This is a genomic window from Pseudomonas sp. XS1P51, from assembly GCF_054897845.1.
On sequence record NZ_CM142707.1, the window covers coordinates 1,535,590 to 1,593,260 of the forward strand.

Consider the following 57,671-nt stretch of genomic DNA (forward strand, 5'->3'; position numbering starts at 1 on the left):
CGTTGGGCGGCCGGTGCTCGGTGGACCGCGAGTCGCGGATCAGCAATACCTGCCGACCTTCTTCCAGCCCCTCGAGTTTGCCTTCTTTGTAGCCGTAATCCACCCCGGCGCTGTGACCGCTGCGGAAGCCATCGGCTTGCCCATGTAGCCACGACGCACGGTGCTGCGCGCGCAGGCGGGTCAGGCCGTGGCCAAAGAACCTGGCAGCCAGACGCTTGAGCAGTGGCATCTCGGCCAGGGGACGAAGTTCAGGAGGAAGATCGGGGGTGTGTTGCGGCACGCGGACTGTCTCCAGGGTGTGAGGCTGTTGAGGGCTATGGTGTCTGCATTTGCCGTTCAGTTCTAGTGAAATGCTTACAGGTCATTGGCTTATGCGATGAAGTGAAGGCTGGATGAGAAAGTTTCGAGGTTATTTGATATCAGTTAATTCGATTGTATTGAGGCATTTTTTACGCTTTTTATCGATGAGTGCCTGATAGATGATGCTCGCCATTAACCAACCCTTTCCGGAGACGATCATGCTTGAACTCAGACCTTTCACCTCCCTGGGCGGCGCCAACCATGGCTGGTTGGATGCTCATCACCACTTTTCGTTCGCCGAGTACCATGACGCCAACCGCATGAACTGGGGCAACCTGCGAGTGTGGAACGATGACGTGATCGCCTCTGGCACCGGTTTCCCGAAACACCCGCACCGGGACATGGAAATCATCACTTATGTGCGTGAAGGTGCGATTACCCATGAGGACAACCTCGGCAACAAGGGTCGTACCGAAGCGGGCGACGTTCAGGTCATGAGTGCAGGCACCGGCATTGCCCACAGCGAATACAACCTGGAAGCGACCCCGACCAAGATTTTCCAGATCTGGATCATCCCCAACGAATCCGGTCTGGCACCGTCCTGGGGCGCCAAGCCTTTCCCTAAAGGCCAGCGCGAAGGGTTCGTGACTCTGGCCAGCGGCAAGGCTGGCGACGATCAAAGCCTGCGGATTCGTGCCGATGCACGGCTGGTGGCGGCGAACCTGAAAGCCGGCGAGTCCGCCGAGTATCGCCTGGACAATGGCCGCCGTGCGTACCTGGTTCCGGCGACGGGTGTCATTGAAGTCAATGGGTTGCGCGCACAAGCTCGAGACGGCATTGCGATTGCCGATGAGCAGGTGTTGCGGGTGACCGCCATTGAGGACAGTGAAATCGTACTGGTGGATGTGGCTTGATCGGGTAAATGCAGGGCAAAAAAGGGGCGACCATCAGTGGTCGCCCCTTTTGTATACGTAGCCATTGTGGCGAGGGGGCTTGTCGGACCGCCCCGTTCGGCTGCGAAGCAGTCGCAAAGCGGCGCTTGCAATCTGTCTGCAGCATCGCAATGACCGGGATGGGGTCGCTTCGCAACCCAGCGGGGGCAAGCCCCCTCGCTACAGGGCCCTCAATCACTTTGCAGAAATCGCGCTATCCACCAGGGTCTGGGCCTCCGCAACCAGTTGCTTGAGGTGTTCGTCACTGACGAAGCTCTCGGCGTAGATCTTGTAGATGTCTTCAGTGCCCGACGGACGCGCCGCAAACCAGCCATTCTCGGTCATGACTTTCAGGCCGCCGATGGCCTGATCGTTACCCGGTGCGTGGCTGAGGATGCTTTGAATCGCTTCACCTGCCAGTTGGGTCGAAGTGACCTGGTCCGGCGACAGTTTGCTCAGCAGTGCTTTCTGTTCCGGGTTGGCCTTGGCATCGACCCGGACCGAGAACGGTTCGCCCAGTTCATCGGTCAAGGCGCGATAAGCCTGGCTTGGATCACGACCGGTACGAGCGGTCATTTCAGCGGCCAGCAGTGCCGGAATCAAGCCGTCCTTGTCGGTACTCCACACGCCACCATCCTTGCGCAGGAACGACGCGCCGGCGCTTTCTTCGCCACCAAAGCCCAAAGAACCGTCGAACAGACCGTCGGCAAACCATTTGAAACCGACCGGCACTTCGTACAGGCGACGACCCAAACGCTTGGCGACACGATCGATCAAACCACTGCTGACCACGGTTTTGCCCACGGCCGCATCGGCGCGCCAGTGCGGACGGTTCTGGAACAGATAGTCGATGGACACGGCGAGGTAGCTGTTCGGCGCCAGCAAACCACCGGACGGGGTCACGATGCCATGACGGTCGTGATCCGGATCGCAGGCGAACGCCACGTCGAAACGCTCTTTCAAACCGATCAGGCCTTGCATGGCGTGGCTGGACGATGGGTCCATGCGGATCTGGCCATCCCAGTCGACGGTCATGAAGCGGAACGTCGGGTCGACCTGTTTATTGACCACGTCCAGATCCAGGCGGTAATGCTCGGCAATCGCCGACCAGTAGCGCACCCCTGCTCCGCCCAGCGGATCGACACCCAGACGCAGCTTGGCATCGCGGATGGCGTCGAAGTCGATCACGTTGATCAGGTCGGCGACATAGGTATTGAGGTAATCGTGGCGATGGGTGGTGCTGGCCTTCAGCGCCTGTTCGTAGCTGATGCGTTTGACGCCGGCGAGCTTGTTGCTCAGCAGTTCGTTGGCCTTGGCTTCGATCCACTTGGTGATGTGGGTATCGGCCGGGCCGCCGTTGGTAGGGTTGTATTTGTAGCCACCGCTTTGCGGCGGGTTGTGGGACGGCGTGATGACGATGCCGTCCGCCAGGCCCGAGGTACGCCCGCGGTTGTAGCAGAGAATCGCGTGGGAAATCGCCGGCGTCGGCGTGTATTCGTCGCCTTCGGCAATCATCACCGTCACGCCGTTGGCAGCCAGTACTTCGAGAGCGCTGGCGCCGGCCGGCGTGGACAGCGCGTGGGTGTCGATGCCGACGAACAGCGGACCGTCGATGCCCTGGGCTTCGCGGTACAGGCAGATCGCCTGGCTGATCGCCAGAACGTGCCATTCGTTGAAACTCAAGTCGAACGAGCTGCCTCGGTGCCCGGACGTGCCGAAGGCAACGCGCTGGGTGGAGATGGCGGCATCAGGCTGGCCGGTGTAATAAGCCGTTACCAGTCGCGGGATGTCGACCAACAATTCTGCCGGTGCCGGTTTGCCCGCAAAAGGACTGAGTGTCATTGCAAAACCTCTGGAATAGAGTGGTTCAGGAATTGGAACGCAGTTTACTGGCAGTTTGACCATAGCGCGATGTTATCGATCCCAGAGCGCGACGTTATAAATCTCCAGTGGCCAAGGAGGTTTCGCGGCGATGCTCAGTCGAGCGACTCCAGACGCAAGGCATCCCCCAGCAAGCTCAATGCGCCGCCGAGGTCGTGGTCGCCGCCAAACGTATGGCTCAGTCGCAAGTGCTGCGCATGCAGCCCCTGAAGGCTGAACAGTTCTCCCGGTGCGATCACCACATGGTGTTTGAGCAAGCGCTGGAACACCCGACGCACATCAACCTGGCGCAGCGAGCGCACCCAGATCGTCGCTCCGCCCTGAGGTTCGACGAACTGCAAAGCATCGCCCAGACGTTCCTGCAGCAGCTGTGTCATCTGCACCTTGCGGTCCTTGAGCAACCGCCGCAATACCTGAAGGTGCTGGTCGATACGGCCATTGCAATACAACCGTGCGATGGCTTTCTGGCGAATCGGTGACAGACGGAACGAACGCAGCAGAAAGTGCCGTTGCAGTTCGGCGCGGAAATGCCGCGAGAGCAGGTAGCCGTATGGTGCCTCCGGCCCGATGGTTTTCTCGAACGTGGAAAACACGATCAGCCGGTCCGGGTCCAGCAGATCGCGGAACCGCAGGCCATCCGGCTCGAATCCGAGTTCGCCGTAACAGTCGTTTTCCAACACCCAGCTGCCGTGCCGTTCCAGCAACTGCGCGATGGCTTGCCGGTTGTCGTCGGGCGCCAGGCTGCCCCGGGGCATGTTCAACCCGGATGACAGCATCACCAGTCGCACCGGCCTGGTCTCCAGCAGTTCCTTGAGCTGCTCGAGGTCCAGACCGTCGTTGGCTTGCACCGGCAACTCGATCACCTGCACATCCGCTGCCTGGAGCAAACGCAGAATCGTCCAGTCGCACGGCGACTCGACCACCACGGTGGCGTCCTTGAGGCACAGCACGGCAATCAGTATTTCCAGGACACCGCGAAGGTCGGCGCCGATATAGACATCGTCGGCATGCCAGCAGCGCACCGGTGAGCGGGTGTAGCGCGCCGCCAGAGCGGTTCGCAGCTCCAGTTCGCCGCACGGTTGCGAAGGCGCTTGCGGCTGGCGCGGGTACTGGCGCAGCAGCTCTCTTTCCAGCAGCAGCAGCGGACTGTCGAGAGGCTTTAGCAGTGCCGGTTCATCCGCGCTCAAGACCAGCATTCCGGGACGCCTGGCATTGACATAAACGGTTTCGAGCAGGTCATTGCCGCTGCCGGGCGTGTTGATGGTGGACACCGGCAGCGCGTAATAGCCGGACTTGGCGACCGAATAGACACGCCCTTCCTTCTCCAGCAGCGAGTAAGCGTACTGAATGGTCGAGATCGACACGTTCAGACGGTCCGCCAGCTGTCGCAAAGAAGGCAGGCGAACTCGCGTGTCACTGACCGGCTCGTTGATCAGGTGGGTCAGGTAGCGGTAAACCGCCTGATACGCGAAGTCGGTTTCTCGCGGTCCTTTCAACGTCCCGCTGACCATTCACCCGCCACCGCTGCATCATCGCCATACTCGGGTGCTGGGGATTGCACGCCCGCGCCGCCGATTTCCAGGTCAGTCCCTCTGCCCTCAACCCCGCATACCGGGTCCATGCGGTACAGCTGGCCGATCAGGCTGACAGGCAATCCGCTGACGTCGACCATCCATTGCAGAACCTGTTCAGGCACCGGATTGCCCTGCATTGCCCGGTGCAGGTCGGGCATCGCTACCAGCATGCCGGGGTGGCACTGGCGCAGAAACCGCTCCAGCCCCGCCCCCTTGTCGACAAACGGCGCGAAGAGCAGGCACACCAGTTGAGCCTCGCTCAAACCAAGGTTTTTTTGGGCCTCGAGCGCTGCCAGCGCGCGCTGCCCGGCCATCGCCGCCGGGTTACCGAACGCCTCCACCGCCTGCTCGCACAAACGCTCAGGGAGTTGTTTGCGGCGCATCATTACCAAGGCCCGTTGCAGGTATTCGGCGACACCCGCCTCGTAGCTGCGGCCGTGCACGAAACACGCTCGCAACCCCCTGACGTGCGCGGAGACCGAAAGACTGACGTAGTCGTTGTCGCTGAGTTGAGCAGCCAGCTCGTCCGGTTGAAAACCAAGAAACTCGGTGAGCAGCGGCCAACGCTCTTCCAGGTTGCTGACCAGCATGTCGTGAATGTCGATGAACGTGGTGCGGCGGCAGGCCTCAAAGCGTTCGGCGGGCCGCCACTGCGCCTGGTCATGCCCGGCATAAAACGTGCGATAGCAATCGCTGCCCAGTTCGTCGAGCAGCGCAAACAGCCCATCAAAGCCCGTTTCAACGTGATTCGATGGCTGGAACCCGGCCTTGGCGGCGGCACGCTTCAATCCTTCGAGAAAATGCTTCTGCTGGCGGGGACTGTCGCCACTGATAAAAGCGTCGACGCCGCTGTCCCAGCGAGCGATTTGCCCATAGAACTCGCCGGTGGCCAGATACCCGTCGTCCCACAGATCAATCGGCCCGTTCCAGACCCGACGATGGCCCACCATCAGCAGGTTGAACCGATTGGCTTCACGGCCAGCGTCGGAGATTGGTGCCAGATGGCTGAACGGCAAGACTTCCCGATTATCGACCATCAACACTTCGACCCGGGGATCGTCGTAGAGGAACAAGGCACTGTAACTGCGATGGATGTTTTCCAGGGCCTTCGCGCTTGCGCCGTTCAAACGCAAGGACGCCACACGCAACTGGAACGTCGCGGGAGCCCGACCGGCAATGCTCAGTTGGGCGGCACGCAGCAGCGCCAGGGTGTAGCAACTGTCACGGGAGCCGGACTGGATTGCCAGCACCTTGTAATCACCCATACGTTCCATGCCGCCGGCGGCGACCATCAGGCGCTGAATCATCAGCTGCAATGCCGTGCGTTCGGCCCGGGAGAAAAAACTCAGCAAGCGCTGCAGCACTTGCTGATAGACATAGTTCATCGCTTGGTCATGGATATTGGTCATCTTTATTTACCTGATACGCGTAAGTTCGATAGTGCGCAAACAATGACGTGCACTGCGCAATTGATTGTCCATCACGCTTGAAGTGCCGGACTTTATTGCCAAATGCTAACACTTAAGTTTTTGGTAATTATTTGAAATGTTCGATCGAGGCCTGTATTCCAGACGGAGGCAGATCGCCTTGAAACCCGCTGGCACAGGCCTCTTGCGTCTGCGTGCGGCATCCTAGGAAATGTCCGACAGCGTCCCACAGACATGTAGCACAAGAAATAAAGAAAGAAGTTGCCCGTATTTTTTTGGCAACTGCGAAACGACGAACTGTTTGTCGGGTATTTATCAACAATGCGCATTGAAAAGTATCAGCCTGATACCCAGCCATGACTCATTCCTTGAGATGAAAGTAATCATTCAATTATCAGGGCTTACTTGCTGATTAGAAGATACAGATCGAGAGCAAAAACCAGTTCAGTTGCTGAACGGCTCCATCGACAGGTCGACGGAACGTCTCATTTTGGGGAAGGACATAAGCAAAAGAGTCCGTGGGGACACGGACTCTTCAAGGGGGGGTTACGCAGGTTCGACCTGGAGGGCGACCCGTTCGCGGCATGGGCATTCGTCCATGTAGCGGTGCGCTTCGACAAACTCGGAAAACGGGAAGACCCGAGTATTGAGCGGCAGCAGCACGCGGTCGGCGGTCAGCTGGTTGATGTCGCGCAAGGCACGTTGCAGTGCGACCTGGTCCTGGATGATGCCCAGTTCCGGCTTGCCGGTGAAGTTGCCGATGCAGTGCACAAAGAACTGAATGTTCTTCTGGAACGCCGCGCAGGCCGGGAATGGCGTCTGGTTGCCACCTTGCAGACCGTACAGCACCAGGCTGCCACGAGGCGCCAGCACATCGCCGAGCAACGACATTTGCGGACCACCGAGACCGTCGAACACAACGTCCACGCCGCGGTTGTTGGTGATCTTGTTGATCTGCATCAGCAAATCCTGTTCTTCGGTGACGATGACTTTCTCGGCACCCAGGGACAGCAGGTATTCACGTTCTTCCGCTGTTTTGGTGGCGGCAATGACCCGAATACCCAGGGCCTTGCCCAGCTGTACAAAGGACGGACCGGCACAGTGACTGGCGTCGGTCACCAGGGCGAATTGCCCGGGTTTTACCCGTGCCAGATCGACGTAGGCAAAATAGGCGATCAGTAGCGGCGTGTAATGCACGCTGGCTTCGATCGGGCTGAGCACGTCCGGATAGCGGGTCAGCGCCGAGCGCGGCAATACGATCTGCTCGCCGTAGACCGGATAATCGTTGGGGCTTTCTGCCGGGAAACTGGCGACCTTGTCACCGATTTTCAGGTCATCGACGCCCTCGCCGACCGCCGTGACAACGCCGGACATTTCATGGCCAAGGCCTGAAGGCAGACGCGCCTGGGACGGGGCCAGGTTCTGGCGCCAGAGAATGTCGTACCAGCTGATGCCGATTGCCTCGACGCGCACCTGCACTTCGCCCGGTGCAGGCAGAACGGCCGCATGCTCTTCGCATTTGAGCACCTCGGCTGGACCAAACTTGTGAAAACGAATCGTGCGGGACATCGCAAACCTCGCCAAAGAAACCTCTAATGCCCTGAACTCTAGCTGGGCTTTCTACCCAACACTATCAGTGGCTATTAATAGTCGACATGCCTGTCATTGATTCCGCATCGGCGGCAACATCGTCAAATGTCGTAGGAAGCCGTACCAGCCCTGGTAGGAAATCTGAATTACTCGGTGCAGAGTACCAGCCTTTCCCCGTAATATTCATGCCGGCCATTGTTCTCATATGGCCGCTCTCGTCAAGCTTGATGACTCTGCCAGGACTCCAGATGAATCGTAATGACCTGCGTCGTGTCGACCTGAACCTGTTGATCGTTTTCGAAACATTGATGCACGAACGCAGTGTGACCCGCGCTGCGGAGAAACTGTTCCTCGGGCAGCCGGCCATCAGCGCGGCGCTCTCGCGCCTGCGCGGGTTGTTTGATGACCCATTGTTCGTGCGCACCGGCCGCAGCATGGAGCCGTCCGCCCGGGCAGTAGAGATCTTCGCCCTGCTCTCCCCGGCCCTGGATTCGATTTCCACCGCCGTCAGCCGCGCGGCGGAGTTCGACCCGGCCACCAGCACCGCGGTGTTCCGCATCGGCCTGTCGGATGATGTCGAGTTCGCCTTGCTACCGATGCTGCTCAAGCGCCTGCGCGCCGAATCACCGGGGATTGTGCTGGTGGTGCGTCGGGTCAACTACATCCTGATGCCGGGATTGTTGGCGTCCGGCGAGATTTCCATCGGCGTCAGCTACACCACCGACCTGCCGGCGAACGCCAAGCGCAAAGTGCTGCGCCGCAGCATGCCCAAGCTGCTGCGCGCCGACACCGTGCCGGGGCCGTTGAGCCTGGATGATTTCTGCGCCCGCCCCCATGCGCTGGTGTCGTTCGCCGGTGACCTGAGCGGCTTTATAGATGAAGAGCTGGAAAAACTCGGGCGCAAACGGCATGTGGTGCTTGCAGTGCCGCAGTTCAACGGGCTGAGCACGCTGATCAGCGGGACCGATATTGTCGCCACCGTGCCTGACTACACGGCTGAAGCGTTGACGGCGGCCGGTGGTGTGCGGGCTGAAGATCCGCCGTTGCCGGTGCGCAGCTTTGAATTGCACATGGCCTGGCGTGGGTCGCAGGATAATGATCCTGGGGAGCGTTGGTTGCGGTCTAGGATTCAGATGTTCTTCGGGGATCCCGACAGTCTGGCCTGATCCTGATGTTGTATGAGGGCTTCTGGCCCTATCGCGAGCAGGCTCGCTCCCACATTGGATCTGTGGTGTTCGCAAATCCCCTAAGGAAGCGAGCCTGCTCGCGATGGCCACGACTCGATTTCACTCCTTACTTTTGCATCCACAGCAACACTGAATTGTCATCAATTCAATTGATAGCCGCCTAACGACAGGCGCATGCTAGAGGGCTTGCCTGGCGCTTATATCATTCCGAATGATAGTTACCTTCGCTTCATTCGATTCGTGCCATACCACCTCGCCGAGCATCATCCGTCCATTCTCAATACATTGGCGGATGCATCCATGGAACAATCACTCAAACATTTGCGCTTCCCTCTGGCCCTGTTGGCCGTGCTGGTGATGAGCGCCTGCGGCAAGACTCCGGACACGGCCGCCACTATGCCCGCAGCCAAGGTCAGCGTGGCCAAGGTGCTGGAGCAACCTGTCAACGAGTGGGACGAATTCACCGGGCGCCTTGAAGCGCCTGAAACCGTGGAAATCCGTCCACGGGTCTCCGGTCAGATCGATGAAGTGGCCTTCACTGAAGGCGCACTGGTCAAGAAAGGCGACCTGCTGTTCCAGATCGACCCGCGTCCGTTCCAGGCCGAGGTCCGTCGTCTCGAAGCCCTGGTTGCCCAGTCCCGCGCCAATGCCACCCGCAGCGAAAACGAAGCCCAGCGCGGTGAGCGCCTGCGCATCAGCAACGCGATCTCCGCCGAGTTGGCCGATTCGCGCACCAGCGCGGCTCAAGAAGCCCGTGCCGCTGTCGGCGCCCTTCAGGCGCAACTGGACCTGGCCAAACTGAACCTGAGCTTCACCCGCGTTACCGCGCCGATCAGCGGTCGCGTCAGCCGCGCGGAAATCACCGCCGGCAACCTGGTGACCGCCGATACCACGGCGCTGACCAGCGTCGTTTCCACCGACAAGGTTTACGCCTACTTCGACGCCGACGAGCGTGTGTTCCTCAAGTACACCCAGCTCGCTCGCCAGGGCAAACGCGGTGCAACCACCCCGGTTTACCTCGGCCTGTCCAACGAAGACGGCAACCCGCACCAGGGCGTGATGAACTTCGTCGACAACCAGGTCAACCCGAAAACCGGCACCATTCGCGGTCGTGCGGTGTTCGACAACAGCGACGGCGCTTACACCCCAGGCCTTTATGCCCGCCTGAAACTGGTCGGTAGCGGCACCTATTCTGCCGTCCTGATCAACGATGAAGCGGTCGGTACCGACCTGGGTAAAAAGTTCGTATTGGTGATGGATGCCGACAACAAAACGGCCTACCGCGCGGTCGAGCTGGGTCCGAAAATCGAAGGTCTGCGCATCGTGCGCAGCGGCCTGAACAAGGACGACACCGTCATCGTCAAGGGCCTGCAACGTGTACGTCCTGGTTCGCCGGTCACCCCTGAAGTGATCCCGATGGCCAGCGAACAAACCCTCGCCGCTCTGGCTCAACAACGACAAGCGCTGGAAGCCAGCAACCTGCCCAAAGTCGCACCTGCCAAAGGCGCGCCGGGTTCGGTTGTGAAACTGGCTGCTGCGACCCCACGCGGTTAAGGGATCTCTACGATGAATTTTTCCCAATTCTTCATTTCACGGCCGATCTTCGCAGCGGTGCTGTCGCTGCTGATCCTGATCGCCGGCGCCATCTCGCTGTTCCAGTTGCCGATCAGCGAATACCCGGAAGTGGTGCCACCGACCGTTGTGGTCCGTGCCAACTTCCCGGGTGCCAACCCTAAAGTCATCGGTGAAACCGTGGCCGCTCCGCTGGAGCAAGCCATCACCGGCGTCGAGAACATGCTGTACATGTCCTCGCAGTCCACCGCTGACGGCAAGATCACCCTGACCATCACCTTCGCCCTGGGTACTGACCTGGATAACGCGCAGGTACAGGTTCAGAACCGTGTAACCCGGACCGAGCCGAAGCTTCCCGAGGAAGTGACGCGCATTGGTATCACCGTGGACAAGGCCTCTCCGGACCTGACCATGGTGGTCCACTTGACCTCGCCGGACAAACGCTACGACATGCTCTACCTGTCCAACTACGCCTTGCTCAACATCAAGGATGAGCTGGCGCGTCTGGGCGGTGTCGGTGATGTGCAGCTGTTCGGCATGGGCGACTACTCCCTGCGGGTATGGCTCGATCCGAACAAGACCGCTTCGCGCAACCTGACCGCGACCGATGTGGTTAACGCCATTCGCGAGCAGAACCGTCAAGTCGCTGCCGGTGCCCTGGGCGCGCCTCCTGCGCCGAATGCCACCAGCTTCCAGTTGTCGGTCAACACCCAAGGGCGTCTGGTCTCTGAAGAAGAGTTCGAGAACATCATCATTCGCTCCGGCGACAACGGTGAAATCACTCGCCTCAAAGACATCGCCCGCGTCGAGCTGGGTTCCAGCCAGTACGCCCTGCGTTCCTTGCTGAATAACCAACCGGCGGTGGCGATCCCGATCTTCCAGCGCCCTGGTTCCAACGCGATCCAGATCTCCAACGACGTTCGGGAGAAAATGGCCGAACTGAAGAAGAACTTCCCGGAAGGCATGGACTTCAGCATCGTCTATGACCCGACGATCTTCGTGCGCGGCTCCATCGAGGCGGTGGTTCACACCCTCTTCGAAGCGTTGATCCTCGTTGTTCTGGTGGTGATCCTGTTCCTGCAAACCTGGCGTGCCTCGATCATTCCGTTGGTGGCGGTGCCGGTTTCGCTGATCGGTACGTTTGCAGTGATGCACTTGTTCGGTTTCTCGCTGAACGCCCTGTCGCTGTTCGGCCTGGTACTGGCCATCGGTATTGTGGTGGACGACGCCATCGTGGTGGTGGAGAACGTCGAGCGGAACATCGGACTGGGGCTCACCCCGGTCGAAGCGACCAAGCGCGCCATGCGTGAAGTGACCGGTCCGATCATCGCAACGGCGCTGGTGCTGTGTGCGGTGTTCATCCCGGCGGCGTTCATCTCCGGGTTGACCGGGCAGTTCTACAAGCAGTTCGCCCTGACCATTGCGATTTCGACAGTGATCTCCGCGTTCAACTCGCTGACCCTGTCGCCTGCACTGGCTGCGGTATTGCTCAAAAGCCACGACGCGCCGAAAGACCGTTTTTCCAGGGTTCTGGACAAGATCTTCGGTGGCTGGTTGTTCCGTCCGTTCAACCGCTTCTTTGACAAGGCCAGCCACACGTATGTCGGCACGGTAGGCCGAGTCATCCGCAGCAGCGGTATCGCCTTGCTGCTGTACGCAGGCCTGATGGTGCTGACGTTCTTTGGTTTCTCCAGCACCCCGACCGGTTTCGTACCCGGCCAGGACAAGCAATACCTGGTGGCCTTCGCGCAACTGCCGGATGCGGCGAGCCTGGACCGTACCGAAGACGTGATCAAACGCATGTCCGACCTGGCCCTGAAACAGCCTGGCGTGGAAAGTGCGGTGGCCTTCCCTGGCCTGTCGATCAACGGTTTCACCAACAGTCCTAACGCCGGCATCGTGTTCGTGACCCTGAAACCGTTCGATGAGCGTAAAGACCCGGGCATGTCCGCCGGTGCGATTGCCGGTGCGTTGAACGGCCAGTTCGCCGGGATTCAAGAAGCCTACATGGCGATCTTCCCGCCGCCGCCGGTACAAGGCCTGGGCACCATCGGTGGTTTCCGCCTGCAGATCGAAGACCGGGGCAACCTGGGCTACGACGAGCTGTACAAAGAAACCATGAACATCATCACCAAGAGCCACAACGTGCCGGAACTGGCCGCCCTGTTCACCAGCTACACGGTGAACGTGCCGCAGGTCGATGCCGCCATCGACCGGGAAAAAGCCAAGACCCACGGCGTGGCCGTCAGTGACATCTTCGACACCCTGCAGATCTACCTGGGTTCGCTGTATGCCAACGACTTCAACCGCTTCGGGCGTACTTATCAGGTCAACGTTCAGGCTGAGCAGCAGTTCCGTCTCGAGCCGGACCAGATCGGTCAGCTGAAAGTGCGTAACAACAAAGGCGAGATGATCCCGCTGGCGACCTTCATCAAGGTCAGCGACACCTCGGGCCCGGACCGCGTGATGCACTACAACGGCTTTATCACCGCTGAAATCAACGGTGCCGCAGCCCCAGGCTACAGCTCCGGCCAGGCTCAGGCGGCCATCGAGAAACTGCTCAAGGATGAACTTCCGAACGGCATGACCTACGAGTGGACCGACCTGACCTACCAGCAGATTTTGTCCGGTAACACCGCGCTGTTCGTGTTCCCGCTCTGCGTACTGCTGGCGTTCCTGGTACTCGCGGCTCAATACGAAAGCTGGAGCCTGCCACTGGCGGTGATCCTGATCGTACCGATGACCCTGCTGTCGGCCATCACCGGTGTGATTGCCTCGGGGGGCGACAACAACATCTTTACCCAGATCGGATTGATCGTACTGGTGGGGCTTGCCTGTAAGAACGCGATTCTGATCGTCGAGTTTGCCAAGGATAAACAGGAAGAAGGCATGGGCCCGCTGGCTGCGGTGCTGGAAGCTTGCCGTCTGCGTCTGCGGCCGATCCTGATGACTTCCTTCGCGTTCATCATGGGTGTTGTGCCTCTGGTGTTCTCCAGTGGTGCCGGTGCCGAAATGCGTCACGCCATGGGTGTGGCGGTGTTCTCCGGGATGCTCGGAGTGACCTTCTTCGGCCTGCTGCTGACGCCTGTGTTCTACGTATTGATTCGTAACTTTGTGGAGCGCGGTGAAAAGCGCAAAGCGGCCAAGGCCCTGAAACTGGAGGCGCAACAATGAGCCTGAAAGCCTTCCTGCCGAGCCTGCTGGTACTGGCCCTCAGCGCCTGTGCCGTCGGCCCGGACTACAAGACCCCAGCCACTGAGCCGGCCAACATCACCACCGCCACCGATGGCGCCGCCGGTCAGAAGAACTTCGACCGCGCACGCTTCGAAGGCATCTGGTGGCAGCAGTTCGAAGACCCGACCCTCAACCAGTTGGTGACGCAATCGCTGCAAGGCAACCGTGATTTACGCGTCGCCTTCGCGCGCTGGAAAGCGGCTCGGGCGATTCGCGACGACGCCAGCAATGACGCGATGCCGACCATCACCAGCCGCGCCAGCAGTGATCTGGGCAAGGGCCAGATTCCTGGCCAGACCACCCAACGGGTCAATAGCGAACGCTACGACCTGGGTCTGGACATGGCCTGGGAACTGGACCTGTTCGGCCGCATCCAGCGCAATCTGGAATCCAGCGATGCCGAACAGCAGGCTGCCGAAGCCGATCTGTACCAACTGCAAGTCACCATGATTGCCGAACTGGTGGACGCCTACGGTCAACTGCGTGGTGCACAGCTGCGTGAAAAGATTGCCCTGGCCAACCTTAACAACCAGCAGGAATCGCGCAAGATCACCGAAAGCCTGCGTGATGCCGGTGTCGGCGATCAGCTCGATGTGGTCCGCGCCGATGCACGCCTGGCCTCTGTCGAAGCCAGCGTGCCGCAATTGCAGGCCGAACAGGTTCGGCAGAAAAACCGCATCGCCACCCTGCTGGGTGAGCGGCCGGACAAGCTGACCGTCGACCTGAGTCCAAAAGACTTGCCTGCGATCGCCAAGGCCTTGCCGATCGGTGATCCGGGTGAATTGCTGCAACGTCGCCCGGACATCCTCAGCGCCGAGCGCAAACTGGCCTCTGCCACCGCCCGTATCGGCGTGGCCAAGGCTGATTTGTTCCCACGTGTCAGCCTCAGCGGTTTCCTTGGCTTCACCGCAGGGCGCGGTTCGCAGATCGGTTCCTCGGCGGCCAACGCCTGGGCACTGGGCCCAAGCATCACCTGGGCTGCGTTCGACCTGGGCAGCGTGCGCGCCCGTTTGCGCGGCGCCGATGCTGAAGCCGAAGGCGCCCTGGCGACTTACGAGCAGCAAGTGCTGCTGGCGCTGGAAGAATCGGAAAACGCCTTCAGCGACTACGGCAAACGTCAGCAGCGCCTGATCTCGCTGATTCGTCAGAGTGAATCAAGCCGCGCCGCTGCCGACCTGGCTGAAATTCGCTACCGCGAAGGCACTGCGGACTTCCTCGTCCTGCTCGATGCCCAGCGCGAACGCCTGGCGGCCGAAGATACCCAGGCCCAGGCTGAAGTCGATCTGTATCGCGGCATTGTCGCGATCTACAAGGCCCTCGGTGGCGGCTGGCAGCCGGAGACGGTCGCCAGCAAGTAACGGTTGCAAGAGCTCCTTTGGTTGGCCGCAACCAACCAATTTTTTTTGCCCCGCGCCTCATTCGGTCGCGGGGCTTTTTTTTGCCTGTCCAGAAGGCAGTGTGGATCCTTGTGGGAGCGAGCCTGCTCGCGATGACGGATGCACATTCAATAATGGTGGTGACTGAGCCGCCGCTATCGCGAACAGGCTCGCTCCCACAGGGGATCAGCGGTGATCTTGAGAATTGCGGTTTTCCTGAACGGTTACGGTGGCCGTGGTGCCGGCGCGCAGGCGGTTTTTCGCGGCATAATCAGCATCGATCTGTATTCGCACCGGTACCCGTTGCGCCAGTTTGACCCAGGTGTAGCTGGGGTTGATGTTGGCCAGCAATCGACCACCCGGCAGGTTCTCCCGGTCGGCGATGGCGAAGGCAATGCTTTGCACCGTACCGCCGAAGGTCTCGCCGCTCATCAATTCGATCCTGACCCGGTCGCCCTCCTCGATGCGTGGCAGCTTGGTTTCTTCAAAGTAGCCGCTGACATAAAACGAATCGCTGTCCACCAGCGCCAACAGCGCACCACCGGCTGCGGCATAGTCGCCCTGACGGGTCAGCAGGTTGGTGACGTAACCGCTGACAGGCGCCTGAACCCGCGTGCGCTGCAAGTCCAGTTCGGCCTGGGTCAACGCCGCGATGGCCAACTGCACGTTGGCCTGGGCCAAACCCAGATTCGCCTGGTTGCGCAACAACTCGGCCTGCGCCACCGCAACTTCCGTGCTGGATTTCTCCCATTCTTCGCCCGAGATCGCGAACCGTTGCTTCAGGGTACGCCGTCGACGCTCTTCACTCTGACGCTGCCGGAGCAGCGCTTCACTGGCGACAATCGTCGCTTCGGATTGACCGAGGGCGGCTTTGGAAACTTCCACCTGGCGCTTTGAATGCTCCACGGCCAGGACGTAGCGCGCCGGGTCGATCTCCAGCAGCAACTGACCTTTCTCGACATGCTGGTTGTCCTGGACGCCCAAGTTGACGATGCGCCCCGAGACATCGGCGGACAACGTCACTACATCGGCACGCACGCGCGCATCCCGGGTCCAGGGTGCGCGGGTGTAATGCTCCCAGGCGAACCCGCCGAGAACGAAGGCCAGCACTACCACCGCCACGGTTACGAGTCGGGCAAGGATCTTCTTCAAGGCATCAGGCTCCCATCACCAGAATCAGCGTTGCGCAAACGCAGGCGTACAACGCGCCCTCGAACAAGGCTTCATGCCAGACGAAACGCAGCACGCCCAGACGGCGCAAGGTCCAGTCCAGCAGCAGAAAAATCGGCAAGGCCAGCAGCAGCGCCTGGGCGATCGGCGGTAAATAGACGCCACCTACTTCCAGATCAATGGGCAAGGGTCGGCACTCCTTCCACGTCGTCGGGTTGAAAGTGTTCGCGATGACGCTCCAGAAACGACACCACGATCAGCAACGCCACGCGCATCCTGAATACCGACCACAGGTGTTCATGTACGTCCAAATGCAAGTCGTCCATTTCATCGCCCAGGACGCGCAGGTTTCCGAGCAACTGTTCAAGGTCAATCCCGGGCCGCCCGGCCACCAATCGTCCTGTCTCACGGACCGCTGCCAGCAAACGGTTTTGTTGTTCTGTACTCAGCAAGGTGTTGCTTTGCCCCTGTTGCCTGAGCTGGTTCAAAGCCACACCCAGCGCCATGCACCCGAGGCTGACTTCGAACAGCTCGCTGGAATGCTTGTCGTTGATGGCCGGCAACAATCCCAACATCATGGTCAGGCGATCGACCATGCGACTTTCAAACGCGAATTGCTGCTCATCGGTGGCTGGCGTTTTCAGCAAAGCGTAGACCTGCTCACGGTTCTCATTGAACAGGCGACGTATCCGAAGCGCGGGCCTGAACGGAAAGATCAGGGCGTAGACACTCAACGCCAGCGTGGCGGCGTAGACATAGGCGCCAGCAAATTCGAACCACTGGGTCGCCGTGGCCTGGCCGAGCCCAACGTTTTGCGGCCCCAGCAGCAGAAACGTCAGCAACCCAAGGCCAATGCCCGTGCCGGTGGTTGGCGGACTGGCCAGCCCCACCGCGACGGCATACAACAACGGCGCCAACAGCAAGGCGAGCAGCTCGAAGTCGCTGATCATTGGCACCAGCATGAACAGATAGAACGCGGATATCACCAGAGCCAGCCCCAGCCCCCTGGCAAAACTCTGAGCGGCCAGTAGCGGTCGCGGAAAAGTCGCCATCAGGGAACACAGAACCCCCACCACGATCATCCCGCCACGGGCCCCGTCCCATGCGGTCTCGATCCAGATCAGACCGGCCACCAGCAACGCCGTAAATGCCCGAATCGCGTTCATCGCCGCCAAGGTGAAGTCCAGGTGCAACGGATTATCCTGGCCGCGGAACACGCAACTGGCTTCGCGCCCCTCCTGGATCGCGTCGCTCAGTTCCAGAACCTGCCCCATCTGCTCCAACATCCGCGCCTGCTCCCAGCGCAGTGCCCAGGCCAGTGAACGCAATGTGGCGGGCATCGTCTCGGTGAGCTGTTCGGCCTTGTAGGCCTGGTCATCGAAACGTTGTTGCAGCGCCGCGAAATGGTGCCGGGCCTCGGTCGATAACGAACGCCCCTGTCGGGCCAGCTCATCGAGAAAGGCCAGCTCTTCGGTTCGTAAAAGCTGTATTTCTTCGGGCAGCGCACCTTTCCAACGCTCGGTCAGCAGTTCCCGCTGATGACGCAGCGCTGTCAGCCGCGAGGTCAGCAGCACCAGTTGATTGCCCAGTAACTGCACCAACCCGTTAGCGCTGCGCAAACGTGGCGCATCGTAATACAAATGCCGACGGACACCCTCCAGAGCACTGATAGTGCCGAGCAGCAGCATTTGCCGCCGGTGGAAATCGGCCTCGCTTTCTTCGGTTCGGATGACGGCTGCTGCGTGGGTCGCGAGCAGCTTGATGACTTGATCGATCTTGGCGAAGTAGTCCCGGGCCACGGTTTCCGGGCGCGCGGTAAGCAGGCTGACGACGCAGACGCAGGCAACCGCCAGCAATGTCTCAGTAACCCGGGTGACGGCCAGCAGGAACGTGCCCTCCTGATCGGGCACCGCCAGCAGCGCCACAACCACTGCCGTGTACCCGCTCAGAACGAACGCCTGGGAACTGGTATAGCGCAACAAGGTGCCGCCGGCGGTACACAACGCCAGCCACAAGGCCAGGGTGAGGATGAAAGGCACGGGCGCCTGGGGGAAGATCGCCATGATCAACACCGCCACGGCCGCCCCGAGGGTGGTGCCGATGACCTGGCCGAAACTTCGGGCCAGGACCATGCCGCCCAATGGCTGACTGATGATGACCACCGCCATGATCGACCACTTGGGCTGGTCGAGGTCGAACAGGAAGGCCAGGTACAGCGTCAACAATCCGGCCACGATGGTTCTCAAGGCAAACAACAGCACCCCTGGCCCGGGGTTGAGTATCGCCTTGAAATACTGAAGCAGTGGTTGCATGGGAGCGCTCATAGAGACATCTCCAGCAAGCGTAGACACTGCTTCGGGTCCTCGACGGGGTTTCAGTGTCGACACAACCTGTAGGCAAAATCACCGACAGACGAGAATGCGTAGAACCGTCTGACGACGTACGGAACTGAGTCCGGGTTTGACTCACAGCCCTGCCTGACCGAAGCTGGCAGCCTTGCAAAAGCTTGCCAGCTCCCGGATTCCTGCATGCCCCAGTCCCGCCGCTACCTGATCATCAGCCTCTGCGTCCTGTTTGCCATCGGCCTCGCCTGGCTTTTCCTGCGCAGCACAACCCCGGTGGTGCCGGAAGCGATCAGGCGCGGCTACAGTGAAGCGCTGACTCAGGCTCGGGCAGGTCAACCGGGCGCCGCACGGGTGCTTTACCAGCAATTGGCCCGCCCCGATATTTCGCCCAAACGGCGCATCTGGCTGCATGCCGAACTGCCCAACTATCCCAGCTCCGTGGCCCTGAAGCTGGCGGATGCGGACTTGCAGCATGAGTCCCCGGACGTGCGCATCGCCGCAATCAAAAGCATCAGCGGCCTGGTACCCAGCGGTCAGCGCAGTCTGCTGTTGGGACCGTTGCTCGACGACAGCGAACAGAGCGTGCGTTTTGCTACGGTGAACGCGCTGCTGGGGCTTTCGCCGGACGATCTTGGTTTGTACTTCGGGCCTTTGCAGCAAGCCATCGACGCCTGGGAGCAGGTGCTCAACAGCGCGCCGCAAAGCGCCGAAAACCAATATCAACTGGCCAGGCTTCATTTGCACAATGCCGAATTGAAAGAGGCGCAACTGGCGCTGGATAACACCTTGCGTCTCGACCCCGGCAACCTGCCGGCGCTGGTGATGCAGATCGACGTGCTGGACCGACAGGGCCAAAGCGATGCCGCCCGCCTGCTGCTGGCCAGGCAATTGAAGGCCCAGCCCGATTCGGCCTACCTGCAACATGCATTGGGGCTGTGGTTGCTGCATCACGGTCAAAGTGAATTCGCCCTGCTCGGCCTTTCCAAAGCGGTCGAGCTGGAGCCGGACAACAAAGATTATCGCTACGATCTGGCCACCACGCTGCACGGTCAACAAGAACTGGAAGCGGCGCAGAAACAGTTGCAGGAAATCGTCCAGCGCCACCCGGCCGACCGCAAGGCTCGGGTGTTGTTGATCAATTACTGGAAGGAAAGCGGGCAGCTGCAGAACGTGCAGATCCTGCTGGCGCAACTGGAACAGCTCAATCCTGACGATCCCGCCCTGCAACAGGGGCTTTAAAAGATCGCAGCCTGCGGCAGCTCCTACAGGGCGACCGTACTCCCATGTAGAGCAGGCTTCGATCTTTCGCTTTCACCACCAAAAAAGTGTGAACGCTCTTCGCGGCCAAGGGTCAAGTGATCAGGCAGCCCATTCAGGCACTTCAGGCCTGCTGCCTCGTTTCCCCTAGTCATGAGAGGGCATTTTTTGTCTACATCCAACGAGTTGATCAGCGCAAAAGCCGCCACCGGCATTGAAGGTCTGGATGACATCCTGGCCGGTGGATTGTCCCGCGGCCATGTGTTTTTGCTGGAGGGTGAACCGGGAACCGGCAAAACAACCGTCGCTTTGCATTTTCTGTTGGCCGGCGCCAGAGCCGACGAGCGCTCCTTGTACATCACGCTGTCGGAAACCGAACGTGAGCTGCGCCAAGGAGCGTTGTCCCATGGCTGGGAGCTGGATGAAAACATCCACATCTTCGAGCTGACGCCCCCGGAAAGCCTGCTCAATGCCGAGCATCAACAAAGTCTTTTGTACTCCTCGGACCTGGAACTGGGTGAAGCCACCCGGCAGATTTTCGAAGTGGTCGAACGGGTCAAGCCGACCCGCGTGGTGCTCGACAGTCTGTCCGAAATCCGCCTGCTGGCCCAAAGCTCCCTGCGCTACCGGCGCCAGATCCTCGCGATCAAACACTACTTCGTGCGTTACGACGCCACCGTGGTGCTGCTGGACGACCTGACCACCGAATCCCTCGACAAGACCGTTCACAGTGTTGCCCACGGGGTGATTCGCCTGGAGGAACTGACACCCAACTATGGCGCCGAGCGGCGGCGGATCCGCGTGGTGAAGTACCGCGGTCAGAAGTACCGTGGCGGCTTTCACGACTTCACCATCATGGGCGACGGTGTGCACGTATTTCCGCGTCTGGTGGCCGCCGAGCACCGTGGTCGTTATGTCCGTCAGCAGCTCACCAGCGGCATCAAGGAGATGGATGCCCTGCTTGGCGGCGGCATAGAGACCGGTTCCAGCACCTTGATCCTCGGCCCGGCCGGGACCGGCAAGTCGCTGATCTCGATGATCTTCGCCGCCGCCGCGGTGGCCCGTGGGGAGAAAGCCGCGTTGTTCATTTTCGATGAAGAACTCGGCTTGCTGTTTGAACGCATGAAAAACATGGGCATCGATCTCAAGGCCCTGCAAGGCACCGGCAATCTGCTGATCGAGCAAGTGGATGCTGCCGAGTTGTCGCCCGGCGAGTTTTCCCACCGGGTCCGCCGCTGCGTCGACGAGCGCAACATCAAGACCGTGGTGATCGACAGCATCAACGGCTATCAAGCCGCGATGCCTGAAGAAAACGCCCTGGTGCTGCATATGCACGAGTTGCTGCTGTACCTCAATCGCCAGGGCGCCGCGACCTTCATGACCGTCGCCCAGCACGGGCTGGTCGGGGACATGCAGGCCCCCGTGGACATCACCTACCTGGCCGATACGGTCATTTTGCTGCGCTACTTCGAAGCTCTGGGCAAGGTTCGCCGGGCGATCTCGATCATCAAGAAACGCACGGGCAGTCATGAGTCGACCATTCGCGAATATCGCATCAGCTCGCAGGGCATGACCATCGGTGAGCCGCTTGACGCGTTCCAGGGCGTATTGCGCGGCGTGCCGACTTATCTGGGTGCGAGTAATCCATTGCTCGGGGATGAAACCCCGTGACGGTCGCGGAACCGATGTCCGAGCGCGCGATTATTCTCGCGCCGCTGGGACGTGACAGCCAGATTGCACTGATGATGCTTAACGAGGCGGGTTACCAAGGGGTCATCACCCGGAACCTGCTCGGACTTTGTGCCGAACTGGAGCAAGGCGCGGGATTATTGCTGATCTCTTCCGAGGCCTTGCTGGGTGGTGATATCGAGCCGCTGCTCGGTCTGATCGAGCAACAGCCGGCCTGGTCGGACCTGCCGATCGTATTGCTGACCTACCATGGTGGCCCGGAACAGAACCCCGCCTCGCGATTCGGCCCGCAATTGGGCAACGTCACCTTCCTTGAACGCCCTTTTCATCCGGTGACGTTGATCAGCCTGGTGACCACCGCATTGCGCGGACGCCGACGACAGTATGAAGCCAGGGACCGGCTGATCGATCTGAGCCAAAGCGAACTGCGATTGCAAAACACCCTCGAAACCCTCGAACAGCAGGTCGAGGAACGCACCGCACAGTTACGCCACAACGAAGAAGCCCTGCGTCAGTCGCAAAAAATGGAAGCGGTCGGCCAGCTCACCGGCGGTATTGCCCACGACTTCAACAACATGCTGACCGGCATCATCGGCAGCCTGGAATTGCTGCGCCGGCGCCTGGCCCGTGGCCGCATTGAAGATCTGGACAGCCTGATCGACCTAGGGGTGACGTCGGCCAATCGCGCGGCAGGCCTGACCCACCGCTTGCTGGCCTTCTCCCGGCGCCAGTCGCTGGACTCCAAACCCGTGGAGATGAACACGCTGGTGGTTTCCATGGGCGAATTGCTGCAGCGCAGCATCAACGAAAGCATTTATCTGGACATGCAGCTGAGCGAGCAACTGTGGGTGGCCGAGGCTGACCCGAATCAACTGGAAAGTGCCCTGCTCAATCTGGTCATCAATGCGCGGGATGCCATGCCCAATGGCGGAAGTCTGGTGGTAAACACCCGCAACCAGCACCTGGACGCCGGCTTCACCGAGGCCCACAGCAACCTCGATCCAGGCGACTACGTGGTGCTGAGCGTCACGGACACCGGGTGCGGTATGCCGCAAAGCACCATCAACCGCGCCTTCGATCCCTTCTTTACCACCAAACCCATCGGCCAGGGCACAGGCCTTGGACTGTCGATGATTTATGGCTTCAGCAAACAATCGCGCGGCCACGTCGCCATCCATAGCGAAGTGGGCAACGGCACCACCGTGAGTCTGTTCCTGCCGCGCTTCGGCGGCGATCTGCCTCAGGACAATCCGGTAGACATTCCGCACGCTCCGTTCGCGCAGAACGACGAAACGGTATTGATCGTCGAGGACGACCCGGCGGTACGGGTGCTGGTCAGTACGGTGCTGAGTGACTTGGGATATTGCTTCGTCGAGGCCGGCGATGCCGATAGCGCAGTGCCGATTCTCGATTCCGGGCAGCGTATCGATCTGATGATCAGCGACGTCGGATTACCCGGCATGAATGGCCGGCAACTGGCGGAAATCGGCCGACAATACCGGCCCGACCTCAAGGTGTTGTTCATCACCGGTTATGCAGAACACGCGGCGGTGCGCGGCGGTTTCCTGGATCCGGGCATGCAGATGATCACCAAGCCGTTTACGTTTGACCTGTTGACGGCGAAGGTGCGGGAGATGATTTGCCACTAAGCGAGTTTCGACCTGAGATCCTCAACTGCCGCTTTGCTCACCAGCGGTAAGCAGTCGGTAGGCTAATCCGTGGAGGTCGTTCGCCAGTTCCGGATTTCCATGATCGACTGATTTGTTGTCCGATCGTGGTTTTTGTTAGTTTTTTGGCAATCGTGAGCCCGGCAGTGGCTATCCGTCTTGCAACTCCATAAGGCTCAGCGAACAGCGAAACAACCGTAGAAAAAAAGTCGATGCCCGGCATTAATTTCGTAGAGACACTCAATGCGATGGGTTTGATAAATTTTCCTGTATCAATCTCTGAGCCCCCCTTGCCCTCCTTGGTTGGCGCACCGGTTAACTCGCGAGCTGAGGAAGTAATAGCTTTGGTGGCACCGGATTTCAAAGTACCGATCAGGGCTGTTACGAATGACGGTAAATAGGGAGCTGCTACCTCTAGCCCTTGTCCGAGTCCTTGTTTGATTACCAGATTTGTAACAATCCCCGCTGGACCTTTCTTTTCATCATTCGAAGGTCCTACTGCGCGGATAAGCTGCTTGGCGATGCTGCCGGCTATGCTGCCAAATGCCAACGCCATTACTTTTACCGCCAGCTTGTTGGACTCACCACTAGTGAAGTGGCCTATGAGTATCGTCATCGCAACAATTCCTGCCGCCATATTCCTGAAAAACGTTCTGCGTGAAATATTGCCTGGCCACAATATTTCGGTAATGGCCCCGACCGTGATGCCGGCCGCCAATGCACCTATAGCAGCACCTCCAACCGTAAGGGCTTTATTCGAAACATGCGCGACCAACGCAGCAGCACTCAAATTTTTTGCAGATTCCTTTACGATGCCTTTAATGGCTCCGCGAATGAACGTCGCTTTTGCTGCGCGAAACCGCTTACGGGCCAGACCAAGGTCGTCAATGTAGCTGACAGGATTCCCACCCACCATCCGATACAAATTCAACCCATCCGCCACCCCGGCAGGATCCGCACTCAACCAGCGCTGCCGCCATGGCATGTAATACCGAAAACCGTAGTAATACAGCCCCGTCGCGTCTCGCTCCTGCCCTGAATAACGAATCGTCTTGTAGCTGGCCTCAACCTTCTCCCGCCCCGCCCACCGGGCTGTGCCGCCGTAGGGGTAGTAGCTTTCCTGGCTGATCAGTGCGGCGTCTCTATCCAGTTCAAGCGTGCTGGAGTCCAGGTGATCGGCGAGACAGTAGCGCAGCTGGTTCTGGGGAATATCCGATGGTCGCCCCTCCTCCCAATGCAGGATCCGCACGGTGCATCGGCCAGCCTGAACGCTGATGACATGCAGTGTTTCATCGGGGGTTGTACGAATCTCTACGTCTGGCAGGTAGCGGGTTTCATGGGTACGGTTCAATGTTCCCGTGTAAGCCGTACGGATTTTTCGCACGCGCTGGTCACCGCCGTCATAAACGTAGTTTTCCACATCGTCAGGCCCGTCCTCCCGAATCACCTGATCAACCTGGCGCAAGCGGTTATGTGCATCCCACTGCAGCGTCTGTCCTCGCTGAAGCTCCTTGAGATTGCCGTTTGCGTCGTAACGGGAATCGATTTCGCTGTCTCCCGCTCGTTCGCGATCATTGAGACAGGGCAGGCTTCGGTTGCTCCAGGTCGCAACGGCAGTTAGCTCGGTTCGATTGCCGCTGTCGGCGTGGTGGTACAAGGTTTCCAGATTACCGTTGGCGTCGTAATCGAACGTCTGAAGGTAGTTTTCCAACTGACTCGAGTCGGGTGGCGAAACGAACCCTGGCAAATGAGGGCCGCCGGGCATGTTGACCCGCTGCCGGCCACGGGCTTCGATGAGTTGGCCGAGCGTGTCGTACTGATAGGTGTTGATCGCCGCGACCCGTTGATTGCGCACATAGCGGATCGATTGGGTATCGTCAGTGATGCGGATCGGATTGCCTGTCGGATCATAGGCATACACCAGATTCTTCAACGGCGGCTCACTCGCCACTTGCGCTCGAAGTGTATTCAGCCGTCCATTCGCGGAGTCGAATGTGCTGCGGATTTTTACACCATTACCAGCCATTTGCTGCTCTATCTGTCCGAAGGCGTTGTAGCGGATGTCACTGACCAACGTTATTTCTTCATGGGCACCCGCCAGCTTCATGCGTGTTTCATGTAGCTCTCCGGCCACGGTCTGACGCTGGATTTGCTCATTGCCCAATGCGTCGACATGGCGTATCAGCTCGCCAACGCTGTTGTAGCTCATCCGAGTGATTGCCAATTGCGGCTCAAGTAGTTTGTCGCGCTCGGTTTCGCTCTGTGGCCAGTCGGGCAACTCAATCCGTTCAAGAAAACGCCGGCCCTGTTCGAGGTGTGCACCGAGAAGACTGAACTCGCTGAAGTGCTGGGTACCGGCACTATCGTCATGGCGGATCAGTTGACCGCAGCGATTGTGTCGGGCGGATTCAACGGAGGGGCCAGCGTATGTAAAACACCCGGATCGATGTTCTTCACCGGCTGTCGGTTCGAAAACGGCCACCGGGCGCATTGATGAATCGTAGGCCACTCGCAGGTGATTAAGCTTCTGATCCCAATCTTCCAGCCGCTGCCCGGCCGTACCGTAAAGGCTCAGCCGCCAACCGGCGTCCACATTGAGAGAGAGCACCGAAACCCCGGACAGGCTGATGATTGAAGTTTGATTGGAGGGTGTCGAGGCATCGTTTTGATAGAGCGCAAACAACCGTGGGTCGCGGCTGTGGCTGACACGCGCCATCGTGTCATGGACGTGCTGAGTGATGCGTGCCTGGGGGGCATCCTTGTCCGATCGCCGATGATAGGCGACTTCACGCACCGGGAAGCCACGGGAATCAATCACTCCAAGTGTCGGCGTACTTCGGTGCATGGCGACCAGTCCCTGGGTTTGGCCTGCCGGTGCAAGGCGCCGCAAGCGAGGATATTCCCGGGACCTTTATTCGCTTTTGCCGCGCTATCGTCAACTGTCACAAATTACAGGTGCCGCCTCACGACTCCGGCTTACGACAGCATTTCCTGCATCAACTCCTGCAACACATCCAGATCAAACGGCTTGGCCAGGATCGGCGCTTTACGCGTGATCGGGCTGTCGGTCTCGCGGATTTCCTGCGGATAACCGCTGATAAAGATCACCTTGAGCTCCGGTCGCAGTTTCACGGCAGGCTCGGCGATCTGCACGCCGGAGATTCCACCCGGCAGGCGGAAGTCGGTGATCATCATGTCCAGGTGCGGTTTGCTCGAAAGTATTTCGAAGGCCTGCTCGCCGTTTTCGGCCTGCAACACCCGGTAACCCTCACCTGACAGATAAGCCGACAGCACCATCAAAATCGAGGGGTCATCTTCGACGATCAATACGACATCTTGTGCATCTTCACTCATGGGAAGCCTTTGTTCGGTCAATAGCTGCTGATACGACCGTGGGGTCGATCAGAGGTTGCGTTTATCGGGCTGTTTTCCTATAGCGGCAGACAAACGCGAAACAAGGCGCCTTCGCCAATCCGGCTTTCGACGGTAATGGAACCGCCATGGGCGGTCACGATCTGTTCTGAAATAAACAACCCCAGGCCCAACCCAGCGACGGAATGCTTGGCCGACACCCGCTCGAACTGCTGGAAAATACGTTTCTGGTTTTCTTCACTGATGCCGATCCCGAGATCGCGCACTTCCACCAGCGCCTGGCCGTTCTCACTGTACACCTTCACGGTGATCGGGCTCTTGGCGCCGTAACGTAAAGCGTTGGTCAACAGGTTGGAGATCACCTGTTCAATGCGAAATTCATCCCAGTTGCCTTCCACCGGCTGTTCTGCCTCCAGGGTGACCGAAGACTCGGCGGCATCGATCTGCGGGGCGAAGTTTTGCAGCAAGCCGCGAACCAGAGCTGAAAGATCGAAGCGACTGGGTCGGATCGACAACTTGCCGGTGCGGATTCGTGACACGTCGAGCATGTCTTCGATCAAGCGGATCAGGCTTTTGATCTGCCGCTCGTCGCGGTCGACCATGGCGTGCATCTTGTCCAGGGTGAACGCCGCGGCGTTATCCCGGGCCAGGTGCATCTTGCGCAGCTGGGTTTCGAGGATCAGGCCATTGAGCGGCGTGCGGACTTCGTGGGCGACGATCGACATGAAGTCATCGCGCATGCGCACCGCCTGCTCCAGTTCCAGCTGGGTGCTCTGCAACTGCTTGAGCAGCGCTTCCTGCTCGTGACGGCTTTGCTCCAGCTCCTCGACCTGCTGTTTCATCGCCTTGCTCTGGCGAAACAGATCAACGAACACATTGACCTTGCTCTTGACCGCGTGGATATCCAGCGGCTTGTGCAGGAAGTCCACCGCGCCGCTTTCGTAGCCCTTGAACGCATAGTTCAGTTCACGGCCGGCCGCACTGACAAACACAATCGGGATGTTCTTGGTTTTTTCCGTGCCGCGCATCAGCTCGGCGAGTTCGAAGCCATTCATGCCCGGCATCTGCACGTCGAGAATGGCCATGGCGAACTCGTGTTGCAGCAGCAGCGACAAGGCTTCGTCGGCGGACAGCGCCTTGTAGACCGCACGGTCTTCGCGCTTGATCAGCGCCTCGAGCGCCAACAGATTCTCCGGCAGATCGTCGACGATCAGCAGTTTGGCTTGAATGTTACTTAGCATGCTATTCGTTCCAGCTCGACAAGCAGACGGCCGATGCCGCGTATAGGGAGAATGTGGTCTGGCTGATGTTCATCCAGTGCCGCCAGGGGCATGGTCGCGACCTGGGCTTCGCCCGGGTCCTGCACGATGGTCAGGCCGCCACGTTGCTTGACATGGGCCCGTCCGCTTGCGCCATCGCGGTTGGCGCCCGTCAGCAAGACCGCGGCCAGGGTCGGACCGTAGGCATCGGCAGCTGACTCGAACAGATAATCGATGGCGGGTCGCGAGTAATGCACACGGTCTTCCAGGCTCAAGGAAAAGGTGCGGTCCCGCTCCACCGACAAGTGATAACCGGGCCCGGCGAAATACAGTGTTCCGGCCTCAATCAGCGTTTTGTCGTGGGCTTCCAGCACCGGCAGTGAAACGCGTCGTGCAAACACTTCCGCCAGCTGGCTACGATGCGCGTCAGGCAGGTGCAGCACCACAATGATCGGCAGCACGAAGCCTTCGCGCAGGGGGCCGAGAATGTTCAGCAACGCCTCTACACCGCCAGCCGAGGCGCCGATCACGATAGCCTCTACATAAGGCAAATCCGTTGCAGTACTCATGATTTGCGGTAGATCCGTTCTTGTTTGACCAAAGGCTCGAACTGGTTGCCGAAGGCCGAAAAATCCGGGGTTTCCTTGCTGCCCAGCACCAAAAAACCGCGATGACAAAGGGATTCGTGAAACAGTCCAAATGCCCTATCTTGTAGTTTTTTATTGAAGTAAATCAAAACATTACGGCACGAAATTAATTGAGTTTCTGAAAAGACACTGTCGGTCGCCAGGCTGTGATCGGCGAACGTCACGTTCTCACACAGGCTCTTGTCGAAAATCGCGTACCCATAAGCCGCCGTGTAGTAGTCCGCAAACGAGTGCCGGCCACCTGCCTGCTGGTAGTTATGAGTGTAGGCGCGGACATTCTCCATAGAGAAAATCCCTTGCTTGGCTTTGTCCAGCGAGCGCGGATTAATGTCAGTGGCATAGATGATGGTGCGATCGAGCAAGCCTTCTTCGCGCAGCAGGATCGCCATCGAATAGACCTCTTCACCGGTACTGCAGCCTGCGATCCAGATCTTGATCGAGGGATAGGTCTTGAGCAGCGGCACCACTTCCTGACGCATGGCCAGGAAGTGCGAAGGGTCGCGGAACATTTCGCTGACCGGGATCGTCAGCAATTGCAGCAACTGCATGAACGCCGTCGGATCGTGCAGGACCTTTTCCTGCAACGCCGAGATGGTCGCGCATTCGAACTGGCTCAAGGCGTGCTGGACCCGGCGCTTGATCGAAGCACCGGAGTAGTCGCGAAAGTCGTAGCTGTACTTGAGGTAGATCGCCTCGATCAACAACCGCAATTCGATTTCGGTGTTTCTCTCCACTTAGATACGTTCCATCTTCGGTAACCACACACGAATCAGCGAGAACAGGCGATCCAGGTCGATGGGCTTGGCCAGGTAATCGTTGGAACCGGCCAGCAGGCAGCGCTCCTGATCGTCCTTCATGGCCTTGGCCGTCACCGCAATGATCGGCAGTTTGCGCCAGCGCGGGTCCTTGCGGATCAAGGTGGTGGCCTCGTAGCCATCCATCTCCGGCATCATCACGTCCATCAACACCAGATCGATGTCCTCGACTTCATTCAGTCTTTCAATCGCCTCACGACCGTTCCGGCCGATGACCACGACTGCGCCCTTTTGCTCCAGCGCGCTGGTGAGGGCGAAGATATTGCGTACATCGTCGTCCACCAGCAGCACCTTGCGACCCTCGAAGACCTTGTCGCGGCTGCGCGCGGTCTTGAGCATCTTCTGCCGTTCATGGGACAACCGGGATTCGACTTTGTGCAGAAAGAGTGTCACCTCATCCAGCAAACGCTCGGGCGAGCGTGCGCCCTTGATGATGATCGAGCGTGAATACTTGCGCAGCTCGGCCTCTTCGTCCCGGGTCAGGTTGCGCCCGGTGTAGACGATCACCGGCGGGAACGAGCAGATGTCCTCGGTGGACATGCGCTTGAGCAAGTCGTTGCCGAGCATGTCCGGCAGCTTCAGGTCGATGATCATGCAGTCGAAAATCGTCGTGCGCAGCAGGTCCAGCGCGTCCTGCGCCAGGCCGACCGCGGTGATCTCGATGTCATCGTCGCCGATCAGGCGGGCAATACTGTCTCGCTGCAGGTCGTCGTCTTCCACCAGCAGCACGCGTTTGACCTTCTGGGTCAGCTTGGCTTCGAGGCGGGCAAACACGTCCTTGAGTTCTTCGCGGGTGGTCGGTTTGACCGCATAACCGATGGCACCCATGTGCATGGCGGCTTCGACCCGGTCTTCGACCGAGATCACATGAACCGGAATGTGCCGGGTTTCAGCGTGCTCCTTCAGACGTTGCAACACGGTGAGTCCGGAATGATCGGGCAGGCGCATGTCCAGCAGTATGGCGTCCGGAATGAATTCCCTGGCCAGGTCATAGCCCTCGTCGGCCCCGTGCGCCACCAGGCACTGATAACCCAGCTCGTGTGCCAGGTCGTAGAGAATGCGCGCAAAGTTCGGCTCATCCTCCACCACAAGAATGCAGCGAGTGGCGAACGGTGCCTTGGTGCGGTCGTCGTCGAAGCGCGGGATATCGACTTCGGCAATCAGTGGCACCGCAGTCGGCGCCACTCTCGGTGTCGCGGCAACCGGTGAAGCCTTCATCGGCTCGACAGGCTCCTCACCCGGTTCGACGTATTGTTGCGGCAACACCAGGGTGAACACACTGCCCTGCCCCAGCTCGCTGGTAACGCTGATGGAGCCGCCGAGCAAGGCAGCGAGGTCGCGGGAAATCGACAATCCCAGGCCAGTGCCGCCGTAACGGCGATTGGTGGTGCCATCGGCCTGACGGAAGGCTTCGAAAATGCTTTCCTGCTGATCCTGTGCAATGCCGATCCCGGAATCGCGGACGATGAAGGCAATCCCGTCGCCCGGCTGACTGGCGACCGTCAGGCTGACGCTGCCCTTTTCGGTGAACTTCACGGCGTTGGACAGCAGGTTCTTGATGACCTGCTCCAGGCGCTGGCGGTCGGTAAAGATCATCATCGGCGCACCGGCCTGCAGCTCGATCTGGAAGTCCAGTTTCTTGTCCGTAGCCAGTGGCTGGAACATCCCGCGCAAGCCGTCCACCAGACGGGCGACGCTGGTGTTCTCCGGTCGCATCTCAAGCTTGCCGGCCTCGACCTTGGAGATGTCGAGAATGTCGTTGATCAGGTTGAGCAAGTCATTGCCGGCGGAGTAGATCGACTCGGCAAACTTGACCTGCTCGGCGCTGAGGTTTTCCTGAGGGTTTTCCGCCAGCAACTTGGCCAGGATCAACGAGCTGTTCAGCGGCGTGCGCAATTCGTGTGACATGTTGGCGAGGAATTCGGACTTGTACTTGCTGGAACGCTGCAACTCTTCGGCGCGCTCTTCGAGCTGAATCTGAGCCTGATTGAGTTCGGTGTTCTTCAGGTCCATCGCGTCGCGCTGCTCGGCGAGGATTCCGGCCTGTTCGGCGAGCTGTTCGTTGGTCTGTTCCAGCTCGACCTGCTGGGTCTCCAGGTGCGCTTGGGACTCCTTGAGAATCCGCGACTGTTCTTCCAGCTCTTCGTTGGCGGTCTTGAGCTCTTCTTGCTGAACTTGCAGCTCTTCATTGAGCTGCTGGGTTTCAGCCAGTACTTCCTGCAAGCGCTGGCGATAGCGAGCGGCTTCGATGGACGTGCCGATGTTGCCGGCAATCAGCTCGAGCAATTCGATGTCGCGGTCGTCCAGCGGACGCAGGAAGCCCAGTTCGATCACACCGTTGACCCGGTCATCATCGCTGGTCGGTACCACCAGCACGCTATGGGGCAGGCCTTCACCGAGACCGGAACTGACCTTGAAGTAGTCGCTCGGTACGGCGTCGAGACGGATCAGGCGCGCCTGTTGTGCCACCTGGCCGACAATCCCTTCGTCACTGTAAATCTGTTGTTCAAGTGCTTCCTGTTCACGGGAGAACCCGTAAGACGCGATGCGCTTGAGGCCGCCGTGGTCTTCACGAACATAAATAGCCGCCACTGCCGTGTCGAGGTACTGCGCGCAAAACTGCAGGATGTTACGGCCCAGCAGATTAAGGGACAGTTGCCCGAGCACTTGTTCGGCCAGTTCGGTTTGACCGTTACGCAGCCAGGCCTGCTGTTCCAGGCGATGGGCACTGGCCTGTTGCGCGGCGAGGTTGGCGCTGTAACTGTGCGAAAGGTTGAGCAAATCCCGCCGGCCAATGTAGGCCAGCAACCCGCTGATACCGACGATGAACAACAGATAAAGGCTGATGCTCCAGATCGTGGTGCGGCGCACGTCTTCATTGCGCGCGGCGCGCAACTGTTGCTCCATGTCGATCACATCTTCGAATTGCTTGCGGATCTCGTCGGTGAGCCGCTTGCCGCGTCCGACCTTGACCGCGCCACGGTAGTCGCCACTGGCGCGCTGCAAATCAATCATTGTCTGTGCGTAGGTCGCCCATTCATCCTGCAAGCCCTGAAGCCGATGCAGACGGTCGGTCTGCACCGGATTGTCCGCCGTCAATTCGAGCAAGGTCTTGAGCGCAACCGCGATTCTCGGCTTGGCGGTTTCATAGGGTTCGAGGAACTGCTCGTCGCCACTGAGCAGGAAGCCGCGCATGCCGGTTTCCAGGTCGACGGTCAGCTTCACCGCTTCATTGGCGTTATTGATCACCCGGTCGGTGTGCTCGACCCACTGGATCACCGACAACAGATAAGTGATCAGCGAGACAAAGAACACCGCACTGAGCACACCCACACCCAGCGGCAGGCTGATATTGCGGCTCAGAAGCTTACGAAATCGTTGCTCATCAACCGAAGACGCAGAGGTCATGGTGGAAGCCTTATCGAACTGTTGAAAACCAAGGAGTTTGCCCCAAAACGGCCGCATCGATCCAATTATCTGACTATTTGCGCGCAAAATCCTACATTCAGCTGTCCCGGCGCAAAGGAGCGGTTATCCTTGCCGGCGCTTGTGCGGCTATTCTTTTTCTACCGCGTCGGGAACTTGTCGGGTGCCGCCACTTACTCAAGCAAGAGCCCGGCGATTTTGATCGACCGGCCACCGCGATTTCCAACCTTTGAGAGCCCCACTATGTCCGCCAACGCGTCCATCATCCTTGTCGTTGAAGACGATGCCATCGTGCGCATGCTGATCGTCGATGTGCTGGAGGAACTGGAGTTCAACGTGCTGGAGGCCGACGGCAGCGAGAAGGCACTGGAGTTTCTCAACGATGAAGACCAGCACATCGACCTGATGATGACCGACGTGGGTTTACCCGTGATGGATGGTCGAGAGCTGGCCACCCAGGCCCGGATGCTGCGCCCCGAGCTGCCCATCCTGTTTGCCAGTGGCTATGCCGAAAGCATTGAGGTGCCCGAAGGGATGCATGTGATCGGCAAGCCGTTCTCCATCGATCAGTTGCGGGACAAGGTCAAAGGCATTCTCGCAGGCGCCTGAAATCGGTCAGTACGGGCACAGGAATCGCCCTCGGCTGTGGTTTAATTGCCACCCCGCGATTGTCCCCTGCCCTCTGCCCGTTTCAAGGAATCTCCGTTCATGAGTCAGCCCCGCGCAACCAAAGTCCTGGTCATTGGTTATGTCTGGCCCGAGCCGCGCTCGTCTGCGGCGGGTGGGCACGTCATGCAACTGCTCGGGGCTTTCTTGCAGCAAGGCTGGGACGTCACTTTCAGCAGCCCCGCCGGCGCTGGCGAACATCAGGAAGACCTGACGGTGCTGGGCATTCGTGAAGTGCCGATCGAGCTGAATAACAGCAGCTTCGACACGTTCATCAGCGAACTGGCGCCGGATATCGTGCTGTTCGAACAATTCATGATGGAAGAGCAGTTCGGCTGGCGAGTCGAAAAGCACTGCCCGACTGCCTTGCGCGTGCTCGGGACCCAGGATTTGCAAAGCCTGCGCCATGCCCGGCATCAACGGCTCAAGGATAGATTGAAGGCCAGTGACGATGACAATGACTTCAACGAACTGTTCGCGCCGGCGTTGCGTGAAGAGTTCGAACTCATGGCCGATACCGATCTGGCCAAACGGGAGATCGCTGCGTTGTATCGCTGCGACTTGAACCTGATGATTTCCGAAGTGGAAATCGAGTTGCTGGTCGAGCAATTCAAGGTGCCTCGCAGCCTGCTGCATTGGTGCCCGCTGATGGTCGAGCCGCCAAGCGAGCCGCCAATCCCTTTTGAAGACCGCGCGCACTTTGTCAGTATTGGCAACTTCCGCCATGCGCCGAACTGGGATGCGGTGCTCTGGATGAAAACCACCCTCTGGCCGCTGATTCGCGAGCAACTGCCCAGCGCCCGGCTGCACATCTACGGGGCCTACACACCGCCCAAGGCCACCGCGCTGCACAACGCGGCCCAGGGCTTTCATGTCATGAACTGGGCAGAAGATGCATTGCAAGTCATGTCGGCCGCCCGGGTATGTCTGGCGCCGTTGCGTTTCGGTGCCGGCATCAAAGGCAAACTCGTCGAAGCGATGATCTGCGGTACGCCGAGTGTCACCACACCGATCGGTGCCGAGGCCATGCATGGCCAGCGACCATGGCCGGGAGCCGTGACCCGCACGGCGCGCGAGTTCGCCGATTGCGCCGTGCAACTCTATAAAGACCAGGCGCAATGGTCGAACGCTCAGGCGTTGGGTCTGCAATTGCTGGCCGATCGGTATCAAACCCAGGTCCACGGCCCGGCGTTGATTACGAAGCTCGAGTTTTGCCAACAGCACTTGTCGCAAATCAGAAGGGACAACTTCACCGGCAGCATGCTGCGCCATCATCAGCACAAGAGCACTCAATACATGGCGCAATGGATTGAAGCGAAAAACCGCTTTAAAGAAGAGGCATGATCATTAAACTCCTCTTCACCCCACGGACGGGGCGAAGCAACTGACAGGAGTGACAATGACACGATATACCGAAGGGACTCTCGACAAACGCAAGTGGATGAGCGATGTCCTCGACATCAACCACATCAAATTGACTGACATTATCTGGCCCGGCGTACATAACGCCGGCATGGACAAGCAAGCGCCTAACTATGAGGTGGTCATCGGCAACTGGACCACCTGTCAAAACGATTCATTTGCCTGGCAACTGTCCAACGGCGCACGGGCATTTGATATCCGCCTCGGCTACACCGAGGGCCGCGACCAATCGATCTTCTACTTTCATCACAACGGCTACCAGTCTCATCGCATCCTCGACGAGCTGATGAGCGCGGTATCGACCTTCCTTGATCAAAATCCGGATGAATTCATCGTTCTCGACTTCCACCAGCTTGGGGACGGAGAAAAACCCTTCGCCTATAAAAAGCTGAATGACGTGCTGGTGAGCCGGCTCGGACAACGGATCATACCGCCCTCCGACGCCACTAAAACGGTGGGGGAACTCAAAGGCACCAGCTCCCGCCGAAGGCTGGTACTGGCGGCTCCACCTGTACCGGGGCTGGACGATGATTATTTCTGGTCGCGCATCCCCCACAAGTGGAGCGGCGAGGTCTTCACTGACACCGCGGAACTGGAACGCCACATTTCCAGCACGCTGGAAGATGCACCGTTCGAAACCTTTCTATGGTCGTTGTCGGCCACCAGTTATGGGGTTCTGGGCGGGCCTCAGCACATCAAGAACCAGATCAACACCTGGTTCAATCCCACCCGGGACTGGGTGACGCGCTGCTGCATTATCAACACCGACTTTTTCGACGAATCGGAAATCGTCCGCTATTGCTGGAGCGCTACGAGCATGAAGGCGGTTTACGGCAGCGCCTTGCACCGGCCAGTGGACGCGTAAAGCGGTTCAACATGCCACAAGCTGGCATTGCCGGCCCGGAAAGGGGCATGATCAGGGTGCGATAACAAAAAAAGCGCCCTGATATGACCCGGACTGCCAAAGTTACCGATCCTTCCTACGAACTGATGGACGACCACAACGGGTTGTCGATCATCTATCGCCAGCACGGATTCCCCTGCCCGTTGGTGCGCTGGCACTTCCACAAGGAATATGAACTGCACCTGATCGTCGCCAGCTCCGGCAAGGTGTTCATCGGCGACTACATCGGCAACTTCTACCCGGAAAGCCTGTTTCTCACCGGCCCCAACCTGCCCCACAACTGGATCAGCCAGGTGGCCGAAGACGAAGTGGTCCCCAAGCGCGACATGCTGGTCAATTTCACTGACGAGCTGTTCGAGGGCGGGCACCAGGTATTCGCCGAACTCAAGACGCTTGCACCGCTGCTGGAGCGCGCGCAGTACGGCATCGAGTTTCGCTGCAAACGCACCATTCGCCAGGCGATGACCCTGATGCAGCGTATCGCCGATACAAAAGGCGTGACCCGGCTCGGGCATTTTTTCATTCTGCTGGAGTTGCTCGCAGCGTCCGACGACTACCAGTTGCTGTCCGGTGCCACGACGCCACAACTGGCCGACGAACACAATATCGACCGCACCAACCGCGCCGTGGATTACATCTTTGCCCACTACGCCCGTGAACTGCCACTGGAGGAAGTCGCCGGGCATCTGGGCATGAAGCCGACTTATTTCAGTCGCGTGTTCAAGCAGGCCACCGGGCGCTGCTTCATCGAGTTCGTCAATCGTCTGCGCATCAGCAAATCCTGCGAACTGCTGGCCGACGGCGATAAACCGGTGACTGATGTGTGTTTCGAGTCGGGTTTCAACAATATTTCCAACTTCAATCGGCGTTTTCAGCAGCTCAAGGGCATGACGCCATCGCACTACCGGCGGTTGGCGGTGCAGCGGTTGACCGAACAGAATCTGGGTTAGAAGATCAAAAGATCGCAGCCTTCGGCAGCTCCTACAGGGGATCGCATTCTTTCCGTAGGAGCTGCCGAAGGCTGCGATCTTTTGATTTTCGCCCCTGTAACCTGTACGGATTCAATCAGGGTTAATCGCCAAAACACCATGCGCTGCACTTCCCGCACTGACGCCCAGTGCAAAATAGTATCGATTCAAGTGCGATGGATGATTTGTCACGTCATCAATTGAAGGCTGTAATCAGTGCATATTCTTCCTGCCGTCGGAAGACACAAAAACAATAACTGTCCTTCTGTAACCCCCCGGGTGCAGAAAAGGAGTGCACGATGCAACCTTCTGTAAAAGCTCTGCTTGCCCTCACCTGCATGACCCTCAGCAGCGTCAGCCTCGGTGCCCAGACACTGACCATCGCCACCGTCAACAACAGCGACATGATCCGCATGCAAAAGCTTTCGAAAACCTTCGAGGCCGAGCACCCGGACATCAAGCTCAATTGGGTGGTACTCGAAGAAAACGTCCTGCGCCAACGCCTGACTACCGACATTGCCACCCAGGGTGGCCAGTTCGATGTGCTGACCATCGGCATGTACGAAGCCGCACTCTGGGGCGCCAAGGGTTGGCTGGAGCCGATGAAGGACTTGCCTGCCAGCTACGCCCTCGACGATGTGTTCCCTTCGGTGCGTGAAGGCCTGTCGGTCAAGGGCTCGCTCTACGCCCTGCCGTTCTACGCCGAAAGCTCCATCACCTATTACCGCACCGATCTGTTCAAGGACGCCGGGCTGACCATGCCCGAACGTCCGACCTGGACCCAGATCAGCGAGTTCGCCAGCAAACTCACTAATAAGGATAAGGAACAGTACGGCATCTGCCTGCGCGGCAAGGCCGGCTGGGGCGAGAACATGGCGCTGATCACTACCGTGGCCAACGCCTACGGTGCGCGCTGGTTCGATGAAAAATGGCAGCCGGAATTCACCGGTCCGGAATGGAAAAACGCCCTGAACTTCTACGTCGACACCATGAAGAAGTCCGGCCCGCCGGGGGCTTCGAGCAACGGTTTCAACGAAAACCTGGCGCTGTTCAACAGCGGCAAGTGCGCCATTTGGGTCGATGCCAGCGTCGCGGGCTCGTTCGTCACCGACAAGACCCAAAGCAAGGTCAGCGACCACGTCGGTTTCACCTACGCGCCGCATGAGACCACCGACAAAGGTTCGGCCTGGCTGTATTCCTGGGCGCTGGCGATCCCCACCAGTTCCAAGGCCAAAGATGCAGCGAAAACCTTTAGCGCCTGGGCCACGTCCAAGGAGTACGGGGCGCTGGTTGCAGAGAAAGACGGCATTGCCAACGTGCCGCCAGGCACACGGGCCTCGACCTACAGCGAGGCTTACATGAGCGCAGCACCGTTCGCCAAGGTGACCCTCGAGTCGCTGAAAGCGGCAGACCCGAGCAAACCGACCCTCAAACCGGTGCCGTATATCGGCATTCAGCTGGTGACCATTCCTGAGTTCCAGGCCGTGGGCACCCAGGTCGGCAAGCTGTTCTCGGCCGCGCTGATCGGCCAGACCACGGTCGATCAGGCGCTGGCCGCCGCCCAGCAAACCACCGAACGTGAGATGAAGCGCGCCGGTTACCCCAAGTAGCCCCGCAACCTCTGTGGGAGCGAGCCTGCTCGCGATGAAGCCATCACATTCAACCTCGTTGTTGGCTGATAAATCGCTATCGCGAGCAGGCTCGCTCCCACAATGGATCTTCGTATATCTGTTCTTAATCGGTTCTGATTGCCATGAATATTTCAACTGCCAAAGCTCACATGGACATTCCCCAACCGGTGCGTAAAAACCGGTTGGCCAATCCCGGCTGGTTTCTGGTCAGCCCCTCGGTGGCGTTGTTGCTGCTGTGGATGATCGTGCCACTGGGCATGACCGTTTACTTCTCGATGATCCGCTACAACCTGCTCTACCCCGGTGAAAACCAGTTCGTGGGGCTGGAGAATTTCACCTATTTCCTCAGCGACTCGGGCTTCATGCCCGGCGCCACCAACACCCTGTTGCTGGTGGGCAGCGTGCTGCTGATCAGCGTGGTACTCGGGGTGTTGATCAGCGCGCTGCTTGAGGCCAGTGAGTTTCTCGGTCGCGGCATCGTGCGGGTGATGCTGATCTCGCCGTTCTTCATCATGCCCACCGTCGGTGCGCTGATCTGGAAGAACCTGATTTTCCACCCGGTGTCGGGGATTCTCGCCTACATCTGGAAACTGTTCGGCGCGCAGCCGGTGGACTGGCTGGCCCATTACCCGCTGCTGTCGATCATCATCATTGTCTCCTGGCAATGGCTGCCCTTCGCGATCCTGATCCTGATGACCGCCATGCAGTCACTCGACCAGGAACAGAAAGAAGCCGCGCGCCTGGACGGTGCGGGCCCGATCGCGATCTTCTGGCACCTGACCCTGCCGCACCTGGCACGCCCGATTGCTGTCGTCGTGATGATCGAAACCATCTTCCTGCTCTCGGTGTTCGCCGAAATCTTCACCACCACCAACGGCGGCCCCGGCTACGCCTCGACCAACCTCGCCTACCTGATCTACAACCAGGCGCTGGTGCAGTTCGACGTCGGCATGGCGTCCGCAGGCGGTTTGATCGCGGTGGTCATTGCCAACATCGCGGCCATCGTGCTGGTGCGGATGATCGGCAAAAACCTGACAGACAAAGCCTGAGGCCTGCGCCATGACCCTTCAACAATCCCGTCGCCTGCAAAGCCTGCTGCTGGGCACCCTGGCCTGGGCCATTGCGATCCTGATTTTCTTCCCGATCTTCTGGATGGTGCTGACCAGTTTCAAAACCGAAATCGATGCGTTCGCCACACCACCGCAGTTCATCTTCATGCCGACGCTGGAGAACTACCTGCACATCAACGAGCGCAGCGATTACTTCAGCTTCGCCTGGAACTCCGTGGTGATTTCGTTCAGCGCTACGGCTCTGTGCCTGCTGATCGCGGTGCCGGCGGCCTACTCCATGGCGTTCTACGAAACCCAGCGCACCAAGGGCACGCTGCTGTGGATGCTCTCCACCAAGATGCTGCCGCCGGTGGGGGTGCTGATGCCGATTTATCTGCTGGCCAAGAGCTTTGGCCTGCTGGACACGCGCATCGCACTGATCGTGATCTACACGCTGATCAACCTGCCGATCGTGGTCTGGATGATTTACACCTACTTCAAGGACATCCCCAAGGACATCCTCGAAGCCGCGCGTCTGGACGGTGCAACCCTGTGGCAGGAAATGGTCCGGGTGCTGCTGCCGATCGCCAAAGGCGGCCTGGCTTCCACGGTGCTGCTGTCGCTGATCCTGTGCTGGAACGAAGCGTTCTGGTCACTGAACCTGACCTCGTCCAAAGCCGCGCCACTGACCGCATTAATCGCCTCGTACTCAAGCCCTGAAGGTCTGTTCTGGGCCAAGTTGTCGGCGGTGTCCACACTGGCCTGCGCGCCGATCCTGATCTTCGGCTGGATCAGCCAGAAACAATTGGTCCGCGGCCTGTCCTTCGGAGCCGTGAAATGAATCAAAAGATCGCAGCCTGCGGCAGCTCCTACACAGAGCGCCCGGCCAATGTGATCCCCCTGTAGGAGCTGGCGCAGCCTGCGATCTTTTGATCTTCAAGGCGCGCCCAACTGAATAACGACAAGCGGAGGCCCATCATCATGGCCAACCTGAAAATCAAGAATCTGCAAAAAGGCTTCGAAGGCTTTTCCATCATCAAAGGCATCGACCTGGAAGTGAACGACAAGGAGTTCGTGGTGTTCGTCGGCCCGTCGGGCTGCGGCAAATCCACGCTGCTGCGACTGATCGCGGGCCTTGAAGAAGTCAGCGGCGGCACCATCGAACTCGATGGTCGCGACATCACCGAAGTCAGCCCGGCCAAGCGCGATCTGGCGATGGTGTTCCAGACCTACGCTCTGTACCCGCACATGAGCGTGCGCAAAAACATGTCGTTTGCCCTTGATCTGGCCGGCGTACCGAAAGCGGAAGTCGAAAAGAAAGTCGGCGAAGCGGCACGCATCCTTGAGCTCGGGCCGATGCTCGAACGTAAACCAAAGCAGCTTTCGGGCGGTCAGCGTCAACGGGTGGCCATCGGCCGGGCGATCGTGCGTAACCCGAAAATTTTCCTGTTCGATGAACCGCTGTCCAACCTCGACGCCGCCCTGCGGGTGCAGATGCGCCTGGAACTGTTGCGACTGCATAAAGACCTGCAGGCGACCATGATCTACGTGACTCACGACCAGGTCGAAGCCATGACCATGGCCGACAAAGTGGTCGTACTCAATGGCGGCAAGGTTGAACAGGTGGGTTCACCGCTGGACCTGTATCACCAGCCGGCCAACCTGTTTGTCGCAGGCTTCCTCGGTACGCCGAAAATGGGCTTCCTCAAAGGCAAGGTCACCCGCGTCGAAAGCCAAAGCTGCGAAGTGCTGCTGGACGCCGGCACCCGCATCAGCCTGCCGTTGAGCGGCGCCAACCTGAGCGTCGGCGGCGCGGTGACGCTGGGTATTCGCCCGGAACACCTCAACCTCGCGCAAACCGGCGACTGCACCTTGCAAGTCACCGCCGATGTCAGCGAGCGCCTGGGCAGCGACACGTTCTGCCACGTGGTGACCTCGTCCGGCGAAGCCCTGACCATGCGCGTTCGCGGTGACCTGGCGAGCCGTTATGGCGAGGCGCTGAGCCTGCACCTGGACGCCGAGCACTGCCATTTATTCGATGCCGACGGCGTGGCGCTCACACGCCCACTGCGCGCCGCGGCCTGATTCCGGGATCTTGTGATGAAACTGAATAAACAGAACCTGCACCACCTCGCACCCGAAGTGGCCCTGCCCGCCTATGCCCTGAGCGACACCCGCCAAGGCATCGCGCACATTGGTGTCGGTGGCTTCCACCGCGCTCATCAGGCGTATTACACCGACGCCTTGATGAACACTGGCGAAGGCCTGGACTGGGCGATTTGCGGCGTCGGCCTGCGCGCCGAAGACCGTCGCGCCCGGGACGACCTGAAAGAACAGGATTACCTGTTTACCCTGTTCGAACTGGGCGACACCGACGACACCGAAGTCCGGGTCATCGGCGCCATCCGCGACATGTTGCTGGCCGAAGACGGTGCGCCAGTGCTGGTCGACAAATTGGCCAGCCCCGAGATTCGCATCGTTTCGCTGACCATCACCGAGGGCGGCTACTGCATCGACGACAGCACCGGCGAATTCATGGCGCACTTGCCGCAAATCCAGCACGACCTGGCCCATCCGGATTCGCCAAAAACCGTGTTCGGTTTTCTCTGCGCCGCGCTGGCCAAACGTCGTGCGACGGGTACACCGGCGTTCACCTTGATGTCCTGCGATAACTTGCCGCACAACGGCGCGGTCACCCGCAAAGCCCTGCTGGCCTTCGCCGCCCTGCGCGATGCCGACCTGCGGGACTGGATCGCCGACAATGTGAGCTTCCCCAACGCCATGGTCGACCGCATCACACCGATGACCAGCACCGAACACAAGCTGCAATTGCACGACCAACACGCCATCGACGACGCCTGGCCGGTGGTCTGCGAACCGTTTGTGCAGTGGGTGCTGGAAGACAAGTTCGTCAACGGTCGCCCGGCCTGGGAAAAGGTCGGCGTGCAGTTCACCGACGACGTCACGCCCTATGAAGAAATGAAGATAAAACTGCTCAACGGCAGTCACCTGGCCCTGACTTATCTGGGGTTTTTGAAGGGTTATCGCTTCGTTCACGAAACCATGAATGATCCGCTGTTCGTGCGTTACATGCGTGCCTACATGGACCTGGACGTGACCCCGCAACTGTCGCCGGTGCCGGGGATCGACCTGACCGAGTACAAAAACACGCTGGTGGCGCGCTTCTCCAATCAGGCAATTGCCGATCAGTTGGAGCGTGTGTGTTCGGACGGTTCGTCGAAATTCCCCAAGTTCACCATTCCAACGATCAACCGACTGATTGCCGACGGGAAGGAAACCAAGCGTGCCGCACTGGTCGTGGCTGCCTGGGCCTTGTACTTGAAGGGTGTGGATGAGAATGGCGATACCTACACCATTCCGGATCCGCGAGCTACATTCTGTCAGGCGCTGGTGACGGATGATGCGTTGATCACTCAGCGGCTGCTGGAGGTTGAGGAGATCTTTGGCACGGCGATTCCTCATTCGCCGGAATTCGTTGCGGCGTTTGAGTGGTGCTGCAACAGTTTGCGGGATGTCGGGGTCACGCGGACATTGGAGCGTGTGCTGGCGTAAGCACGAGGGTGAATTGACTGCCGTCATCGCGAGCAGGCTCGCTCCCACAGGGAATCGGTGTCGAGCACAAAATCCGTGTTCACTGAAGATTTAATGTGGGAGCGGGCTTGCTCGCGATTGTGTTCACTGAGATCGACCTGAAACACCAAGGATCTTCCATGACAAACCAACAATTATTCCTGGGCATCGACTGCGGCACGCAAGGCACCAAAGCAATCATCCTCGATGCGAACAGCGGCGAAGTACTTGGCTTGGGCGCCGCCGCGCACAGTCTGATCAGTGGTGCCAATGGCCGACGCGAGCAGGACACGTCGCAATGGCTGGAAGCGTTCACACTTGCCACCCGCCGCGCCCTGCTTGCAGCCAACGTCGATGGCCAGGAGATCCTTGGCATCGGCGTCTCCGGCCAGCAACACGGTCTGGTGCTGCTTGACGATCAGGGTCAGGTGCTGCGCCCGGCCAAGCTCTGGTGCGACACCGAAACCACCCCGGAGAACGACCGCCTGCTGACTCATCTGGGCGGTGAAAAAGGCTCGCTGGAACGCCTCGGCGTGGTCATCGCACCGGGTTACACGGTTTCAAAGTTGCTGTGGACCAAAGAACAGCACCCCGAGATTTTTTCCCGCATCGCACGCATCCTGCTGCCCCATGACTACCTCAACTACTGGCTCACCGGCCGCAGTTGCAGTGAGTATGGGGATGCCTCCGGCACCGGGTATTTCAACGTGCGCAGCCGCCAGTGGGACTTGCAACTGCTGCGCGACATCGACCCCACCGGCCGGCTGCAAGCTGCGCTGCCGGAGCTGATCGATGCGCATCAAGCAGTCGGCACGATCCTGCCGAGCATCGCCGAACACCTGGGCATCAACCCGCAGGCGCTGGTGTCCAGCGGCGGTGGCGACAACATGATGGGCGCCATCGGCACCGGCAATATTCAGCCTGGCGCGATCACCATGAGCCTCGGTTCCTCGGGGACGGTCTACGCCTATGCCGAGCAGCCTAAAGTCAGCCCCGATGCCTCGGTCGCGACGTTCTGTTCTTCCAGCGGGGGCTGGCTGCCGCTGATCTGCACCATGAACCTGACCAACGCCACCGGGGTGATTCGCGAGTTGTTCGAGCTGGATATCGAGCGGTTCAACGATCTCGTCGCGCAAGCGCCAATCGGCGCTGAAGGCGTGTGCATGCTGCCGTTTCTCAACGGTGAGCGCGTCCCCGCCCTGCCCCACGCCACCGGCAGCCTGCTGGGCCTGACCATGACCAACCTGACCCAGGCCAACCTGTGCCGCGCCGTGGTGGAAGGCACGACCTTCGGTTTGCGTTATGGACTGGACCTGCTGCGCCAGAATGGCTTACAAAGCCGCAGCATCTGCCTGACCGGCGGCGGCTCGAAAAGCCCGGTGTGGCGGCAGATGGTTGCCGACATCATGAACACGCCGGTGATTTGTACCGAGCAAAGCGAAGCCGCCGCCCTGGGCGCGGCGATTCAGGCGGCGTGGTGCAAGTCCTGGGCAAACGGGCATGAGGACAGTCTGGCGGATCTTTGCGAGCGCTGCGTAAAGCTCGATCCGGCCAGCGAAACCCTGCCGATCGCCGACAATGTGGCGGCCTGTGAGCAGGCCTATGAACGTTATCAACGGCATGTCGCAACCCTTTAAAGAGCGAGTAACTATGTATCTGGTGTGTGGCGAAGCGCTGTTCGATTTCTTCAGTGAAAACGACGCCAGCGGCCTGGCTTCAAAAGTGAATTTCAAGGCCATTGCCGGCGGTTCGCCGTTCAACGTGGCGGTGGGTTTGCGTCGGTTGGGTGTGGAGTCGGCGCTGTTTGCCGGGCTGTCCACCGACTACCTTGGCCGGCGCTTGCAGCAGGTGCTGCAGGATGAAGGCGTGCGAGCGGACTATCTCGTGGATTTCCCTGCGCCGACCACGCTGGCGATGGTTGCCGTCGGCGCGAATGGTTCGCCGCAGTACAGCTTCCGTGGTGAAGGCTGTGCCGATCGGCAACTGGGCCTGGAGCACCTGCCGGAACTCGGACCTGAAGTGCGCGGTTTGCACATCGGCTCGTTCTCGCTGGTGGTGCAGCCGATTGCCGACACGCTGCTGACACTGGTGCGCCGGGAAAGCGGCCAGCGCTTGATCAGCCTCGATCCGAACGTGCGGCTCAATCCTGAGCCGGATATCGAGCTGTGGCGTTCGCGGATTGCGACCCTGGTTGAGCTGGCCGACCTGATCAAGGTCAGCGATGAGGATTTGAGTCTGTTGTATCCGGAGCAGGATCCACAGCGCGTGATCGAAGGCTGGCTGCAACATCGTTGTCAGTTGGTGTTCCTCACCCGTGGTGGCGAGGGTGCAACGGTGTTCAGTCGTGCACATGGTTCGTGGTCGGTGCCGGCCTGTTCGGTGAAGATTGCCGATACCGTGGGGGCTGGAGATACGTTCCAGGCGGCGTTGATTACGTGGCTGACGGAGCAGCAATTGGATTCGGTTGAGGGGGTGCAGCGGCTGAGCCGTGAGCAGATTGATGCCATGGTCAGGTTTGCGGTGCAGGCTGCAGCCCTGACATGCAGCAAGACCGGGCCGGATTTGCCGTATCGGCATCAGTTAGAGCTTCACTGAGTTTCAGGGCCTCATCGCGAGCAGGCTCGCTCCCACATTGGATCGTTGTCAAACACAAAACCTGTGTCCACTGAAGATCTACTGTGGGAGCGAGCCTCCTCGCGATGGCGGGGTAACTCACGCCACCCGTTTCACTGTCACAACACCAAAAAGTTGTAGCGCCCCCCTTCCGCCGTGACACCCCGAGCGACAACACTCCGTATACGTTGGCCGAAACCCTATCGATAGGGGTTTTCCCGATAGCTGACCGTATTCACCCCTACGCCATTTGCGCCTTGAACGAGCCGGTTTAATCCTGCACCATCCGCCCCAGCTTATCCAAAGGATGGAATTCAAGGCATGCTGGACGCAAACGCAACCCATATTTCCCTCACGCTGCACGGCGTTTCCGTTGACCTTCAGGTACTCAGTTTCGTCGGTCGCGAAGCCCTCAATCAGCCCTTCTGTTTTGACATCGAACTGGTCAGCAACCGCGCCGACCTGAAGCTCGAAGAGTTGCTGCACAAGCCTGGCTGCCTGACCTTTGGCGCTACCGGTAAAGGCATCATTCACGGTCTGGTCTATCGAATCAAGCAAGGCGACTCCGGCAAAAGCCTGACCCGCTACAGCATCAGTCTGGTGCCGCAACTGGCTTACCTGCGCCACAACCATGACCAGCAGATCTTCCAGCACCTGACCGTCCCCAAGATCATCGCCCAGGTACTTGAAGCCCGCGGCATCCTTGGCGACGCCTATAGCTTCCAGCTCGGCGCGATCTACCCGGAACGCGTCTATTGTGTGCAGTACGACGAATCCGACCTGCATTTCATCCAGCGCCTGTGCGAAGAAGAAGGCATCCACTTCCACTTCCAGCACAGCGCCAGCGGTCACAAACTGGTGTTCGGCGATGATCAGACGGTGTTCCGCAAACTCGCCCCCGTCAGCTATCAGCAAGACTCCGGCATGGCCGCCGAGAAACCGCTGATCAAGCGCTTCAACCTGCGCCTGGAAACCCGCACCAGCCGCGTCAGCCGTCGCGACTATGATTTCGAAAAACCACGCATCCTCCCCGAAGGTGCCGCTTCCAGCGCATTTGCTCCAGACCTGGAAGACTACGACTACCCTGGCCGCTTCACCGACCGCGCCCGCGGCAAGCAACTGGCAACCCGCGCCCTCGAACGTCACCGCAGCGACTACACACTCGCTGAAGGCAAAGGTGATCAGCCGACGCTGGTCAGCGGCCACTTCATGGCTTTAAGCGAACACCCGCGCGCCGAATGGAACGACCTCTGGCTGCTGCTGGAAGTGGTCCACGAAGGCAAGCAACCGCAAGTGCTGGGCGAAAACGTCACCAGCGACGTCACCCAGAACAAGGACGACTTCCATCAGGGTTATCGCAACCGCTTCCTCGCCACGCCGTGGGACGCGCACTACCGCCCTGCCCTCGAACACCCGAAACCGCAAGTTCTCGGCAGCCAGACCGCCATCGTCACCGGCCCTCCCGGTGAAGAAATTCATTGCGACGAGTACGGTCGCGTCAAAGTGCAATTCCACTGGGACCGCGACGGCCAGGCCGACGACAACACGAGTTGCTGGCTGCGCGTCACCACCGGTTGGGCCGGCAGTGCCTACGGCGGCATCGCCATTCCGCGCGTCGGCATGGAAGTGCTCGTCACCTTCCTCGAAGGCGACCCCGACCAACCGCTGATCACCGGCTGCCTGTACCACAAGGAAAACGTCGTCCCCTACGACCTGCCAGCCAACAAAACCCTTAGCACCTTCAAGACCCTCAGTTCCCCGGGCGGCAAGGGCTACAACGAGTTTCGGATTGAAGACAAAAAAGGTGCGGAACAGATCTACCTGCACGCCCAGCGCGATTGGGATGAAAACATTGAGCATGACCAGAAGATCCGCATCGGCAATGAGCGGCATGACACGGTCGAGGCGAAGGTTTTCAGTGAGTTCAAGGTGGAAGAACATCGGATCACGCACCTGGATCGCAAGACCGAGGCGCGGGCGGATGATCACCTCACTGTCGGCGTGACTCAGCATGTGAAAGTTGGGACGGCGCAGTTTGTTGAGGCCGGTGAAGAGATTCACTACCACGCGGGCAACAAGGTCGTTATTGAAGGCGGGATGGAACTCACGGCCAAGGCTGGTGGGAGTTTCGTCAAGGTGGATGCCGGTGGCGTGACGATTAGTGGCGCTGAGGTTAAGGCGAATTCGGGAGGTGCGCCGGGTGCGGGGACCGGGATCGCAATCCTCACCCCGATTATCCCAGGTGCAGCGGCAGCCGCCATTGCGGGGCAACTATTGAGCAGCCCACCGGTTGGAAAATTTAACGCCGCCCCTGATTCGGCGCCACCTGCGGTGGAAGAAGAGCTTGAGGAAGAGGAAGAAGAGGTCGAGCTGGAAGACATCACCTTACGGGTTGGGGTGTTCTTCGATGGGACGGGCAACAACCGCAACAACAGCGAGCGGGTGTTTGGCTGCTTTGCGCCGGATGTAAATCTGGAGGACATGGCAGAAGATATCCGTCAGTACTGCGCCTCTTACGGTTATGACGGTAAGGGGAGTAGCCCGGATAACAGCTATGGCAATGATGTCAGTAACGTGGCCCGGCTCTATGACCTTTACATAGACCAAGCGGATGAAACCCTGCCCATCGATGCCAAGACGGTCAGCCTGTCCGTTTATGTGGACGGGATCGGAACCAGTAGCACAGGAGAAGATTCCACTTTTTCCCAAGGTACCGGTATAGGTGTGCAGGGTGTCAGGGCGCGAGTTGAAGAAACACCGCCACTTATTCTCAAGGCTATGCAAACATTTCAAGACAACAACCCCGATAAGCGCGTGGCGAAAATCGAATTCGATATTTTCGGCTTCAGCCGTGGCTCCGCAGCGGCAAGGGATTTTGCCAATGAGGTATTAAAGGGGAACCAAAGTATCCTCGCAAAAGTGTTGCCGATGGGTTCTCCGATATTGTCGGACAGCTTTTCCTGGACGCCGCATTCTGATGTGTCCATAAATTTCATTGGCGTTTACGACACGGTTGCGGCTATTGCCAATCCGCTGGTGGGGGACTGGACTGGTAATAACGCTTATAACCCAGGGATCAATATCCATCTGGCGCCAGACGCGGCTAAGAAAGTCGTCCAATTGGTCGCTCGAAATGAACGCCGTTATAACTTTGCCCTCAACAGTCTCGGGTCGGCCGATATTGTCCTGCCTGGCGTGCATTCAGACTTGGGCGGCGGCTATTTACCTAAGGCGATGGAGCGCATCCTGCTCAGTAAACCGCGTCAAAGCGCGGTCGAAGAAAGGACGTCTTTCGCTGAAGCCAACAGTTACAAACGTGCCCAGCAAGACTTGAGTCGGCTTCAAGATCAACTGGCCCAATATAATCTTTCGTTGGAGATCCGGACGTGGGTGGTGCCGTTTCGTGGCACTGACAAAGACAACCGCAAAAACATGAAATACGTGTATGCAGCAGTCAGCAGTCAGCGCGAAGTCCGCAGTGATTTGTCCTTGATCTACTTTCGGATCATGCGCGAACTGGCCGTGGAAAATGGAGTGCCTTTTCGACAGATCCCCGAAAAAAGTCCGCGACTTGCGTTACCCGCGGACCTCGTTCCCATCTCCGAAAAACTGATGGCCTACGCTCAGGGGAAAAGCAAAACAGCTGGGCTAACCTCGCAGGAGGAGGAAGTGCTGTTCCAGCGTTATGTTCATATCTCCGATAACTGGAACGCCGCTAAAAATCGCAACAATAGCGACCTGAACATCGTCTTCATCAATCGACCAGACGAAAACTCTGTACGCACGGTGCATCCGAATGAGTAATTTTATACGTGTCGCTCTTGCCGCCTTTCTGCTCAGTGGCTGCACATTCGCCAATAGCCAGTCAATGCCCTATAAAGCCTGGCGCTTGGGATTTTCGGCTCCCGCTTACATGGAAGTTTGGATCGAGTCGGCGGATGTGGTCGATATACAGGAACAGGTATATCCACGTGCGATGAGTGGCACCGCGTCAATACTAACGCCTCCCAACAACGCCGGCGATCCCCGAGGCTGGCCGAAAAGAGCAGGTTGGGGTAAGGGTAAGTACGTGACAGGGGCTGACTTGCCCAAACAGATCTATGTCCGCTGGCAATCACTGGTCGAGCCGCAAACCTACCAGATGGTGATTAACATACCCGAGGCGACCAGGGAGATTATGCGCAAGGGGGAAAAGGTGTACTGCGCTGCCGACGGGCAATGGATCACCGGCTATCGTGAGGCAATCGGTATAAGGCTGGTTCCCGGAGGCATTGCCAAAGTCTGGGTAACCGGTCCTTGCATGACACCGATCGAGGTGACTACGGTACAAGCCGTGATTGATCCGCGTGGCCCGTATGAAGGTAAGTCTGGCGGTGAGTACGACTCACTCTCTGATGTGTCCAAAGCCTATGTCGAGAAGTTTGGGGTGCCGTACGACTCTTGGAAGTAGGTCAGAACAGGCCCTTTAAGTACCCTGGATGCGAAGGGCTAGCGCGCCACACTCCTCCCATTGAACATGGGCCTCAGTAGGTATCATGAACAGTTCAGAGAAGGGGCGCATACCCCATAATCAAGTCCGATTGTGGGTCTTTTGGCGTTTACAGAGCCGCTATTGAAAACTCTGTGCGTACGGTGCATCCATATGAGTAATTTTATACGTGTCGCTCTTGTCGCTTTTCTGCTCAGTGGATGCACATTCGCCAACAGTCATTCAATGCCTTACTAATATTCAACTCGGCGCTGAATACATGCAGTATTGGATAGACATATCCAACTCTATTGAGGAGGCGTACAAAAAATACCGTGACCTTTCCAATAGGGCTTATTACAAAAAAATAAGTGCTTGCGCAGAAAAGCTCGCAGCCAACCCCGATTCAATGCAGGTGCTGAGGGATACATTAAAGTGAAGAAGGCATGGTTCTGCTTGATCGCAGCGTTGCTTGGGACTTCCGCCTATGCGCAACCGAGCAAATCAATCCTCAGCTGCCCCTTGGCTGACGGAACGCGGATATCTTTGTTGGCTGAGCCAACCCCGGAGGGCCAGCGTCTATTCGTCGAGCTCGATCAAAAAATAGAAACCGCATTTACAGACATGCCTGATTCCGACTTTTTGGGAGAAATTGCTTTAGCCAAGTGCGCCTCTTCCAGTTTGGTATTTGCGATGAACTACGGCTCGCCCTATTTGAAGGGCGTCGTCTTACGCAAAAACCCGATCAGTCATACAGTCGAGAGAATAAATTTTGCCGAGAAAGCCTTGCCGCGTTACCTCTACCTGGGGCAAAAGCAGATGCGGCTAGTCATTCCAAATATCGGTAATGAGGTTTCCACAAAGTTTCTGGTTTATGACTATTTTTCGGGTAAAGGCCAACCGAATGAGGCAACGGGCAGTAATGTCGTACCAAACGGGCGTGGATTTAAGGTCGTACGCCTAAAGTAGGCAACCACTCGCAGTACTTCCGAACCATCTTGGGCCGAGATCTGGCATCTTCATTCCATTAAAAAATCCAGCCCTATTGGCTAATGCCGATCAGTTAAGAGATAGAGCCGGCACTGAGTAAATTGTGGCGAGGGAGCTTGCTCCCGATGGACTGCGCAGCAGTCTTTTTTGGGGCCGCTTTGCGCCCCAGCGGGAGCAAGCTCCCTCGCCACAGGTTCGGTGTCGCGCTTAACTGACTGGCATTAGCCCTATCGGCTGGATTTTGCGTTTGTGCGGGGTCAGGCCGGCGCCTTCCAGCCCAGCATCCGTTGCTGAGCAACCTTCAGCAGATCGCAACCATCCTGCGTCAGCAGGTAAAGCGCGTGGGTGATGTGTGGAATGTCCTGCACGTCGCCGTCTTTGAAACACTGGATATGGAGCGTTTCCAGTAAATCACTGGAGGCGCGGATGCGCTGGAGGGCGGCTTCGAGGATGTCTTGAGGGTTGGCTTCTGTGTCGATAACCAGGGGAGATGTATCGGCGACGTTGCTTTTGATTGAGCGATAATGATCGGGGAAAGGATTTAGCGTTGGCATAGTGGTTACTCAAACGTTAGAAAAAGTAACGCCAGCACCGTGACCAAACGATGGGAGGCGGCTGTGTACAGGCTTGGTCAACCGATAACCACACAAACCGGCTCGCCCGAAGGCGTCCAGCACACAGCCGCCATTAAACCGCAATACGAGGACGAAGGAGTCCGCGGTGCGCATGATGGCACATGTGTGATTCTCAGGTGACCAAACCTGTTCGCTGATTTTGCAGCGAGCCCAAACAGTAGTCGCAACGCTCCATCAGTTGAAAGTCGACAAAGCATCCATCCTTGTAGGACGAAGCCGAAGCTACCGAAGATTCTGACCCCAACGAAACGCCTGACAGCATCACCCCTCACGACAGGCGGTATTCAGCCCGGTTAACCATCGCTTAACGCTGCGGTCCAAAACTTTACTGGACCGCACGCCCTCAGGTTCTTCTGACGCCCAGTGCGGCAGGTTCGACGTTCATTACGTCGAGCTCACTTTCCGTCCGCACTGGAGATCGTTCATGAACATGCGCATTTTGCTGGGAACCGTCGCCCTCGCCTGCACTGCCTTTACCGGGCTGGCCCAGGCCAGCGACACCTCTTCCTCTCAGGCCGTGCCCTATCAGTACGGGATGCCACTGCACGTGGCCAAGGTCGTTTCGCTGAGCGAACCCACGACCCTGGAATGCAAAGTCATTACGGCTGAGATGAAGTACATCGACACGACGGGCAAGCCTGCAGAGATCACGTATCGGAAGCTGTCCGACGCGTGCACTAATCAGGGTTGATGGAATAGAACGGGCGCCGGGTCCGACGTTTCAGGCCCGGCATGTATCGGTAGAAATCGAGCCGCCGGGTTAAAGCGCTTGCTTGTCCGGATGCAGCGTACGCCTTTCAGACTGCCGCTGAATGTCCGAACGCAGCCCGGCAATCAGCTCGTTTATTTCCCGACATCCATTGAGTTGTGCGGCGTCAATGCCGTTTACCAACAGGTCAACCTGATCGGTTTGACCGTCTGCATACACCTTGATGGTCATTGACAAATCCGGGGATAGCGTGCACTGACAGCGCTTCGGTAGAAAACTGCTTTCGATGATGTTGCGGAGTTCCAAGGCAGAAAGAAACATGGCGACCCTCTCCTGATTGTGAGACTGCCAATCAAATATCAACGCTGGCTCAATAAACCGTGGCCAGTTCAAGACCAGCTAGAGCATAAAACATGCCTTGAATTTCGCCGTGCAGCTCATCGGCAAATCAATGGTTTAGTGTGTCTGCAAGTAAATGGCCTCATGCAATATGCAAGAAAGGCATGTGAAGGCCCTGCAATTTGCACACATTGCGCAACCTGTTTCCGTTTGCCGCGCTCGGCAACAAAATGCGACCGATCAATCCAGTATCCGCTGACCCCACTCACACGCAAGGACGCATCATGGGTTCTTGCCTGTAAACACGACCGTTGGGCTGATTATTACTGTGGACTGATGCTGTCGCTGTCTGGGCAGACAGCTCATGCTGGAGCGCTGCTTAGCGCAGCGCGCTCGGCCACATGGCGCAAACTGTCGAAGTTGATATTGGCGCCCGAGTCGATCGCCACCAGCGTCTGACCACGGGCGCCGGTCTGAGCCACGTACTTCTTGATCCCGGCCACGGCCAACGCACCAGAAGGTTCTGTTATCGAGCGGGTATCGTCGTAGATGTTCTTGATAGCGGCGCAAAGCTCGTCGTTACTGACCGTCATGACTTCATCGACACAGAATCGGCAGACTTCGAAACCATGAGCACCGATCTGAGCCACGGCGACGCCGTCGGCGAAAGTGCCTACGTGGGGCAGGACAACTCGCTCACCGGCCTGTAACGCTGCGTACAGACACGCAGAATGTTCCGACTCGACGCCGATGATGCGGACTTCAGGTCGCAGGTATTTGACGTACGCGGCGATGCCCGCGATCAAGCCACCACCTCCCACCGGAACAAAGATCGCGTCGAGCGGCCCCTGGTGCTGGCGCAGGATCTCCATGGCGACGGTGCCCTGCCCCGCGATCACGTCCGGGTCGTCGAAGGGCGAAACAAAGGTGCGGCCGGTTTGTTCAGCCAGGTTCAACGCGTAATCCAGGGCAAACGGGAAACTCTCGCCGTGCAGGACGGCATCGGCGCCTCGGCTGCGAACCCCGAGCACCTTCAATTCCGGGGTCGTGCGCGGCATGACGATAGATGCGGCGATACCCAGCTCACGCGCGGCCAACGCCACGCCTTGGGCATGATTGCCTGCGGATGCGGTGATCACGCCGCGTGCCTTTTGCTCATCGCTCAGTTGCACCAGTTTGTTGTAGGCGCCACGGATCTTGAAGGAAAAGGTCGGTTGCAAATCCTCGCGTTTAAGCAGGATCTGGTTGCCCAAGGCTTCGGACAGCGCTGGTGCCGCTTGCAACGGCGTGCGCACCGCCAGTTCGTACACCGGCGCGGCGAGGATCTTTTTGACGTAGTGCTCAAGCAGGGTCTGCTGGGTGGTGGTGCTCATGGCTATATCCTGTTGTACACGGTCGGTGTAGGAGCTGCCGGAGGCTGCGATCTTTTTGCTTTCAAGATCAAAAGATCGCAGCCTTCGGCAGCTCCTACACCGACCGTGTGTTGGTTCAAAACCCAGGAGACAGAAAGTAAAAACCCGCCTCTAGGGCGGGTTGGGTGCTGCAGTCGTGAGCTAGCCCGCCAAATAAGGAATGGCGGTAATAATGCTTGGCTGGCAGCGCAATACGGTGGAAGTCATGGCTGGAAATTAGCCGGGCATTGATAGCAAGTCAATGGCCAATTTCCGGAGGCCTCTATAGGCTGGCGATTCTGCTCATCGTCCCGAGATAGCGATCGCGAGCAGGCTCGCTCCCACAAGGGTTCTGTGGCGGGCTCGGAACTTGAGTACACCCGGAGCAAATGTGGGAGCGAGCCTGCTCGCGATGGCGGTCTGACAGACACAAAACTCACTTCGCCAACCGCCTGAGCCCAATCACCATCACTCCCGCCCCCAACATCATCGCGCTCAAAAAAAACGGATACGAAACCCACCACGGCGTACCGGCCGTCATCATGCTGAACTCGGACATCCCGCCAATACTCGCAATCAGGTTCAGCGGCAGAAACACCACGTTGATCAGCGTCAGTTTGCGCAGCAGGTTGTTCATGCTGTTATTCATCAGGTTGCCCCGGGCGTCGATCAGCCCGGAGAACACCGTGGAATAGATCTCCGCCTGTTTGTAGCACTGGTTGTTTTCGATGATCAGGTCGTCGATCAGGGCAATGGCTTCGACGCTGAAGTGTTCCTTTTCCGCGTGATTGCGCAGCCGGGTCAGGACGGCGCCGTTGCTGTGAATCGCGTTGATGTAATAGATCAGGCTTTCGCTGAGGTTGAACATCTGGATCAGGTGCTGGTTCTGCATCGACGCATTGAATTTCTGCTGTAACTCCCGGGCGACCATCTTGATCACCTTGAGGTGGCCCAAATAGTGATGGATGTTGTTGAACAGCAGGTCGAGCAACACGTCCAGTGGCGTGTTCAGCGATTGCCGCATGCCAAGGCCGCTGAGGGGCGAGTCGTCGGTGGCGATCACCAGCAGGCGGCGCGGACAAAACAACAAACCGCACGAAGACACTTCGAAGGCCAGGCTGCCGGCGCCGGAATAGTTCTCCGGGCGCTTCCAGATCAGGAACAGGTTGTCGGGATGGAACTCGATACGCGACACCTCGTCAGGGTCCAGCGCCGAGGCCAGGGCGTGTTCATCGAGTTTGAAATGGCTGTGCAGCAGGTCCCGCTCGGCCGCGTCGGGGTTGCTGAACAGCATCACCTCGGCGTCCATCCGTTCGACCCTGTGCAGCGCGCCGTGGGTCAGTTGAAAGCTCTTGATCATCGGCCGTTCACCAGGCCTGGCCGCGGCGCTTGAGCTCCAGTCGACGGACAAACTCTTCCAGCACCAGCGAGTACAAATCGTCCTGCAAATAAGCGTCTTCGATGCCGGCGTCCATGTTCGGGTTGTCGTTGACTTCGATCACCACCACCTTGTCGCCGGACTGCTTGAGGTCGACGCCGTACAGGCCGTCGCCGATGAGATTCGCGGTTTTCACCGCCAGTTCCACCACCGCGCGCGGTGCTTCGTGAACCGCCAGGGTGCGGCATTCGCCGTTGATGTCCTGGCCCTTGGCCTTGTGGTTGTAGATCTGCCAGTGGCCCTTGGACATGAAGTACTGGCAGGCAAAGATCGGTTTGCGGTTGAGCACGCCGATGCGCCAGTCGTATTCGGTGTAGAAGAATTCCTGAGCCAGCAACAGCACCGAGTGTTCGAACAGTTCGGCGGTGGCTTCGAGCAAGGCTTGCTGGCTTTCGACCTTGATCACGCCCCGGGAGAAACAGCCGTCGGGGATCTTCAACACCAGCGGGAAGCCCAAGCGCTCGCCGACGCGTTCGAAGTCCTCCGGTCGCTCCTTGTAGAGGATTTCGGTGGCGGGCATGCCCAGTTGATGGCTTTTCAGCAGGTCGGTCAGATACACCTTGTTGGTGCAGCGCAAGATGGACGTAGGGTCGTCCATCACCACCAGCCCTTCGCTCTCGGCTTTCTTGGCGAAGCGGTAGGTATGGTTGTCGACGCTGGTCGTCTCGCGGATCAGCAGCCCGTCGTATTCAGCGATACGCGCATAGTCCTTGCGCTCGATCAGTTCGACATCAATGCCCAAGGTCTTGCCGACCCTGACGAAGTTGTCCAACGCCTTGGGGTTGGACGGCGGCAATGCTTCCTGCGGGTCGTGCAGGATGGCCAGGTCATAACGGGCTAAACGCCGTGAACGCGGCATGCGCCAGATCTTGCGACTGAAACTGTCGAGTGAGTGGGCGAATTGATCTTCCTGATCTTCGCGCAACTTATGCAGGGCGCCAGACTTTATGCCTTCGATGTGCCAGCCATTCGTTCGCCGAAACTCAACTAATAATATCGGACACGGGAACACTTCAAACAATTGCCGGGCCAGATCCTGCAACGGCTCGATATTCGTCTTACCAAAGTAAAGTGTCAGGGTAAAACCTTCGGTATCGCTGTAAAGATGATGGCTGAGGGCTTTTTCCAGGGTTTTATCCAGGTCATCCAGGGCAAGGCTGTACAGGGATTTGCGGGTCAGTTCGCTGATGGTCCGCACCGACGGAATCACCTTGTGCCCCCGCGCTTCGGCCAGCAGCGAGCAGTAATAGCCATGCCCCAGGTACTTGTAGCTGCGGCACAGGTTGATGACCTGCACCCGTTTGCCCTGCTCGTTGTCACGGGTCTGTTCGAGGTATTCCTGCGCGCTGACGATGTCCTCGCTGGGGAAGTAGGAGGCCCAGTCTTCCTTGCGTTCGACGATGATAATCAACTGACTTGAAGTTCTGACCGTGTCATTTAAATAAGTTGCTACCGGCAAAGTTTGCTCGGATACTTCGCGCCAATGACCCTGTACCGCTGACATAGTGATTGATCCGTTGGAGAACAAGACCTTTCCTATTAAGCACGAACTTTTTCGAAAGTCCCGTTTCGTTACGTAACTTTTACGGCGGTCATATGAAGAGTGTATTTCGCCTGGCGGTAGTTGAAGACTTACCGGCATTGCTGGAACTCGAACAACAATGTTTCACCACGGACCGGCTCAACAATCGCAGCTTTCACTGGATGATCACTCGGGCTCACGGGCAACTGCTGGTGGCCCAACATGGCGAGCAATTGGTGGGCTACGCGGTGGTGCTGTTTCACCGGGGGACCTCTTTGGCCCGGCTCTACTCGATTGCCATCGCCCAGCAGACTCGCGGCAGCGGGCTGGGCAAGCAATTGCTCGAACGCATCGAGGCCTGCGCCCTTGAGCACGATTGCGCTTACCTGCGCCTTGAGGTGCGCATCGACAACCCTGCGGCGATTGCCCTGTATGAGCGCAACGGTTATCGGCGTTTCGCGCGGATTCACGACTATTACCAGGACCATGCCGATGCGTTGCGCCTGGAGAAACGCATCCTCCAGCACCGCGACTCACGCAATATCAAGGTGCCGTATTACCCGCAGACAACCGATTTCACCTGCGGCCCGGCCTGCCTGCTGATGGCCATGGGCG

Annotated in this window: 42 protein-coding genes and 1 pseudogene (2 of these 43 only partly in view); 24 read left to right on the forward strand and 19 right to left on the reverse strand. The window is 58.7% G+C overall.

Annotated elements, in window-relative coordinates; genetic code table 11:
• On the reverse strand, positions 1-280 hold the beginning of the coding sequence (locus ACYZUD_RS07030) for a UvrD-helicase domain-containing protein (protein ID WP_462023272.1). Its footprint begins 2,195 nt before the window's first position; the window shows 280 of its 2,475 coding nt (coding positions 1-280); its start codon is at positions 278-280; the stop codon falls past the left edge of the window.
• Positions 281-518: 238 nt separating this feature from the next.
• Here ACYZUD_RS07030 and ACYZUD_RS07035 point away from each other — a divergent pair, with 238 nt between their 5' ends.
• Positions 519-1,214, forward strand: coding sequence for a pirin family protein (locus ACYZUD_RS07035; protein ID WP_462023273.1), 696 nt, complete (start codon positions 519-521; stop codon positions 1,212-1,214).
• Between the two features lie 213 nt (positions 1,215-1,427).
• On the opposite strand, the gene pgm is transcribed toward ACYZUD_RS07035, so the two are convergent.
• The 4 genes from pgm to ACYZUD_RS07055 form a co-directional block, all read right to left on the reverse strand.
• Positions 1,428-3,074 carry a phosphoglucomutase (alpha-D-glucose-1,6-bisphosphate-dependent) gene (pgm, locus tag ACYZUD_RS07040; protein ID WP_462023274.1) on the reverse strand — a complete coding sequence of 549 codons (1,647 nt, stop codon included), beginning with the start codon at positions 3,072-3,074 and terminating at the stop codon, positions 1,428-1,430.
• A gap of 134 nt (positions 3,075-3,208) precedes the next feature.
• A complete protein-coding gene (locus ACYZUD_RS07045; protein WP_462025197.1) occupies positions 3,209-4,609 on the reverse strand; it encodes an aminotransferase-like domain-containing protein in 1,401 nt (466 codons plus the stop codon).
• Positions 4,606-6,096, reverse strand: coding sequence for a hypothetical protein (locus ACYZUD_RS07050; protein WP_462023275.1), 1,491 nt, complete (start codon positions 6,094-6,096; stop codon positions 4,606-4,608). The genes ACYZUD_RS07045 and ACYZUD_RS07050 overlap by 4 nt, the downstream gene beginning before the upstream one ends.
• 564 nt (positions 6,097-6,660) lie before the next feature.
• Positions 6,661-7,683: a zinc-dependent alcohol dehydrogenase family protein gene (locus ACYZUD_RS07055; RefSeq protein ID WP_462023277.1), complete on the reverse strand. Its 1,023-nt coding sequence runs from the start codon at positions 7,681-7,683 to the stop codon at positions 6,661-6,663.
• A 269-nt stretch (positions 7,684-7,952) separates the two neighbouring features.
• Here ACYZUD_RS07055 and ACYZUD_RS07060 point away from each other — a divergent pair, with 269 nt between their 5' ends.
• The 4 genes from ACYZUD_RS07060 to ACYZUD_RS07075 all read left to right on the forward strand — a co-directional run bounded on the left by ACYZUD_RS07060 (position 7,953) and on the right by ACYZUD_RS07075 (position 15,055).
• Entirely contained in the window at positions 7,953-8,870 is a 918-nt protein-coding gene (locus ACYZUD_RS07060; RefSeq protein WP_462023278.1) for a LysR family transcriptional regulator, read from the forward strand.
• A gap of 321 nt (positions 8,871-9,191) precedes the next feature.
• Positions 9,192-10,445 carry a multidrug efflux RND transporter periplasmic adaptor subunit MexE gene (gene mexE / locus ACYZUD_RS07065; protein ID WP_462023279.1) on the forward strand — a complete coding sequence of 418 codons (1,254 nt, stop codon included), beginning with the start codon at positions 9,192-9,194 and terminating at the stop codon, positions 10,443-10,445.
• A 12-nt stretch (positions 10,446-10,457) separates the two neighbouring features.
• Positions 10,458-13,637, forward strand: coding sequence for an efflux RND transporter permease subunit (locus ACYZUD_RS07070; RefSeq protein ID WP_462023280.1), 3,180 nt, complete (start codon positions 10,458-10,460; stop codon positions 13,635-13,637).
• Complete coding sequence (locus ACYZUD_RS07075) at positions 13,634-15,055, forward strand: efflux transporter outer membrane subunit (protein ID WP_462023281.1); 1,422 nt, start codon at positions 13,634-13,636, stop codon at positions 15,053-15,055. The genes ACYZUD_RS07070 and ACYZUD_RS07075 overlap by 4 nt, the downstream gene beginning before the upstream one ends.
• Positions 15,056-15,259: 204 nt before the next feature.
• On the opposite strand, the gene ACYZUD_RS07080 is transcribed toward ACYZUD_RS07075, so the two are convergent.
• Genes ACYZUD_RS07080 through ACYZUD_RS07090 form a run of 3 tightly spaced genes read right to left on the reverse strand, consistent with a single transcriptional unit; the run spans position 15,260 to position 18,567 of the window.
• Complete coding sequence (locus ACYZUD_RS07080; RefSeq protein ID WP_462023282.1) at positions 15,260-16,225, reverse strand: HlyD family efflux transporter periplasmic adaptor subunit; 966 nt, start codon at positions 16,223-16,225, stop codon at positions 15,260-15,262.
• Between the two features lie 4 nt (positions 16,226-16,229).
• Positions 16,230-16,430, reverse strand: a complete 201-nt coding sequence (locus ACYZUD_RS07085; RefSeq protein WP_008026537.1) for a DUF1656 domain-containing protein — start codon at positions 16,428-16,430, stop codon at positions 16,230-16,232.
• A complete protein-coding gene (locus ACYZUD_RS07090; RefSeq protein ID WP_462023283.1) occupies positions 16,420-18,567 on the reverse strand; it encodes an FUSC family protein in 2,148 nt (715 codons plus the stop codon). The genes ACYZUD_RS07085 and ACYZUD_RS07090 overlap by 11 nt, the downstream gene beginning before the upstream one ends.
• Positions 18,568-18,771: 204 nt before the next feature.
• On the opposite strand from ACYZUD_RS07090, the gene ACYZUD_RS07095 reads away from it, so the two are divergent.
• The 3 genes from ACYZUD_RS07095 (at position 18,772) to ACYZUD_RS07105 (ending at position 23,183) form a co-directional block, all read left to right on the forward strand.
• Positions 18,772-19,827: a tetratricopeptide repeat protein gene (locus ACYZUD_RS07095; protein WP_462023284.1), complete on the forward strand. Its 1,056-nt coding sequence runs from the start codon at positions 18,772-18,774 to the stop codon at positions 19,825-19,827.
• Between the two features lie 186 nt (positions 19,828-20,013).
• The gene (locus tag ACYZUD_RS07100; RefSeq protein WP_462023285.1) at positions 20,014-21,516 is read left to right on the forward strand and encodes an ATPase domain-containing protein; all 1,503 of its coding nucleotides are present in this window, start codon (positions 20,014-20,016) and stop codon (positions 21,514-21,516) included.
• Positions 21,513-23,183: an ATP-binding protein gene (locus tag ACYZUD_RS07105; RefSeq protein ID WP_462023286.1), complete on the forward strand. Its 1,671-nt coding sequence runs from the start codon at positions 21,513-21,515 to the stop codon at positions 23,181-23,183. Before ACYZUD_RS07100 ends, ACYZUD_RS07105 begins: the two co-directional genes overlap by 4 nt.
• Before the next feature lie 37 nt (positions 23,184-23,220).
• On the opposite strand, the gene ACYZUD_RS07110 is transcribed toward ACYZUD_RS07105, so the two are convergent.
• The 6 genes from ACYZUD_RS07110 to ACYZUD_RS07135 form a co-directional block, all read right to left on the reverse strand.
• Positions 23,221-26,046, reverse strand: a complete 2,826-nt coding sequence (locus tag ACYZUD_RS07110) for an RHS repeat-associated core domain-containing protein (RefSeq protein ID WP_462023287.1) — start codon at positions 26,044-26,046, stop codon at positions 23,221-23,223.
• Between the two features lie 131 nt (positions 26,047-26,177).
• Positions 26,178-26,555, reverse strand: coding sequence for a response regulator (locus ACYZUD_RS07115; protein WP_008146959.1), 378 nt, complete (start codon positions 26,553-26,555; stop codon positions 26,178-26,180).
• A gap of 77 nt (positions 26,556-26,632) precedes the next feature.
• Complete coding sequence (locus ACYZUD_RS07120; RefSeq protein WP_462023288.1) at positions 26,633-27,814, reverse strand: hybrid sensor histidine kinase/response regulator; 1,182 nt, start codon at positions 27,812-27,814, stop codon at positions 26,633-26,635.
• Positions 27,808-28,401 (reverse strand): chemotaxis protein CheB, encoded by a 594-nt coding sequence (locus ACYZUD_RS07125; protein ID WP_462023289.1) that lies wholly within the window; start codon positions 28,399-28,401, stop codon positions 27,808-27,810. The genes ACYZUD_RS07120 and ACYZUD_RS07125 overlap by 7 nt, the downstream gene beginning before the upstream one ends.
• Positions 28,398-29,213 (reverse strand): CheR family methyltransferase, encoded by an 816-nt coding sequence (locus ACYZUD_RS07130; RefSeq protein ID WP_462023290.1) that lies wholly within the window; start codon positions 29,211-29,213, stop codon positions 28,398-28,400. The genes ACYZUD_RS07125 and ACYZUD_RS07130 overlap by 4 nt, the downstream gene beginning before the upstream one ends.
• Complete coding sequence (locus tag ACYZUD_RS07135; protein WP_462023291.1) at positions 29,214-32,702, reverse strand: response regulator; 3,489 nt, start codon at positions 32,700-32,702, stop codon at positions 29,214-29,216.
• A gap of 261 nt (positions 32,703-32,963) precedes the next feature.
• On the opposite strand from ACYZUD_RS07135, the gene ACYZUD_RS07140 reads away from it, so the two are divergent.
• The 14 genes from ACYZUD_RS07140 to ACYZUD_RS07205 all read left to right on the forward strand — a co-directional run bounded on the left by ACYZUD_RS07140 (position 32,964) and on the right by ACYZUD_RS07205 (position 51,001).
• Positions 32,964-33,329: a response regulator gene (locus ACYZUD_RS07140; protein ID WP_462023292.1), complete on the forward strand. Its 366-nt coding sequence runs from the start codon at positions 32,964-32,966 to the stop codon at positions 33,327-33,329.
• Positions 33,330-33,428: 99 nt separating this feature from the next.
• Positions 33,429-34,730, forward strand: a complete 1,302-nt coding sequence (locus ACYZUD_RS07145; protein WP_462023293.1) for a glycosyltransferase — start codon at positions 33,429-33,431, stop codon at positions 34,728-34,730.
• A gap of 55 nt (positions 34,731-34,785) precedes the next feature.
• The gene (locus tag ACYZUD_RS07150) at positions 34,786-35,673 is read left to right on the forward strand and encodes a phospholipase (protein WP_462023294.1); all 888 of its coding nucleotides are present in this window, start codon (positions 34,786-34,788) and stop codon (positions 35,671-35,673) included.
• An 83-nt stretch (positions 35,674-35,756) separates the two neighbouring features.
• Positions 35,757-36,662, forward strand: coding sequence for an AraC family transcriptional regulator (locus tag ACYZUD_RS07155; RefSeq protein ID WP_462023295.1), 906 nt, complete (start codon positions 35,757-35,759; stop codon positions 36,660-36,662).
• Positions 36,663-36,979: 317 nt separating this feature from the next.
• On the forward strand, positions 36,980-38,290 hold the full coding sequence (locus ACYZUD_RS07160; RefSeq protein ID WP_462023296.1) for an ABC transporter substrate-binding protein: 1,311 nt from the start codon (positions 36,980-36,982) through the stop codon (positions 38,288-38,290).
• Between the two features lie 143 nt (positions 38,291-38,433).
• On the forward strand, positions 38,434-39,360 hold the full coding sequence (locus ACYZUD_RS07165; RefSeq protein WP_462023297.1) for a carbohydrate ABC transporter permease: 927 nt from the start codon (positions 38,434-38,436) through the stop codon (positions 39,358-39,360).
• Between the two features lie 10 nt (positions 39,361-39,370).
• Entirely contained in the window at positions 39,371-40,201 is an 831-nt protein-coding gene (locus tag ACYZUD_RS07170) for a carbohydrate ABC transporter permease (RefSeq protein WP_462023298.1), read from the forward strand.
• A 140-nt stretch (positions 40,202-40,341) separates the two neighbouring features.
• Entirely contained in the window at positions 40,342-41,445 is a 1,104-nt protein-coding gene (locus ACYZUD_RS07175) for an ABC transporter ATP-binding protein (protein ID WP_462023299.1), read from the forward strand.
• 15 nt (positions 41,446-41,460) lie between these two features.
• Positions 41,461-42,933 carry a mannitol dehydrogenase family protein gene (locus ACYZUD_RS07180; protein ID WP_462023300.1) on the forward strand — a complete coding sequence of 491 codons (1,473 nt, stop codon included), beginning with the start codon at positions 41,461-41,463 and terminating at the stop codon, positions 42,931-42,933.
• Between the two features lie 158 nt (positions 42,934-43,091).
• Entirely contained in the window at positions 43,092-44,588 is a 1,497-nt protein-coding gene (gene xylB / locus ACYZUD_RS07185) for a xylulokinase (RefSeq protein WP_462023301.1), read from the forward strand.
• A gap of 13 nt (positions 44,589-44,601) precedes the next feature.
• Entirely contained in the window at positions 44,602-45,546 is a 945-nt protein-coding gene (locus ACYZUD_RS07190) for a carbohydrate kinase family protein (RefSeq protein WP_462025198.1), read from the forward strand.
• 339 nt (positions 45,547-45,885) lie between these two features.
• Positions 45,886-49,368, forward strand: coding sequence for a type VI secretion system tip protein TssI/VgrG (gene tssI / locus ACYZUD_RS07195; RefSeq protein WP_462023303.1), 3,483 nt, complete (start codon positions 45,886-45,888; stop codon positions 49,366-49,368).
• Positions 49,361-50,014, forward strand: a complete 654-nt coding sequence (locus ACYZUD_RS07200) for a DUF2931 family protein (RefSeq protein WP_462023304.1) — start codon at positions 49,361-49,363, stop codon at positions 50,012-50,014. The genes tssI and ACYZUD_RS07200 overlap by 8 nt, the downstream gene beginning before the upstream one ends.
• Before the next feature lie 453 nt (positions 50,015-50,467).
• On the forward strand, positions 50,468-51,001 hold the full coding sequence (locus ACYZUD_RS07205; protein WP_462023305.1) for a hypothetical protein: 534 nt from the start codon (positions 50,468-50,470) through the stop codon (positions 50,999-51,001).
• 278 nt (positions 51,002-51,279) lie between these two features.
• On the opposite strand, the gene ACYZUD_RS07210 is transcribed toward ACYZUD_RS07205, so the two are convergent.
• On the reverse strand, positions 51,280-51,576 hold the full coding sequence (locus ACYZUD_RS07210; protein WP_462023306.1) for a hypothetical protein: 297 nt from the start codon (positions 51,574-51,576) through the stop codon (positions 51,280-51,282).
• A gap of 505 nt (positions 51,577-52,081) precedes the next feature.
• On the opposite strand from ACYZUD_RS07210, the gene ACYZUD_RS07215 reads away from it, so the two are divergent.
• Positions 52,082-52,348 carry a DUF2790 domain-containing protein gene (locus ACYZUD_RS07215; protein ID WP_462023307.1) on the forward strand — a complete coding sequence of 89 codons (267 nt, stop codon included), beginning with the start codon at positions 52,082-52,084 and terminating at the stop codon, positions 52,346-52,348.
• A gap of 69 nt (positions 52,349-52,417) precedes the next feature.
• Here ACYZUD_RS07215 and ACYZUD_RS07220 read toward each other — a convergent pair whose 3' ends face one another.
• From ACYZUD_RS07220 to ACYZUD_RS07235, 4 genes and pseudogenes are all read right to left on the reverse strand, one after another.
• On the reverse strand, positions 52,418-52,687 hold the full coding sequence (locus ACYZUD_RS07220) for a DUF1652 domain-containing protein (protein WP_462023308.1): 270 nt from the start codon (positions 52,685-52,687) through the stop codon (positions 52,418-52,420).
• Positions 52,688-53,085: 398 nt separating this feature from the next.
• Positions 53,086-54,078, reverse strand: a pseudogene (gene ilvA / locus ACYZUD_RS07225) (threonine ammonia-lyase, biosynthetic); the annotation flags it as partial.
• A gap of 454 nt (positions 54,079-54,532) precedes the next feature.
• Positions 54,533-55,456 carry a magnesium transporter CorA family protein gene (locus ACYZUD_RS07230; protein WP_462023309.1) on the reverse strand — a complete coding sequence of 308 codons (924 nt, stop codon included), beginning with the start codon at positions 55,454-55,456 and terminating at the stop codon, positions 54,533-54,535.
• Between the two features lie 7 nt (positions 55,457-55,463).
• Positions 55,464-57,038 (reverse strand): RimK family protein, encoded by a 1,575-nt coding sequence (locus tag ACYZUD_RS07235; protein ID WP_462023310.1) that lies wholly within the window; start codon positions 57,036-57,038, stop codon positions 55,464-55,466.
• Between the two features lie 92 nt (positions 57,039-57,130).
• Here ACYZUD_RS07235 and rimI point away from each other — a divergent pair, with 92 nt between their 5' ends.
• On the forward strand, positions 57,131-57,671 hold the beginning of the coding sequence (gene rimI, locus ACYZUD_RS07240) for a ribosomal protein S18-alanine N-acetyltransferase (protein WP_462023311.1). It continues 557 nt past the right edge of the window; 541 of the gene's 1,098 nt are visible here — the first part of the coding sequence; its start codon is at positions 57,131-57,133; its stop codon lies beyond the right edge, outside the window.

Coding starts and splice junctions, on each gene's coding strand:
- xylB (WP_462023301.1), top strand. CDS start 43,092: ATGACAAACCAACAATTATTCCTGGGCATCGACTGCGGCACGCAAGGC.
- ACYZUD_RS07180 (WP_462023300.1), top strand. CDS start 41,461: ATGAAACTGAATAAACAGAACCTGCACCACCTCGCACCCGAAGTGGCC.
- ACYZUD_RS07120 (WP_462023288.1), bottom strand. CDS start 27,814: ATGCTAAGTAACATTCAAGCCAAACTGCTGATCGTCGACGATCTGCCG.
- ACYZUD_RS07175 (WP_462023299.1), top strand. CDS start 40,342: ATGGCCAACCTGAAAATCAAGAATCTGCAAAAAGGCTTCGAAGGCTTT.
- mexE (WP_462023279.1), top strand. CDS start 9,192: ATGGAACAATCACTCAAACATTTGCGCTTCCCTCTGGCCCTGTTGGCC.
- ACYZUD_RS07110 (WP_462023287.1), bottom strand. CDS start 26,046: ATGCACCGAAGTACGCCGACACTTGGAGTGATTGATTCCCGTGGCTTC.
- ACYZUD_RS07150 (WP_462023294.1), top strand. CDS start 34,786: ATGACACGATATACCGAAGGGACTCTCGACAAACGCAAGTGGATGAGC.
- ACYZUD_RS07230 (WP_462023309.1), bottom strand. CDS start 55,456: ATGATCAAGAGCTTTCAACTGACCCACGGCGCGCTGCACAGGGTCGAA.
- ACYZUD_RS07210 (WP_462023306.1), bottom strand. CDS start 51,576: ATGCCAACGCTAAATCCTTTCCCCGATCATTATCGCTCAATCAAAAGC.
- ACYZUD_RS07125 (WP_462023289.1), bottom strand. CDS start 28,401: ATGAGTACTGCAACGGATTTGCCTTATGTAGAGGCTATCGTGATCGGC.
- ACYZUD_RS07160 (WP_462023296.1), top strand. CDS start 36,980: ATGCAACCTTCTGTAAAAGCTCTGCTTGCCCTCACCTGCATGACCCTC.
- ACYZUD_RS07060 (WP_462023278.1), top strand. CDS start 7,953: ATGAATCGTAATGACCTGCGTCGTGTCGACCTGAACCTGTTGATCGTT.
- tssI (WP_462023303.1), top strand. CDS start 45,886: ATGCTGGACGCAAACGCAACCCATATTTCCCTCACGCTGCACGGCGTT.
- ACYZUD_RS07090 (WP_462023283.1), bottom strand. CDS start 18,567: ATGAGCGCTCCCATGCAACCACTGCTTCAGTATTTCAAGGCGATACTC.
- ACYZUD_RS07050 (WP_462023275.1), bottom strand. CDS start 6,096: ATGACCAATATCCATGACCAAGCGATGAACTATGTCTATCAGCAAGTG.
- ACYZUD_RS07235 (WP_462023310.1), bottom strand. CDS start 57,038: ATGTCAGCGGTACAGGGTCATTGGCGCGAAGTATCCGAGCAAACTTTG.
- ACYZUD_RS07165 (WP_462023297.1), top strand. CDS start 38,434: ATGAATATTTCAACTGCCAAAGCTCACATGGACATTCCCCAACCGGTG.
- ACYZUD_RS07155 (WP_462023295.1), top strand. CDS start 35,757: ATGACCCGGACTGCCAAAGTTACCGATCCTTCCTACGAACTGATGGAC.
- ACYZUD_RS07035 (WP_462023273.1), top strand. CDS start 519: ATGCTTGAACTCAGACCTTTCACCTCCCTGGGCGGCGCCAACCATGGC.
- ACYZUD_RS07135 (WP_462023291.1), bottom strand. CDS start 32,702: ATGACCTCTGCGTCTTCGGTTGATGAGCAACGATTTCGTAAGCTTCTG.
- ACYZUD_RS07095 (WP_462023284.1), top strand. CDS start 18,772: ATGCCCCAGTCCCGCCGCTACCTGATCATCAGCCTCTGCGTCCTGTTT.
- pgm (WP_462023274.1), bottom strand. CDS start 3,074: ATGACACTCAGTCCTTTTGCGGGCAAACCGGCACCGGCAGAATTGTTG.
- ACYZUD_RS07145 (WP_462023293.1), top strand. CDS start 33,429: ATGAGTCAGCCCCGCGCAACCAAAGTCCTGGTCATTGGTTATGTCTGG.
- ACYZUD_RS07055 (WP_462023277.1), bottom strand. CDS start 7,683: ATGTCCCGCACGATTCGTTTTCACAAGTTTGGTCCAGCCGAGGTGCTC.
- ACYZUD_RS07140 (WP_462023292.1), top strand. CDS start 32,964: ATGTCCGCCAACGCGTCCATCATCCTTGTCGTTGAAGACGATGCCATC.
- ACYZUD_RS07200 (WP_462023304.1), top strand. CDS start 49,361: ATGAGTAATTTTATACGTGTCGCTCTTGCCGCCTTTCTGCTCAGTGGC.
- ACYZUD_RS07070 (WP_462023280.1), top strand. CDS start 10,458: ATGAATTTTTCCCAATTCTTCATTTCACGGCCGATCTTCGCAGCGGTG.
- ACYZUD_RS07170 (WP_462023298.1), top strand. CDS start 39,371: ATGACCCTTCAACAATCCCGTCGCCTGCAAAGCCTGCTGCTGGGCACC.
- ACYZUD_RS07075 (WP_462023281.1), top strand. CDS start 13,634: ATGAGCCTGAAAGCCTTCCTGCCGAGCCTGCTGGTACTGGCCCTCAGC.
- ACYZUD_RS07190 (WP_462025198.1), top strand. CDS start 44,602: ATGTATCTGGTGTGTGGCGAAGCGCTGTTCGATTTCTTCAGTGAAAAC.
- ACYZUD_RS07220 (WP_462023308.1), bottom strand. CDS start 52,687: ATGTTTCTTTCTGCCTTGGAACTCCGCAACATCATCGAAAGCAGTTTT.
- ACYZUD_RS07215 (WP_462023307.1), top strand. CDS start 52,082: ATGAACATGCGCATTTTGCTGGGAACCGTCGCCCTCGCCTGCACTGCC.
- ACYZUD_RS07115 (WP_008146959.1), bottom strand. CDS start 26,555: ATGAGTGAAGATGCACAAGATGTCGTATTGATCGTCGAAGATGACCCC.